Annotated in this window: 44 protein-coding genes, 1 tRNA gene and 2 pseudogenes (2 of these 47 running past the window's edge); 17 read left to right on the top strand and 30 right to left on the bottom strand. The window is 71.2% G+C overall.

Features of this window, described 5'->3' with window-relative positions:
• From mfd to IC607_RS11650, 3 genes are all read right to left on the bottom strand, one after another.
• Positions 1–3233, bottom strand: partial view of a transcription-repair coupling factor gene (gene mfd, locus IC607_RS11660; protein WP_191787528.1) — the 5' portion only. The gene continues 346 nt to the left of window position 1, outside the view; the window shows 3233 of its 3579 coding nt (coding positions 1–3233); it begins with the start codon at positions 3231–3233; its stop codon lies off the left edge, out of view.
• 125 nt (positions 3234–3358) lie between these two features.
• Entirely contained in the window at positions 3359–4504 is a 1146-nt protein-coding gene (locus IC607_RS11655; protein WP_191787527.1) for a glycosyltransferase family 2 protein, read from the bottom strand.
• Entirely contained in the window at positions 4501–4944 is a 444-nt protein-coding gene (locus tag IC607_RS11650) for an adenylyltransferase/cytidyltransferase family protein (protein WP_370526161.1), read from the bottom strand. The genes IC607_RS11655 and IC607_RS11650 overlap by 4 nt, the downstream gene beginning before the upstream one ends.
• 199 nt (positions 4945–5143) lie before the next feature.
• Here IC607_RS11650 and IC607_RS11645 point away from each other — a divergent pair, with 199 nt between their 5' ends.
• Together IC607_RS11645 and IC607_RS11640 are read left to right on the top strand one after the other, a co-directional pair.
• Entirely contained in the window at positions 5144–6208 is a 1065-nt protein-coding gene (locus IC607_RS11645; RefSeq protein WP_191787525.1) for a glycosyltransferase family 4 protein, read from the top strand.
• A 55-nt stretch (positions 6209–6263) separates the two neighbouring features.
• The gene (locus IC607_RS11640) at positions 6264–7388 is read left to right on the top strand and encodes a glycosyltransferase family 4 protein (protein ID WP_191787524.1); all 1125 of its coding nucleotides are present in this window, start codon (positions 6264–6266) and stop codon (positions 7386–7388) included.
• Positions 7389–7509: 121 nt separating this feature from the next.
• Here the strand turns inward: IC607_RS11640 and IC607_RS11635 are convergent, their stop codons facing one another.
• The 3 genes from IC607_RS11635 to IC607_RS11625 form a co-directional block, all read right to left on the bottom strand.
• Positions 7510–8607: an acyltransferase family protein gene (locus IC607_RS11635; protein ID WP_191787523.1), complete on the bottom strand. Its 1098-nt coding sequence runs from the start codon at positions 8605–8607 to the stop codon at positions 7510–7512.
• 127 nt (positions 8608–8734) lie between these two features.
• Entirely contained in the window at positions 8735–9838 is a 1104-nt protein-coding gene (locus tag IC607_RS11630) for an acyltransferase family protein (protein ID WP_191787522.1), read from the bottom strand.
• Complete coding sequence (locus tag IC607_RS11625; protein ID WP_191787521.1) at positions 9835–10917, bottom strand: acyltransferase; 1083 nt, start codon at positions 10915–10917, stop codon at positions 9835–9837. The genes IC607_RS11630 and IC607_RS11625 overlap by 4 nt, the downstream gene beginning before the upstream one ends.
• Before the next feature lie 128 nt (positions 10918–11045).
• Between IC607_RS11625 and IC607_RS11620 the strand changes: the two genes are divergently transcribed.
• Positions 11046–12338 carry a hypothetical protein gene (locus tag IC607_RS11620; protein ID WP_191787520.1) on the top strand — a complete coding sequence of 431 codons (1293 nt, stop codon included), beginning with the start codon at positions 11046–11048 and terminating at the stop codon, positions 12336–12338.
• Between the two features lie 10 nt (positions 12339–12348).
• On the opposite strand, the gene IC607_RS11615 is transcribed toward IC607_RS11620, so the two are convergent.
• The 4 genes from IC607_RS11615 to IC607_RS11600 all read right to left on the bottom strand — a co-directional run bounded on the left by IC607_RS11615 (position 12349) and on the right by IC607_RS11600 (position 19670).
• Positions 12349–13374: a glycosyltransferase gene (locus IC607_RS11615; protein ID WP_191787519.1), complete on the bottom strand. Its 1026-nt coding sequence runs from the start codon at positions 13372–13374 to the stop codon at positions 12349–12351.
• Positions 13367–14314, bottom strand: coding sequence for a glycosyltransferase family 2 protein (locus IC607_RS11610; protein ID WP_370526160.1), 948 nt, complete (start codon positions 14312–14314; stop codon positions 13367–13369). Before IC607_RS11610 ends, IC607_RS11615 begins: the two co-directional genes overlap by 8 nt.
• A 34-nt stretch (positions 14315–14348) precedes the next feature.
• Complete coding sequence (locus IC607_RS11605; RefSeq protein ID WP_191787518.1) at positions 14349–18773, bottom strand: LamG domain-containing protein; 4425 nt, start codon at positions 18771–18773, stop codon at positions 14349–14351.
• Between the two features lie 159 nt (positions 18774–18932).
• The gene (locus tag IC607_RS11600; protein ID WP_191787517.1) at positions 18933–19670 is read right to left on the bottom strand and encodes a hypothetical protein; all 738 of its coding nucleotides are present in this window, start codon (positions 19668–19670) and stop codon (positions 18933–18935) included.
• 130 nt (positions 19671–19800) lie between these two features.
• On the opposite strand from IC607_RS11600, the gene IC607_RS11595 reads away from it, so the two are divergent.
• The 4 genes from IC607_RS11595 (at position 19801) to IC607_RS11580 (ending at position 25462) form a co-directional block, all read left to right on the top strand.
• On the top strand, positions 19801–20727 hold the full coding sequence (locus IC607_RS11595; RefSeq protein WP_191787516.1) for a glycosyltransferase family 2 protein: 927 nt from the start codon (positions 19801–19803) through the stop codon (positions 20725–20727).
• Positions 20728–20872: 145 nt separating this feature from the next.
• Positions 20873–22531 (top strand): polysaccharide biosynthesis tyrosine autokinase, encoded by a 1659-nt coding sequence (locus IC607_RS11590; RefSeq protein ID WP_191787515.1) that lies wholly within the window; start codon positions 20873–20875, stop codon positions 22529–22531.
• A complete protein-coding gene (locus tag IC607_RS11585) occupies positions 22518–24080 on the top strand; it encodes a glycosyltransferase family 39 protein (protein WP_191787514.1) in 1563 nt (520 codons plus the stop codon). Before IC607_RS11590 ends, IC607_RS11585 begins: the two co-directional genes overlap by 14 nt.
• On the top strand, positions 24077–25462 hold the full coding sequence (locus IC607_RS11580; RefSeq protein ID WP_370526159.1) for a polysaccharide biosynthesis protein: 1386 nt from the start codon (positions 24077–24079) through the stop codon (positions 25460–25462). The genes IC607_RS11585 and IC607_RS11580 overlap by 4 nt, the downstream gene beginning before the upstream one ends.
• On the opposite strand, the gene IC607_RS11575 is transcribed toward IC607_RS11580, so the two are convergent.
• From IC607_RS11575 to IC607_RS11565, 3 genes are all read right to left on the bottom strand, one after another.
• A complete protein-coding gene (locus tag IC607_RS11575; protein ID WP_191787513.1) occupies positions 25446–26930 on the bottom strand; it encodes a hypothetical protein in 1485 nt (494 codons plus the stop codon). The genes IC607_RS11580 and IC607_RS11575 overlap by 17 nt on opposite strands.
• A gap of 367 nt (positions 26931–27297) precedes the next feature.
• Entirely contained in the window at positions 27298–28023 is a 726-nt protein-coding gene (locus IC607_RS11570) for a CDP-alcohol phosphatidyltransferase family protein (protein ID WP_191787512.1), read from the bottom strand.
• The gene (locus tag IC607_RS11565; RefSeq protein WP_191787511.1) at positions 28020–29219 is read right to left on the bottom strand and encodes a DUF1972 domain-containing protein; all 1200 of its coding nucleotides are present in this window, start codon (positions 29217–29219) and stop codon (positions 28020–28022) included. Before IC607_RS11565 ends, IC607_RS11570 begins: the two co-directional genes overlap by 4 nt.
• 56 nt (positions 29220–29275) lie before the next feature.
• Between IC607_RS11565 and IC607_RS11560 the strand changes: the two genes are divergently transcribed.
• A complete protein-coding gene (locus IC607_RS11560) occupies positions 29276–30442 on the top strand; it encodes a glycosyltransferase family 4 protein (RefSeq protein WP_370526157.1) in 1167 nt (388 codons plus the stop codon).
• A 54-nt stretch (positions 30443–30496) separates the two neighbouring features.
• On the opposite strand, the gene IC607_RS11555 is transcribed toward IC607_RS11560, so the two are convergent.
• The 8 genes from IC607_RS11555 to IC607_RS11520 form a co-directional block, all read right to left on the bottom strand.
• Positions 30497–32029 carry a sugar transferase gene (locus tag IC607_RS11555; protein WP_191787509.1) on the bottom strand — a complete coding sequence of 511 codons (1533 nt, stop codon included), beginning with the start codon at positions 32027–32029 and terminating at the stop codon, positions 30497–30499.
• A 139-nt stretch (positions 32030–32168) separates the two neighbouring features.
• Positions 32169–32786: an aminoacyl-tRNA hydrolase gene (gene pth / locus IC607_RS11550; protein WP_191787508.1), complete on the bottom strand. Its 618-nt coding sequence runs from the start codon at positions 32784–32786 to the stop codon at positions 32169–32171.
• 75 nt (positions 32787–32861) lie between these two features.
• On the bottom strand, positions 32862–33494 hold the full coding sequence (locus IC607_RS11545) for a 50S ribosomal protein L25/general stress protein Ctc (RefSeq protein WP_191787507.1): 633 nt from the start codon (positions 33492–33494) through the stop codon (positions 32862–32864).
• Between the two features lie 121 nt (positions 33495–33615).
• On the bottom strand, positions 33616–34899 hold the full coding sequence (locus tag IC607_RS11540; RefSeq protein WP_191787506.1) for an acyltransferase: 1284 nt from the start codon (positions 34897–34899) through the stop codon (positions 33616–33618).
• 88 nt (positions 34900–34987) lie between these two features.
• A complete protein-coding gene (locus tag IC607_RS11535; RefSeq protein ID WP_191787505.1) occupies positions 34988–35974 on the bottom strand; it encodes a ribose-phosphate diphosphokinase in 987 nt (328 codons plus the stop codon).
• Positions 35971–37578, bottom strand: coding sequence for a bifunctional UDP-N-acetylglucosamine diphosphorylase/glucosamine-1-phosphate N-acetyltransferase GlmU (gene glmU / locus IC607_RS11530; RefSeq protein ID WP_191787504.1), 1608 nt, complete (start codon positions 37576–37578; stop codon positions 35971–35973). The genes IC607_RS11535 and glmU overlap by 4 nt, the downstream gene beginning before the upstream one ends.
• 102 nt (positions 37579–37680) lie before the next feature.
• Positions 37681–39153 carry an NAD-dependent succinate-semialdehyde dehydrogenase gene (locus tag IC607_RS11525; protein WP_191787503.1) on the bottom strand — a complete coding sequence of 491 codons (1473 nt, stop codon included), beginning with the start codon at positions 39151–39153 and terminating at the stop codon, positions 37681–37683.
• Positions 39154–39296: 143 nt separating this feature from the next.
• Positions 39297–41174: a phosphoenolpyruvate carboxykinase (GTP) gene (locus tag IC607_RS11520; protein ID WP_191787502.1), complete on the bottom strand. Its 1878-nt coding sequence runs from the start codon at positions 41172–41174 to the stop codon at positions 39297–39299.
• Between the two features lie 126 nt (positions 41175–41300).
• On the opposite strand from IC607_RS11520, the gene IC607_RS11515 reads away from it, so the two are divergent.
• The gene (locus IC607_RS11515; protein WP_191787501.1) at positions 41301–42764 is read left to right on the top strand and encodes a helix-turn-helix domain-containing protein; all 1464 of its coding nucleotides are present in this window, start codon (positions 41301–41303) and stop codon (positions 42762–42764) included.
• A 21-nt stretch (positions 42765–42785) separates the two neighbouring features.
• Here IC607_RS11515 and IC607_RS11510 read toward each other — a convergent pair whose 3' ends face one another.
• Positions 42786–44159, bottom strand: coding sequence for a hypothetical protein (locus IC607_RS11510; protein WP_191787500.1), 1374 nt, complete (start codon positions 44157–44159; stop codon positions 42786–42788).
• Positions 44160–44303: 144 nt separating this feature from the next.
• On the opposite strand from IC607_RS11510, the gene IC607_RS11505 reads away from it, so the two are divergent.
• Positions 44304–45341 carry a hypothetical protein gene (locus IC607_RS11505; protein ID WP_191787499.1) on the top strand — a complete coding sequence of 346 codons (1038 nt, stop codon included), beginning with the start codon at positions 44304–44306 and terminating at the stop codon, positions 45339–45341.
• Between the two features lie 60 nt (positions 45342–45401).
• Positions 45402–46619, top strand: coding sequence for a Fic family protein (locus IC607_RS11500; RefSeq protein WP_191787498.1), 1218 nt, complete (start codon positions 45402–45404; stop codon positions 46617–46619).
• Positions 46620–46659: 40 nt separating this feature from the next.
• Here the strand turns inward: IC607_RS11500 and IC607_RS11495 are convergent, their stop codons facing one another.
• Together IC607_RS11495 and IC607_RS11490 are read right to left on the bottom strand one after the other, a co-directional pair.
• Positions 46660–46935 (bottom strand): Txe/YoeB family addiction module toxin, encoded by a 276-nt coding sequence (locus IC607_RS11495; protein WP_191787497.1) that lies wholly within the window; start codon positions 46933–46935, stop codon positions 46660–46662.
• The gene (locus tag IC607_RS11490; RefSeq protein WP_191787496.1) at positions 46932–47189 is read right to left on the bottom strand and encodes a type II toxin-antitoxin system Phd/YefM family antitoxin; all 258 of its coding nucleotides are present in this window, start codon (positions 47187–47189) and stop codon (positions 46932–46934) included. Before IC607_RS11490 ends, IC607_RS11495 begins: the two co-directional genes overlap by 4 nt.
• Before the next feature lie 93 nt (positions 47190–47282).
• Between IC607_RS11490 and fdhD the strand changes: the two genes are divergently transcribed.
• From fdhD to IC607_RS11475, 3 genes and pseudogenes are all read left to right on the top strand, one after another.
• The gene (fdhD, locus tag IC607_RS11485; protein WP_191787495.1) at positions 47283–48161 is read left to right on the top strand and encodes a formate dehydrogenase accessory sulfurtransferase FdhD; all 879 of its coding nucleotides are present in this window, start codon (positions 47283–47285) and stop codon (positions 48159–48161) included.
• Positions 48158–50457 (top strand): annotated as a pseudogene (locus IC607_RS11480) (FdhF/YdeP family oxidoreductase). The gene fdhD and the pseudogene IC607_RS11480 overlap by 4 nt, the downstream one beginning before the upstream one ends.
• A 92-nt stretch (positions 50458–50549) precedes the next feature.
• Positions 50550–51083: a hypothetical protein gene (locus IC607_RS11475; RefSeq protein ID WP_191787494.1), complete on the top strand. Its 534-nt coding sequence runs from the start codon at positions 50550–50552 to the stop codon at positions 51081–51083.
• A 163-nt stretch (positions 51084–51246) separates the two neighbouring features.
• Here IC607_RS11475 and IC607_RS11470 read toward each other — a convergent pair whose 3' ends face one another.
• Together IC607_RS11470 and IC607_RS11465 are read right to left on the bottom strand one after the other, a co-directional pair.
• Positions 51247–52404: a hypothetical protein gene (locus tag IC607_RS11470; protein WP_191787493.1), complete on the bottom strand. Its 1158-nt coding sequence runs from the start codon at positions 52402–52404 to the stop codon at positions 51247–51249.
• Between the two features lie 190 nt (positions 52405–52594).
• A tRNA-Gln gene (locus IC607_RS11465) sits at positions 52595–52669 on the bottom strand.
• A 109-nt stretch (positions 52670–52778) separates the two neighbouring features.
• Between IC607_RS11465 and IC607_RS11460 the strand changes: the two genes are divergently transcribed.
• The 3 genes from IC607_RS11460 to IC607_RS11450 are packed head-to-tail and all read left to right on the top strand — an operon-like array spanning position 52779 to position 54158.
• Entirely contained in the window at positions 52779–53381 is a 603-nt protein-coding gene (locus IC607_RS11460; protein WP_191787776.1) for a TetR/AcrR family transcriptional regulator, read from the top strand.
• A 40-nt stretch (positions 53382–53421) separates the two neighbouring features.
• The gene (locus tag IC607_RS11455; RefSeq protein WP_191787492.1) at positions 53422–53928 is read left to right on the top strand and encodes a MarR family winged helix-turn-helix transcriptional regulator; all 507 of its coding nucleotides are present in this window, start codon (positions 53422–53424) and stop codon (positions 53926–53928) included.
• Between the two features lie 14 nt (positions 53929–53942).
• A complete protein-coding gene (locus tag IC607_RS11450; RefSeq protein WP_191787491.1) occupies positions 53943–54158 on the top strand; it encodes an SCO4848 family membrane protein in 216 nt (71 codons plus the stop codon).
• 4 nt (positions 54159–54162) lie between these two features.
• On the opposite strand, the gene IC607_RS11445 is transcribed toward IC607_RS11450, so the two are convergent.
• The 4 genes and pseudogenes from IC607_RS11445 to rsmA all read right to left on the bottom strand — a co-directional run.
• Positions 54163–55497, bottom strand: a complete 1335-nt coding sequence (locus IC607_RS11445; RefSeq protein WP_370526206.1) for an ABC-F family ATP-binding cassette domain-containing protein — start codon at positions 55495–55497, stop codon at positions 54163–54165.
• Positions 55491–55956: pseudogene (locus tag IC607_RS17885) on the bottom strand (ATP-binding cassette domain-containing protein); the annotation flags it as partial. The gene IC607_RS11445 and the pseudogene IC607_RS17885, both read right to left, overlap by 7 nt.
• Before the next feature lie 30 nt (positions 55957–55986).
• Positions 55987–56925, bottom strand: coding sequence for a 4-(cytidine 5'-diphospho)-2-C-methyl-D-erythritol kinase (locus IC607_RS11440; protein ID WP_191787489.1), 939 nt, complete (start codon positions 56923–56925; stop codon positions 55987–55989).
• A protein-coding gene (rsmA, locus tag IC607_RS11435; RefSeq protein ID WP_191787488.1) for a 16S rRNA (adenine(1518)-N(6)/adenine(1519)-N(6))-dimethyltransferase RsmA crosses the window boundary here: on the bottom strand, positions 56922–57671 show its 3' portion. Its footprint extends 219 nt past the window's final position; the window shows 750 of its 969 coding nt (coding positions 220–969); the start codon falls outside the window, past its right edge — the gene reads right to left on this strand; the stop codon is at positions 56922–56924. The genes IC607_RS11440 and rsmA overlap by 4 nt, the downstream gene beginning before the upstream one ends.

Genomic DNA, 57671 nt, shown 5'->3' with positions numbered 1-57671 from the left:
CGGTCCACGAGCTCCGCGCGGACCTCGGACAGCGCGGCCTCGTCGGCCGCCGCCGCGATCTTGCGGTAGGCCTCCAGCCGCAGCCGCTCGTGCGCGATGTAGTCGTGCGGGATGTGCGCGTCGACGGGGAGCTCGATCGTGACGTCGGGCAGCTCGTCGGGGACGTCGCCGCGGAAGTTCGCGACGGCCTCCCCCACCATCCGGATGTAGAGGTCGAAGCCGACGCCCTCGATGTGGCCGGACTGCTCGCCGCCCAGCAGGTTGCCCGCGCCGCGGATCTCGAGGTCCTTCATCGCCACGGCCATGCCGGCGCCCAAGTCGGTGTTGGCGGCGATGGTCTGCAGCCGGTCGTGCGCGGTCTCGGTGAGCGGGACCTCCGGCGGGTACAGGAAGTACGCGTACGCGCGCTCGCGCCCGCGGCCCACGCGCCCGCGCAGCTGGTGGAGCTGGGACAGGCCCAGGCGGTCGGCGCGCTCGAGGATGAGGGTGTTGGCGTTGGAGATGTCCAGGCCGGTCTCGACGATGGTGGTGCAGACCAGCACGTCGAACCTCTTCTCCCAGAAGTCGACGATGACCTGCTCGAGCTGGTGCTCGCCCATCTTGCCGTGGGCCACGGCGATGCGGGCCTCGGGGACCAGCTCGTTGAGCCTCGACGCTGTGCGCTCGATGGACTCCACGCGGTTGTGCACGTAGAAGACCTGACCCTCGCGCAGCAGCTCGCGCCGCAGGGCGGCGGCGATCTGCTTCTCCTCGTAGGCGCCGACGAAGGTGAGCACCGGGTGCCGCTCCTCCGGGGGCGTGGCCAGCGTCGACATCTCCCGGATGCCGGTGACCGCCATCTCCAGGGTGCGCGGGATCGGCGTCGCGCTCATGGCCAGCACGTCCACGTTGGTGCGCAGCGCCTTGAGAGTCTCCTTGTGCTCGACGCCGAACCGCTGCTCCTCGTCGATCACGACGAGCCCCAGGTCCTTGAACCGCACGTTGCCGGTGATCAGGCGGTGCGTGCCGATGACCACGTCGACGGTGCCGTCGGCCAGCCCGTCGACGATCTCCTTGGACTCCTTGGCGGTCTGGAAGCGCGACAGCGCGCGCACGTTGACCGGGAAGCCGGAGTAGCGCTCGGTGAACGTGTCGAGGTGCTGCTGCACCAGCAGCGTCGTCGGCACCAGGACGGCCACCTGCTTGCCGTCCTGCACGGCCTTGAACGCGGCGCGCACCGCGATCTCGGTCTTGCCGTAGCCGACGTCGCCGCAGACCAGCCGGTCCATGGGGATCGGCTTCTCCATGTCCGCCTTGACCTCGTCGATCGTCACGAGCTGGTCGGGCGTCTCGACGTACGCGAACGCGTCCTCCAGCTCGCGCTGCCAGGGCGTGTCGGGCGCGAACGCGTGCCCCTGCGTCGCCATCCGCGCGCTGTACAACCGGATGAGCTCGGCGGCGATCTCCTTGATGGCCTTCTTGGCGCGGCCCTTGGTCTTGGCCCAGTCGCCGCCGCCCATCTTGTTCAGGCTCGGCGCCTCGCCGCCCACGTACTTGGTGACCTGGTCCAGCTGGTCGGACGGGACGAACAGCCGGTCGCCGGGGTGGCCGCGCTTGCTGGAGGCGTACTCGATCACCAGGTACTCGCGCGTGGCCGCGTTGGCACCCGTGCCGATGGTGCGCTGCACCAGCTCGACGAAGCGCCCGACGCCGTGCTGCTCGTGCACGACGAAGTCGCCGGGGCGCAGGGCCAGCGGGTCGACGACGTTGCGCCGGCGGCTCGGCATCTTGCGCATGTCACGGGTGCTGCTGCCGGCGCGGCCGGTGAGGTCGGACTCGGAGAAGACGGCAAGCTTGCGGTCCTGGGCGACGAAGCCCGGGCCGACGGGAGCGGGCGTGACAAGCACGACGCCACCCTCGGGCTCCTCGGTGATCTGCGCGACCAGCCGGGCGGGCACGTCGGCGGCCTTGAGCTGCTCGACCATGCGCTGCGCGGGGCCGTGCGCCTCGGTGGTGAGGATGAGCCGCCAATTCTGTCGCTGCAGGTCACGGACGTCGGCGATCGCCTTGGCGACGTCCCCTCGGTAGCGTTCGACATCTCGCGCCTGCACGACGACGGTTGCCGCATCGTCGTCGTCCGGCTCTTCCACCGCCTCCGCGTCCAACGTGAAACCGGACAGCGTCCACCAGCCCAGCCCCCGCACCGCGGCCAGCGCCCGCACCTCCGCGAAGTCCGCGAAGCTCGCCGACGACAGGTCCAGCGGCGTGTGTGCGCCCGCGGCCGCGCTCGTCCACGCGGCCTCGAGGAACTCCTGCGTCGTCGCGACCAGGTCGTGCGCGCGGCGCCGCACGCGCTCGGGGTCCGCCAGCACCAGCAGGCTGTCGTCCGGCACCAGGTCCAGCACCGGCACCATGCGCTCGACGAGCGCCGGCGCCAGCGACTCCATCCCCTCAACCGCGATGCCCTGCGCGAGCTTGTCGAGCATGTCGATCGCGCCCGGCAGCTGCTCCGTGAGGGCCCTGGCCCGCTCCCGCACCTCGTCGGTCAGCAGGATCTCGCGGCACGGCGGCGCCCACACCCCGTGGTCGGCGATCTCCAGGCTGCGCTGGTCCGCGACCGAGAACCAGCGGATCTCCTCGACGTCCTCGCCCCACAGCTCGACGCGCAGCGGGTGGTCCTCCGTGGGCGGGAACACGTCCAGGATCCCGCCGCGCACCGCGAACTCGCCGCGCTTCTCCACCATGTCCACGCGCTGGTAGGCGGCGTCCACCAGGTCCTGCGTGACCTGGTCGAGGTCGACGCGGTCGCCCAGGTTGATCGACACGGGCTCCAGCTCGCCCAGCCCGTCGACCACGGGCTGCAGCAGCGCCCGCACGGGCAGCACCAGGACGCGGATCGCGCCGATCGGGCCGGCTTCGCCGGGGTGGGCGAGCCTTCGGAAGACGGCGATGCGCCGCGCGACGGTGTCGCTGCGCGGGCTCAGGCGCTCGTGCGGCAGCGTCTCCCAGCTGGGCAGCACCGCGACGTCGTCGGGGTTGAGGTAGCAGCGCAGCGCCGCCGCGAGCTCGTCGGCGTCGCGGCCCGTCGCCGTCACGACCGTCAGCGGTCGCTTGGCCGCCATCGCCGCCAGCAGCGGCGGCCGGATGCCCGCCGGGCCCACCACGTCCAGCTCACCGCGCGCGACGACGTGGTCCACCGCTTGCTCGGCGGCGGGGTCGGCGAGGAGCGCGGGCAGGAGGCCGGTGAGGTCCATGGGGTCCTTGCTTGAAGACGGCGCCGTGGCGTCACGACGGGCAGCACGAAGAGCCCGGATCGAGAGGATCCGGGGCCGTCAGCCAGTCTACGAGCCGGCACCGACACACGGCCCGGGCGCGTGCGTCAGGTGCCCGACGACGCCTCGTCGGGAAGCACGCCCACGTCCTCCAACGCATCCACCGGCACCCGCCGCGAGCGCGGCCGGTAGACCACCCGCGCATGGAAGACGAAGCGCGCGACGAACGCGACGAGCAACGTCACGGCAGTCGCCGGCACCGCAGCGATGTGGGCCGAGCTGACGAGCAGGACCAGGAGCGGCATCCGCACCGCGGTCTCGACGTTGTTGAACGCGAACGAGCCCGCGAACCGCCGTGCCGTGCTGCGCCCCTCGTGCCGCAGGTCGGCGAAGACGAACCGCTCCTGCAGCAAGAAGTTCATGACGATCGTGATCTCTGCAGCCACGATCGCCGCCGCGAGATACGGCAGACCGAACCCCGTGAGCAGGGCGACGAGCGCAATGTTCACGAGGGCCCCGAACCCGCCGATGATCGCGAAGCGCGACATCCGGCCGAACCGCAGCGCCGCGAGCTGGGCGAGGAACCGCATCCCCTGCGCGAACGACGCCTTCGACTCACCCGCGAACCGCTCGCCGAACACGAACGGGATCTCCGCGACCCGCAGGCGGTGGCGGGCCAGGATCTCCAGCAGGATCTTGAACCCACGCGGCTGCAGACGGCCCAGGTCCACGGCCTCGCGCCGCACCGCGAAGAATCCGGTCATCGGGTCGGAACAGTCCGCGAGCCGCACCGGGAACATGGCTCGCGTGACGCTCGTCGAGACCGACGAGACCATCCGTCGCGTCGCGTTCGCGAGCCCGCCGGCACTTCCGTCGGAGGTGTAGCGCGACGCGACCACCACGTCCGCGTCCTCGGCACGCGCGGTCGCCAGCAGCGCCGGAATGAGCGCCGGGGGGTGCTGCAGGTCGCCGTCCATGACGACGCACCAGGGCGCCGCCGAGTCCGCGAGCCCCGCCTGCACCGCACCGCTCAGGCCGCCGACCGGTTCGTCGCGGTGGATCAGCCGCACCGGGATCGTCGCCGTCGCCGCGACCTCGCGGATGACGTCGGGTGTGTCGTCGCGTGAGTCGTCGACGAACAGCACCTCCGCGTCGACACCGTCGAGCGCGTCCGCGACCTGCCGGACGAGCTCGGCGACGTTGGGAGCCTCGTTGAACGTCGGGACGACGACCGTGAGGTCGGGCGCGGTCACTGGACCTCTTCCCGCTCGCCGGTCCCCTCGAGCAGCGCGAGCGCGCGCCGCAGCGCCGTGCTGGACGTGTGCATCGTGTACGGGAAGTAGATGACCTCGACGCCGACCTCGGCGAACCTCCGCTCCAGGTCCTCGCCCTTGGGCGTGCCGCGCCAGTCGTCGCCCTTGAAGAAGCGGTGGAAGCGCAGCTCACCCCAGGTGTCGAGCTTGTCCGGGACCACCTCTGCGTGGACCTCGTCGACGAACCCGATGTTGCGGACGATCTCCAGGCGCTCGGCCAACGGGATCATCGGTGCCCTGCCCCGCGCCAGCTCGAGCATCTCGTCGCTCACGACGCCCGCGATCAGGTAGTCGCAGCGCTGCTTGGCATGCTTGAGGACGTTGAGGTGCCCGATGTGGAACAGGTCGTAGGCGCCAGGTGCGTACCCGATCGTCGTCACGTGCATCTCCCCTCGAGCTTCGCGGATGTGGCGGCGACCTCGCTGACGCCGATGTCAATGTAGGACAGACCGACCTAGATCGGACACGCCTCTATGGGGCGAATTGTCGTGAACGCTCCGTTTCACCCGCACGACAAGAGACTCGGCGCGGGACGGGCGGCCAGGATGGAGCTTCGCCGACCTGCACACGAGGGAACTGATGACCGACGCGCCCGAAGCCCACGTGACGGTCGCGTTCGGCTCGAGGATCGACACCGTGGGCTGGCGCGACCGCCACGCCCGAGGCGAGGTGCCCGACGCGTGGCCCTACGGCCTCGACAAGCTCGCACGGTTCTGTGACCGGCTCGACTCAGTCAGCCTGCCCGAACCCTCCCGCACGCAGCTCGCCGCGTCCCGGGTAGGCAGGTTCGCCCGCCGTCGTGCCGTCGCCTCCGCGGCCCGTCGCATCGGCGTCGCCTGGGACGAGCACGTCGCGCGCAGGATGCTGACCCTCGCGCCCCGCCCGGAGATGTACACGGGCGCCATCTGGTTCACCGACGCGTTCAGCCGTGACCGCCACGATCCCGTGGTGGCCAGCCAGACGCGCGTCCTGCGCGCCATGGACGGCGTGTACGTCAACAGCCGAGCCCAGGTCGCCGTCCTTGCCGACGCGCTGGGCCCGTCCGGCCCACCGGCCCACCACTTCCCGTTCGGCATCGACGCCGACTTCTTCACGCCCGCCGCCTACCCGGAACGGCCGCTCGTTGTCAGCTTCGGCGGCGACAGGGACCGCGATCCCGGCACCCTCTACGAGGCGTTGCGCATGGTCCACGAGGCTGTGCCAGCCGTGGAGATCATCGTCCAGTCACGGTCGGAGGCGCCCACCCCGCCGGGCGTCGTCAAGGTCCCCACCATGCCCCACAGCGAGCTCCGCGCGCTCTACCGACGCGCGTCCGTCGTCATGGTCGCTACCCGGCCCAACCTTCACATGTCCGGGCTCACCGTCTCGCTCGAGGCCATGGCGACCGCCCGTCCCGTGGTGCTCACCGCAACCCCGGGGGTCGACGACTACTTCGTCGACGGCGAGAACGCGATGCTCGCTCGCGTCGGAGACGCCGACGACGTCGCGCGCAGGGCGCTCGCGCTGCTCGCCGACCCCGACGCCGCGCAGGCCATGGGCGGGCGCGCCCGGCAGGAGGTCGAGCGACGATTCACCACGACGCATCTGGCCACGGCGATGGCTGCGTCGTTCGGCCTTCCGACGACGACCCCGGTCCCCGGCTGACGCGACGCGCGTCGCCCTCGACCCGCCCGACCTCGCCGACCAGGAAGCTCCGGACATGACGCAGACGGCCCACGACCCCGCCGAGCCCACGGCCGGCACCCGTGCACGGCTGTACCGGAGCGCGCGGACGGCCCACCTCGAGCGCGCCGCCGAGCTGCCGCCCGCGCTGCTGCTTTTCGAGAAGCGCCGGTACGACTTCGACCAGGCCCTGGCCGATCGCGTCGGCGCCGTCGAGGCCGGGACGTTCGAGTCGGCCCGGATCCTCGGCCGGTCGGGAGTCACCACCCTGGAGGTGAACGAGCCGTCCGCTGTCGAGGGGGCCCGCCGGACCGCGGCGGCGCTCGCCTGGTTGCGCCTTCGTGCGCTCGTCCGGCTGAGCCAGCGTCCCCGCGTCGTGGCCTACGCGATCGGCAACTCCAGCCCCTTCGTCCCGCCCGAGGGCGGGACCCTGCGGAGCCGCTGGTCCCTCCGGCTCGATTACGCCCTCGCGCGGTACGTCTGGTTCGAGTGCGACCGGATCGCCTTCGGTACCCCCGACGCTCGCGACGCGTACCGGGAGGCCTTCGGACGCCATCCCCGCCCGCTGCGGACGACGGTGATCCCGGCTCTGCCGATCGCCTGCCCGTGCGTCGACGACGGCGAGGGCAGGCCGCCGCGCGTCGTGTTCCTCGGTGCGTTCACGGCTCGCAAGGGTTTCCGGTCGCTCGTCGAGTCCTGGGGGCACGTGCTCGCCGCGCGGCCCGACGCCGAGCTGGTGCTAGTGGGCAAGGGCGACCTCGAACCCCTCGCGCACGAGCTCGCGAACGACCCCACGGTGCGCCTCGTCGTCGACCCACCACGGGAGGCCATCCACGACGAGCTGCGCCACGCCGCGGTGCTCACGCTCCCCTCACGTCGCGCGGGCCGGTGGCGCGAGCAGGTCGGGCTGCCGATCGTCGAGGGTCTCGCCCACGGCTGCACGGTCGTGACGACCGAGGAGACGGGCCTCGCTGCATGGCTCTCCGAGCACGGCCATCACGTCACGCCCGAGTCGGTTGCGCCCGCGGACCTCGCGGCATCGATCGTGGGAGCGCTGGACGCCCACCGCCCGCCCTCCGACGTGCGCTCACAGCTTCCCGCAGTCGATGGCCGGCTCGCTGCGGATGCGTGGATGTTCAGCGCCGCCCCGAGAGATCAGTGACCTTCCGTCAGGTTCTCCCGACCGCACCTCAGGCGCGCAGGCATCGCGAAGAAGAACCCGGGTCAGCACGCTCGGCGGTGCGGGTGCGACGTCGAGCCGACGCGTCCTGCGGCCCGCGCCGCTACCCGGCGACGCGGTTCTGGGGCCGCGCCGGGACGGGCGCGGCAGCTTCCCTCTCGCTCTTCGCCGGCTCCGTGGCGACGAGCGGCGGCCGCCACGCCCAGCGCCGTGGGAGCTCGTAGAACCACGACGCGCCGAGCGCACGCAGTCCTCCGTGCAGTGCAAGCGTCACGACGATCGCCGTGAGCGTCAGCGCGACCGAGACGGCGGCGGCCTCTGCAACCGGCTGAGCCGTCCATCCCGCCTTCCACAGGACCAGACCCAACGCCTGGATGACGAGCATGTGCGCGACGTACACCGGCAGGGTGCGGGTGCCGAGCCACGCCACGACCCGCATCCCGGGAACGGCGACCACGACCACCGAGGCTGTGACCCCGGCAGCGAGCGACAGCACGGACAGGCTCAGCCGGAGGCCTGGCGGCATCCGATCCGGGAACACCTGTCCGACCACGAAGACGCAGAGGGTGTACGTCGCGCACGTCGCGAGCGCCACGGGCCACGTCGCGCGCCGCGCGAGGCCGTCCACGAGGTCTCGGTAGTGCACCGCGAAGATGAAGAAGACATAGCTCATCAGCGACAGGCGCCAGGCGTACTGCTCGACGTGCACGATGTCGGAGCTCACGAGAAAGGCGACGACCAGCGCGGCCGCCACCTGCGCGATCGGCGGGACGCTCAGGCACGCTCGCGCGACGACGGAGTAGACCGCGAGCGCGTAGACGAACCATAGGACGCTGTCGGGTGCGATGAAGCTCAGCAGGTAGTCACCGAACGTCGCGCGCGGCTCGAGCTCAGGTGGCATCAGGCTTGAGACCACGAACTGGATGGTGTTCCACAGCGCATAGATGTACATGAACAGCGCGACGCGCTTGTGCAGCACGGCGGACCACCCGGATCGGAGCGTCTTGGCCGCGAAGAAGCCCGAGGCCAGGAAGAACAACGGCATCCGGAAGGTCGCGATCTGCTGATCTGCGTGCAGGACCAGTCCTGGCATCGGGCTGACTCGATCGAGGAACTGCACCGCGTGATGGAAGACGACCGCCACGATGGCGACCCCCTTGGCGAAGTCGACCCAGGCGAGACGAGCGCGCTCGATCGTCACGATCCCCGGATCCGCGTCCACGTGACCACCCCCCTCGTCAAGCCGTCGCCTGCGCACGGAACGCTAGTGCAGCCGGTGCCCGAATGGTCCGGTTCGGACCGATATTCACCCGCTGCGTGCTCGCCGATCAGGTCCGCCCGAAGGCGTGTCGCCACCGCGCGGGCAGCTCGAAGAGGAACCGCAGCCCGGCCCGCTCGGCGACCACCTGAGTCCCTATGCTGAGACCGACGACGATCGCGGTGACGACCATCGGGAACAGCAGGGCACCGGCGCGACTGGCGAGAACGGTCGCGACGAGCTCACGCCCGAAGGCGGCGGCGATCCCCGTCACCAACGCCAACCACAGAGGATGCTGGACGTACACGCCGAGCGTCTTGCGTCCCAGTGCCAGCCCGAGCCGGCGCACTGGCCGCCAGCGCACGGCGATCGCGACGGCGACGACGCAGACGACAGCGAATGCGACTCCACGCGGCACGAACAGCACCGCATCCTGGACTGCTGACGTCGTCAGCGCGCCGAGCGCAGCGATGCCCGCGGCGACGACCGCGGCAGCCGCGAGACGCCACCAGGTGGCGGCCCCCGCCAGAGCACGAAGGCGATCAGAGCCATAGACGCCGACCGCGAAGAAGACGAAGAGCCCGGGTGTCTTCAGTGCCAGCGCGTCGGCATCGTGAAGGTGCACGACGACCGCCAGCACGGTGAGAAGTGACACGACGAGCCACGGCGGGACGTGCCTGGCGAGCGCGAGCAGCGGGATGTAGAGCGCGAGCGCGTAGATGTACCAGAGCGTCGTGTCAGGCACGAGCAGCTGCTCGAAGAAGCCCAGACCATCGACGCGATGGTGCAGGCTGGGCGACGCGACGAAGAACGAGACCAGCGCGTAGACGGCCAGCCAGACGACGTAGAGGTAGTAGTTCGACACGGCGCGGAAACCCGTGGTCGACCGGTGCAGACCCTCTCGGATCTGGCGGGAGAGGACCAGACCAGAGATCGCCAGCAGGACCGGCATCCTGACGCTCCCCAGGGCCTGGTTGACGGAGCCCCAGAACCCCCAGGCGACAGGGTCGTCCGTCAGCGCGCCCCACGACGTCCGCCACAGAAGGACGTGGAACAGAACGACCGCGGCCACGCAGTAGCCGCGCGCCGCATCGACCCAGACGAGGCGCTCCCGTACCGGCTCGACGGCGACCGGTTCCCCGACCGCTTCGATCACGGAGGGCTCCGGGCTCACGAGGACGCCTGGGCCGGCTCGGGACGCGGGGCCCCCTGCTCGGGACGCCCCGGAAACCAACCGGGCGCCTCGTACAACCACGCGGCTCCCGCTCGCGGCGCCGCTCGGTTCAGCAGCAGCGCACCGATCACCGCGACGAGCATGAGCAGCGGCGGCGCGACTTGAGCCGTCACAGGAACCTGCGAGATCGCCGTCAGGGAGATCACCATGCACACGAGCAGGATGATCGGCGTGTGCGCCAGGTAGATGGGCAGCGTCCGCGAGCCGACGGCGCGGATCGCACGCCATCTCACGACCCTGCTCAACGCGACGCCCGCCACGAGGCCGAGCAGGCAGTTGATGAAGTACAGACCAGGTACCTCGCGGAGGTTCCAGTGCCACAGCGCGAATGACGCGACGAGCCACGCGGCGAACCCCGAGGCGAGCAGGCCGATCCGCCGAGTACTCCCGAGTCGGATGATGAGCGTCCTCGCGTGGAGCCCGACGAGGAAGAAGAAGTAGTAGCGCACGCTTCCGTTCCAGCCAGGGCTCGCGGTCACCCACCCGCTGAGCGCAACGGCAGAACCCACGCCTGCGACGGCCAGCTGCAGGCGCGGGTCGAGACGCGCCGTGAGCTTGGCCAGGCAGAAGAAGAGCGCGAGAGCCCAGATGAACCAGAGCTCGAGCCGCGGATAGGCGGGGGCGAGGACGATGGGCAGAAGCGTGCCCTTGAGCAGCGAGCCCTGATCGAGCATGACCCGTGTGCCGACCGTGAACGCGCAAGCGCCGATCGTCGACCACACGAGGAAGACCCAAGCGAACATCCGGACCTTGCCGCTCCACAACGTGCGCCAGGACACCAGGAGCCACTTGCCGGCGAACAGGCCCGACAAGGCGAAGAACAATGGCATGCGCAGGGACGAGACGACCAGGTTGAACGAGATCCAACCGCGGGTGTCGATCCCTGCCGCACCGAGCCAGTTGGCAGAGTGGAACAGCACGACCAGGCAGATCGCCAGGCCGCGTCCGGCGTCGACCCAGTCGAGTCGGGTACGTTGCAGCCCCGGCCGCTCGCCCGAATTATCCACCTTTGTCGACACCCGCCCATCGTAGGACGGGGTATCCGACGCACCGAGGGTCGGTGCGGGCGAAATCTGTGCGATCGCGAAGTCCGGCGACCACCAAGGAATATGGTGGCTGCCTACGCGAGTCGCGCCGGAGGAGACCGATGACGCCCACGGCCGAGCAGACGGCTCGCCCGGCCCCGTACGGGGCTGGCAGCCCGTCGTGGACTGCGGTCGTGGCCGGCGTCGCCGTGATGCTGGTCGGGGCCGACTACGCCGTGTACCGAACGCTGAGCGCCGGAACGGTGCTCGGCCTCGCACTGGCGCCTGTCTGGTTCCCCGCCGTCTCCCGGTACCGTGGGGCGTGGCCACTTCTGAGTGTCGGCGCCATGGCGGGCGTCGCTGGTGTCTGGCTCACCGAGACCGCGGCCACCGACCACCGCACCTCGACGGCCTCGACCATGACCACCACGTTCATCCTGCTCAACATCCTCGTGGGCGTCCCTGTCGTCCTCTGGGCTCGGACCGCGATGAGGACGTCGCTCGTCGCGGTGCTCTTCGGCGCGGGAATGGTCGCGGCCGTCCCCCTGGGGGGTCTGGGGTTCGACGCCCACGCCTGGCGCTTCCAGTACTCGGTACCTGTCAGCGTCCTCGCCCTGGCCGTCGTGTGGCACCTCGGGTGGCGCTGGACACAGGTCGTCGTCGCACTCACGCTCGCCGCAGGAAGCGCCCTCGCAGGTGGACGGTCGACCTTCGCCATGCTCCTCGTCGCGGCCACCGTGGTCGCTTGGCAGAGCCTCGGGCACGCCCGCACCAAGGCGGGGTCCCGTCTCAGGGTCGTCGCCCTGGGCACCGTGCTGATCTTCGCCATCTACCAGATCGGCCAAGGACTGATCCTCGACGGCTACCTCGGCGAGTCAGCGCAGGAGCGCACCGAGGTCCAGATCGCGACCACCGGCAACATCCTGCTGGGAGCACGCCCTGAGATGGGGGCGACGGTCGCCCTCATGAGGGACCACCCGCTGGGCTTCGGTTCCGGCACCATGAGCAGCCTGCAAGACATCATGGTCGCCAAGGAGGGCATGGCCTCGCTCGGGTACAACCCGGACAACGGCTACGTCAACAAGTACATGTTCGGCTCCGGGTACGAGCTGCACTCGCTGATCGGTGACACGTGGGCGTCGTTCGGCGTGCTCGGACTCGTGTTCACGGTCATGGCCGTCTGGCTCTCGTGCCGGTCGTGCGTCGGACTGGTCGCACGACGGGCCGCTCCTGCGCTGCTCGTCTACCTGGCGGTCCGGCTGTTGTGGAATGCGCTGTTCGGACCAGTCCTCGCTTCGTCCACGCTCCTCGTGGCTGCGGTGGCTCTGATGCTCACGCTCAAAGGCGCCGATGACGCCTTCGCCCTCGACCCGTCAGCTGGATCCCCGGATCAGGAGCCCAGCCGCGCGGCGTGAGGGACGGGCGTCACGGAGCGGCGATGGAATGCTCCGACCAGATGTCCACTGCCCGCGCAAATGCCACGACGTGCTGGTCGGCGATGGCCTCCCAGGAACGAGCCGAGAGGTCGGGCGACCCGTCGAGGCCTTCCACCGCCCCTAAGGCGCGGTTCAGTGCTCGTGCGTCGAACGTGCCCGCGAAGCGCTGGACCCACTGCTCACCCACCTCGTGCGCCAAGTCGTCCGTGACCGCGTTCGCGGGCACCAGGACCGGCCGCCCGAGGGAGAGCGCGAGCAGCGCCGCGCCGGAGTTGTGCATCTCGCGATACGGGAGTACGACGAGCGTCGCCTCGCCGATCTCACGCGCCATCGCGCCGTCGGGGACATGGCGCAGGTCGACGACGACGCGGGGGTCGGCGCCCGCGAGGCGGGCGATCGCCCGGCCGTACTCCGCGTCCACAGGACGCCCGCTCACGTGAAGCGACACGTCGGGGAGGTCGAGCTGTGCGAAAGCCGCGATCAGGTCGTCGACCCCCTTGTACGGTCGGACGAGCCCGACGTACGCCAGCCGGCCGGGTCGCCGTGCGGGACGGGGCGTGTCGGCGTACCAGTCCGCGTAGGTGCCGTGCGGGATCGTGACCACGAACCCGTGCGTCGGTACCGGTGTGTGGTCGTTGAGCCGGATCCACCCAGTCGTCGTCCGGTCGACGAGGCGCAGCGTTGCTCGCACGACGATGCCGTGCCGCTCGTGCGGCTCGGCGTTGTGCAGCGTCCGGACAACACGACGTCCGGTCCAACGCGCACGCAGCATGCCTGCGGAGAGGAGCAGGCACGCGCCCAGCGTCCGGATCGGGTCCGAGCGTCGCAGCATCGCGTCGGGCCAATGGACGTGGAAGACGTCCCACCGGCCCGTCAGCAGGGATCGCCACGAGAACAACAGCAAGGTCACCCGGTGCGCCAGCAGCCGGTTCAGGTCCACGACGTACGGGTTGGTGGTCTCACGGACGACGGCCATGGAGGTCAGGACAGTCAGCTCCGGCTTCACCTCAGCCACGAGCGGCCACAGGGGTCGGCGCGGGAACCGGCCTGGCGTACTCGGAGTACACGTACCCGAAGGCGCCGAGGATCATCCCGGCGCCACGAACGACCGTGCGGCTCCCCCTCGCCCTGCGGGCGAGGGAGCCCGACACGGCCCCCCAGGCAACGCCGGCTGCACCGCCACCCAACCGAACGAGGCCGTGCGCGACGAGCACGACCCGCAGCTTGAACCGGGCGGACCGCCCTCGCGCCACATGCAGCCGGGCCCTGCTCCCCGTGTTGCCCATGCGGAAGGCACGTCGGAGCACCCACGAACGGGTGGCGCGCGCTGCGGGAACGACGTCCTCGACCACCGCCTCGTCGCACCAGACGAGCCGGCCGCCACGCCTGCGCAGCTCGAGCGAGAAGACGGTGTCCGACCCGCCGGTCAACCCGAACTCGTCGTCGAACGTCAGGTCCCAGGACCGGATCAACGCCGCGTCGAGCAGCAGGTTGTTCGTCGCGACGACGTCGAGCTCGGTTCCGGTCGGATGGCGCAGGCGGTCGAAGAAACGCCCCGCCCGGATCCACTTCTCCGGCTCGGAGTCGAAGACCGAGACGACCGCACCGGCGACCGCCGCGCAGTTCTCACGGGCGTGGGTGGCAAGGAGCGACTCGAGCCAACCCTGCCGAGGCCGCTCGTCGTCGTCGATGAACACGACGACGTCCGCGTCTGCCGCCTCCGCAAGACCACGGTTGCGGGCCGCAGCGATTCCCGGTGCCGGTTCGTGCACGTAACGCACGGGGTGGTCGACCGACCACGACTCGACGGTGTCACGCGCTGACGGGATCGTGTCGTTGTCGACGACGAGCAGCTCGGCACCCGGAACTCCTCGGACGTGCTCAACCAGCCCCGGGAGCGCGTCGGCCAGGTCGAGGGGCCGACGAAAGGTGAGCGTGACCACTGTGATACGCACGTCTCTCCCTTCGTCGGCGCCTCGGCCGTGCCCGTCAGCCTGCGGGGACTGCCTTGAGGTCGTCGTATCGCACCGTCACGGGTCCGTTCGTCACCGTGCCGAACATGTACGTCTGGATGCCGATCCCACCGGCGGCCTGCAGTGCCGCCGTCGCGTCCGCGATGGTGTACGTCCACGCAGAGGGCTCAGCTGCGCCACTCTTCCAGACCTTCGCACTGACGGTCGTCGGCGATGTGCCTGTCACCTGGAGACGGAGGTTGAGCTGGTCGCCCGCGCCGTAGGCCACGCCAGTGACCGTGCCGCCGCGCAGAGCAGTAGCCGACCGCATGAGATGGAGCTGGACAGTCCCGTCCGCCTGCAGGCGGACCCGGGCAGCGTAGGACTCAGACCCGACCGTTCGACCTTGGAGCGTGATCCACGCGCCGCCCCCTGTGAGGGGCTTGTCCGGGCTCAGCGAGACGGACACGTCCGTGCTCGTCGAAGAGACGGTTGCGAGGGACGAGGTCAGGGTGCTCCCTGCGGAGACCATGTGCTGCCCCAGTCCACCGCCGACCGTGAACCGGCTGGCCGTCCCCGTCGACGTCCACGGGCCACCGACCTGAGCGTTGCCCCAGCCGCTCGCGACGGTCCGCCCGAACGTGTCCCACGCGAGGGCGTTGGCAGGCGGCTGGTCGGTGGCGGGGGCCGTGACCGAGATCGTCTTGTCCAGGTGCTTGGTGGCGCCGTCGTTGTCGGTGACCGTCAGACCGATCGTGTACGTGCCCGTCGCGGGGAAGGTGTAGGACGCGGTCTTGCCCGTGTCCGTGCCGCCGCCCTCGAACGTCCACGCGTACGCGGCGATCGTCCCGTCCGGGTCGGACGCGCCCGACGCGTCGACGTCCACCTTCAACCCTGTCGCCGTCGCGGTGAACGCCGCCACGGGCGACTGGTTCGCCGCGCTGACGGTCACGGTCTTGTCCAGGTGCTTGGTGGCGCCGTCGTCGTCGGTGACCGTCAGACCGATCACGTACGTGCCCGCCGCGGGGAACGTGTACGACGCGGTCTTGCCCGTGTCCGTGCCGCCGCCCTCGAACGTCCACGCGTATTCGGCGATCGTCCCGTCCGGATCGGACGATCCCGACGCGTCGACGTCGACCTTCAGGTTGGTCGAGGTCGTCGTGAACGCCGCCACAGGATCCTGGTTGGGAGCTGTCACCGAGACTGTCTTGTCGAGGTGCTTGGTGGCACCGTCGTCATCCGTCACCGTCAGGCCGATCGTGTAGGTGCCGGTCGCGGGGAACGTGTACGACGCCGTCGCACCCGTCGCCGCGCCGCCGCCCTCGAACGTCCACGCGTAGCTCGCGATCGACCCGTCCGGGTCGGACGAACCCGAGGCGTCCACGTTCACCTTGAGCCCGGTCGCCGACGTCGTGAACGCCGCCACCGGATCCTGGTTGGGGACCGTTCCCGTGCCCAGCTGGTAGTGCTGCTGCACCTGAGCGGCGGTCAGGGCCGTCGAGTAGACGGCGACTTCGTCGAGCGAGCCGGCGAACCACGGCTGCGGTCCCCAGGTCACGTCGCCGCCGACCCGCCAGTACCCGCTGTATGACTGCGCGGACGGTTGCGAGTTCGTCCCCCGCAGCGTGCCGTCGACGTAGAGCTTCATGCCTTCGCTGGACTGCGTCGCGACGAGGTGGTGCCATGCGCCGTCGTTGAAGCTCGCCGCCGTCGTGATGGTGTTGGTCTGGCCCGTCCAGACGCCGAATGTGAGCTGACCGCCGTTCTCCATGTACACGTGCCGGTCGTAGTTGTTCGACAGGCCACTCGTGGAGTCCCCGAAGCCGATGAGCTTGCCGCCGTTCGTCGTGGTCGTCTTGAACCACAGCTCTTCGGAGTACGTGGTCGGGTTGTTCACCTGCACGGTGCTGACGACCTGCCCGCTCGACCCGTCGAAGGTGGCTGCCGAGCTCGAGACACCGCTCAGGGCGCCACTCGTCCCCTTCGTCACGCCGTTGACGTACGTCCCCGTGCTGCCGAGCGGTCCGGAGTCGGCCGCCACAGACCCGCTGGACTCGCCCAGGCGCCAGTAGAGGTCGGGCGACAGGTTGAACACGGCAGCGCCGTATGTGTCGGCCGGGGCCGTCGGGATGGTGGACGGGTTGCCGGCCGCGACCCAGTGGGAGTTGACCTGGGTCGCCGTCAGCGGCCCGCCGTAGATGGCGACGTCGTCGATGCTCCCGTTGAAGAACGCGTTGCCGTCCCACGGGGAGTCCCCGCCGATCCGCCAGTAGCCCGAGTACGGCTGCGCCGAGGTGATGTCGCCGCGCTGGGCCACCCGCTTCCCGTCGATGAACAGCTTCATGCCGTCGCTGCCCAGCGAGGCGACGACCTGGTGCCACTGACCGTCGTTGTAGGCCTTGCTGGACGTGACGGTCTGCGACGATCCCGGGTAGACCCCGAAGTTCACGCGGCCGCTCGGGCTCATGTACACGTGGCGGTCATAGCTCGAGCTGGTGCCCGTGTTGGCGTTGCCGAACCCGACGATCTTGCCGCCGGAGGTGGTGGTGGTCTTGAACCATGCTTCGATGCCGAACGTCTGCGGGCCGTCGATGAGGTCGGAGGTGGCGGCGAAGCCCGAGGTGGAGCCGTTGAAGGACGCGGCGGTGTTGGAGTCGCCACCGATCGCACCAGCCTGGTTGAACGTCACTCCCGAGCCGGCCGTCGCGTCGCTCGAACCCGCCCAGTCGGCGACCGTGGGCCCGCTCGCCTCACCGAGGCGCCAGTAGTCGAGCGCCCCGTCGTCGAGCACCTTGCCCGCATAGGCGGAGAGAGTGTCGGTGCTGTTGACAGTGATGCTCACCCAGTCCGAGAGGGATTGGTTCCCGAAGGAGTCGACCGCGGCGACCCGATACCTCGTGGTCGAACCAGGTGCCAGTCCCGTGTCGGTGAACGACATGGACTTGGGCTTCCAGAACGGCGTCGTGAGCGTCGTCGTGTAGATGGGCGCGTTGTTCGTGCTCTGGCGGTAGAGCTTGTACGTGAGCGTCTGGTTGTCCCGGTCCCAGTTGCTGCCCCAGCTCAGTCGCACCTGCCCCGCTGTGTAGGACCGGGCGTCCAGCGGCCAGGTCGTGCTCTTGAGCACCGGCGTCAGCGAGTTGGGCGCGACGTCCGCCGTGGCGAACCGCACGAGTCCCTGCTGCTTGACGTTGTTGACGCGCGTGAACTCGCCGCCGTAGACGACATACTTTCCGCTGCCCGACACCGACCACGGGCCCTGGTTCTTTCCCGTGAAGCTGCCGGTGTTGATGTCCGGGTACCAGTACAGGATGTCCGGGCGCGCCTGACCCGCGTGGTCGGGGTACCCGTAGATGTCCGCGGTGTTCGTCCCCATCGCCGTCTTGGTCAGTGCCGTGGCGCGGTGGAAGGACCACGGGTCGGTCTGGGGGAACCCGCCGGAGTTGCCGCAGTAGTGCTTGTGGCTGGCGGAGTAGATGACGTCGCCGACCGGGTAGGAGGAGTAGGTGTCTCCGTGGCAGTCCTCGACCCAGACGAGGCTGCTCGACGCCCACGATGCCGCGAACGTGCCCTCGACGTTGCCGCCGGTTCCGAAGTGGTAGCCCGTGCCGTAGAAGTTGTCACCGTCCGCCTCGAGGCTGAGGATCGCCGAGTTCGCCCCACCGTTGCGGATCTGGGTGTTCACGGGGAGTGCGGTCAGCGCACCGGTCGCGAGGCTCAGGCGGGCCAGCCCGTACCCCGGGTTTCCCGAGCCGTTCATCGTCGTGAACGCCCCACCGAACACGACGGACTGGCCGTCGGGTGCGAACACCGAGGCCTGCACCGAACCACCTGCCGGCGTGGGCGCGAAGGGAAGCGTGGCGCCGGCGACGTCGACAGCGGCGATGTTGGTGCGGGCCGCCCCGTTGACGTTGGTGAACGTCCCTCCAAAGGCCACGGCGGTGGCGGAGGCCGTCACCGTGTTGACGGTCGCGTTGATGTTCGGCTTGAACGTCGAGACGAGTGCACCCGTGGACGTGTCGAACGCCGCCAGGCGCGTCCGCGTCTGCCCGTTGATCGTCGTGAACTGCCCGGCGGCGTACAGGCGCGTCTTGTCGGGTGAGAGCGCGAGCTCCTTGACCTGGGCGTTGAGCACCGGTGCCCAGGAGGTCATCACGCCGGTCGTCACGTCGTAGGACATGAGGTAGGTGCGCGGCACCTCGTTGACGCCCGGGTCGGAGCCGGCGGGCCGCGCGGACGTGAAGTCACCTGCGACGAACACCGTGTTGCCGACCACCTCCTGGTCCCACACGACACCGTTGATCTGCGCGGTGGGAAGACCATCCGCGCTGACGGTCTTGGTCACCGCCAGGTCTGCAGGAGCGGTGTCCGCGGAGGCAGGAGCCGCGACCAGACCGGCGGCGACCATCAGTCCAGCGCCGGCGACGAACGCCCAGACCCGCCCGGTGCGAAGGGTGCGCATCATGTGCTGCTCCTGCTCTCTGTGCCGCGGCGACGGGGGTTCGCGTCAGGGGAGGCGCGTGCGATGCCGCTGGTGCAAGCACAGACTTTAGGTGCATACCGGACACTCCGGACCGGGCGTCGCGGGTGAACTCGGTGCTCGAACGGGGCGAGAGGGGGGATATCACCCAATCGGTCGAGCATCGCCGCGGAACACGACGACCGGCACCTCGGCGGCGAGGTCGACCTCGACCTCGACGGGGTTGCGCTCGGCGACCGGGACGTTGAAGACGTAGACGCCTGTCACGCTCTTCCCCGCGGCGACCGACGCGGGCAGGGGGCTGCCGCCGGGCTTCGTGAGCTCGATGGCCGGGGCGCGATCCTCGCCCTGGTACAGCACGACGACCGCGCCCGTCAGGTCGACGTCGTCGTCCGTGGCATTCGTGACCTCGACCGTGACGCGCAACGCCGGGCCGCCCACCTCACCGGGCAGGTCCGCGACGCCGGTCACCGACTCGAGCTTCGCGAGCCGAGCCGTCACGCCCTTGGTCGGCTCGACCGTGGCCTTGAGCGCGACGGGGGGGTCCGTCGGACGAGCCCCCGGAGCAGCCGTCGCGCGAGGCGAGCTTCCCGAGGTGGCCTCGGCCGTCGACGTGCCTCGCGGTGACCCACTCGGCGTCGCCCCCGGCGACGCGGTCGAGGGCACGGTCGAAGGCGCGGTGCTCGTGGACGTCGCGGTCCCCGCCGCCGAGCCGATGCCCGTCGTGGGCGTCCGACTCGCGCTCGTCGTCGCGGCGGCACCGCCGCCTCCCGACGATCCTCGCGTCGCAAGGAAGACGATCGCACCGACGACGACGACTGCGGCAACCACGGCGACCACGATCCACCGGCGCGCCGGTGCGGCCTCGCCACTCGACGACATGCGCTCACCCCATTTCTCACCCCGACACCCGGGTCCTGGTGACGCTGCGCCAGCATACGGTTGCGTCCTACCTGTGGCACCGGCCGATGCCGGATGAAAACGCGACGACTGGCAGCCGAGGGGGCATGCGATGGGTGACGAGCAGCCGACGGGTTGCGTCGTCGTCGTCAGTTACGGCGATCCCGCGATGCTCCGCGACAACCCCGTGCTCGTCGTTCCGTCAGCCTGGCGGGTCGTGGTCGTCGACAACCGGTCGACCGACGACGCGAGACGAGCGCTGCGCGAGCTCGCGGCCCGCTACGGGTGGGACCTGATCGAGCCGACGAGCAACCTCGGTTTCGGGGCCGGCGTCAACGTCGGCGTCCAGCACGCCGTCGCAGCGGGTCACGACGTCGTCCTCGTCGTGAACCCGGACGCGCAGCTCGAGCTCGCCGCGGCCGACGCCCTTGCGGCCCACGTCCGGGCGAACCCGGAGAGCCTCGCGTCGCCGCGCGTCGTCCGCCCGGACGGCACGACCTGGTTCGCGGGCGCGACGATCGACCTGCGGACGGGACGCACGCAGGCGCGATCCAGCAACCCGACTGCAACGCCCTGGCTCTCTGGAGCCTGCCTGGCGACCACGTCCGCCGCGTGGGCACGCCACGGGGGTTTCACGGACGCCTACTTCCTGTACTGGGAGGACGTCGACCTGTCGATCCGGTGGCATCGCGAGGGGGGACGGCTCGACGTCCTGGAGGCCGTCGAGTGCCGCCACGCCGTCGGCGGGACGCAGGTCTCCGGCGCCTCGTCCCGCGCCAAGTCGCCTCAGTACTACTACTTCAACTGCCGCAACCGGCTGCTGTTCGCGCGCCTCAACCTTCCGCCCCGAGCCCGGTGGCGATGGATCTGGGGTGCTCTGCCGTACGCACGCACGGTCCTTCTCCGAGGCGGCCGACGACAGCTGCGGCACCCCGGCCCGACGCTCGGAGCCGTCGCCCGCGGAACGCTCGCAGGCATCTCGATCGCACTCCGTCCGAGTCCCCCGCATGATGCGGGAGGCCCTGCTGCATCCGGGTGAAATCGCCCACTAGATGCGGAGAAATCGTGCTGAACTCCCCCAAGACGGTTTCCAATGGGATCCTTGGTGCGGCACAGTCCCGATGCCGAGATCGCCTGCCGCCGCTACGGCCGCCACCAGCCCTCACCGACCACAGGAGCGAACCATGGAGCTGAAGGACTTCGTGGTCGCACTGCGCAAGCGGTGGTTCATCATCGTCGTTCTGGCGCTGGTCGGGGCCGGATGGGGGTACCACCAGGTCTCGCAGGTCACCCCCACGTACCGGTCGACGAGCAAGGTGTTCGTGTCGCTCACCCGTGGCGACACCGTGGCGGAGCTCGTCCAGGGCTCGACGTACACCCAGAACCTGGTTGCGTCGTTCGCGCAGCTCGCCACGATGCCAGTGGTGCTCGACCCCGTGATCGACGAGCTCGGCCTCGACACGAACGCGAAGTCCCTCGCGGGCGTCGTCCAGGCCGACGCGCTGCTCGACGTCGTCATCATCGAGATCAGTGCGTCGAGCACGGATCCGCAGCAGGCAGCCGATATCGCGAACGCCGTCGCCGCACAGCTCTCCAAGACCGTGCGGCAGGTGACGCCGACGACGACGAACGGCGGCCCGTCGGTGAACATGACGATCGTCTCCCAGGCGGCACCCGCCCGCTTCCCGTACTCCCCGAAGAAGAAGGTGGGGATCGCGAAGCCCGCCCTGATCGGCGTGGCACTCGGCGCAGCGATCGCGCTGCTCGCCTCACGGCTCGACACCCGGCTCCGCAGCGCCAAGGACTTCCCCGGCCAGCCGGAGCGTCCCGTCCTCGGCCAGATCGCGTACGACCGGCGACTGCGCAAGCTCGGCCCCCGCGCCATCCTGGCGAACCGTCATGGTGGGCTCGCCGAGGCGTACCGCCGCCTGCGAACCAACATCCAGTTCGTCAACGCGTCCGCGCCCGTCAGCACGGTGCTCGTCACGTCCTCCGTGCCGGGAGAAGGCAAGTCGACGACGGCGATCAGCCTCGCCCTGACGATGGCGGAGAAGCGCAAGCGGGTGCTTCTCGTGGATGCCGACCTGCGGCGACCGTCCGTCGCCCGGCTGTGCGGTCTGGAAGGAGCCGTCGGGCTCTCGACCATCCTCGTGGGCGAAGCCACGATCGAGGATGTCGCGCACCCCTGGGGCCTCGACAGCCTCGCGGTCGTCCCTGCGGGTGCCATCCCGCCCAACCCGAGCCAGCTCGTCGACTCGGAGGCGATGGAGAAGTTTCTCGTCACCGCCCGGTCGCAGTACGACTTCGTCATCATCGACACGCCTCCCGTGCTGTCCCTCACGGACGCGGCGGTACTGGCCAAGCGCACCGACGGGGCGATCGTCGTCGCCGGTTGCCGCAAGGTCCGGCGCGCCCAGCTCGTCGAGACGCTGAACGCCCTCGACGCCATCGGCGTCAACGTCATCGGCCTGGTCGCCAACGGCGTGCGTCAACGCGGCCACGACCGCCTCTACGGCTACGGTGAGCCGCGCCTGCGTGACCGGATCTTCCGGCGGCACCGGCGCGGCACACGAAGCGGCGAGACCAGCGTCGCCGTGCAGACCAGCCTCGCAGACGCGGGCGACACGCCCGACGGGATCGACGAGCTGGCGGTCGCGGCGACGACCGAATCTCGAGCGACGGACCTCCGACTTCCGGCCCCACGCGAGTCGGCGTCGGAGAAGACGTCGCCGGACGAGCAGGACGCGCTCGACGACGATCCCGAGTCGAAGGACGTCGACAAGTCGCCGGCGCACGCGGCCGCGGGTGATGGCGGCCGGACGGACTCCGGTGGCGAGGGCTGACAGCGACGCCGTCACGACGCCGCAGATCCCGGAGGACGTGCTCGAACCGTCCCTCGCGCCGGTGCCGCGAGCTCGCCCCATCGCGGTCGCGTTCGTGGCGCTCTTCGCGGGTGTCGTGGGCTATGTCGGTGCGTGGCGTGTGTCGCTGTGGTCCGACGAGGTAGCCACCATCTCCGCAGCAGGACGCTCCCCGCAGGAGCTCATTGAGCTGCTCAAGCACATCGATGCCGTCCACGGCCTGTACTACGCCGGCATGCACGTCTGGATCAGTGCCTTCGGTGCGAGCCCCGCGAGCGTACGCCTCGCCAGCGCGTTCGCGGTCGCGGCCGGGGCGGCCGGCATTGTCCTCCTCGGCACCCGTCTCGCGAACCCCCGAGTGGGTGTCGTGGCGGGCATCGCGTTCGCGCTGCTCCCACGCGTGACATGGGCAGCGATCGAGGCGCGTTCGTGGGCCGCGACGCTCGCCCTCGGCGTCTGGGCGACGGTGGCGCTGCACAGCGCGCTGAGGTCACGCCGAACGGGCGCCTGGATCCTGTACGGGGTCCTCGGCGCGCTCGCCGTCGCAACCAACGTCTACCTCGTCATGCTGTGGCTCGCCCACGGCGTCACCGTCCTGGCGACCGCGCGAGACCGCGTCCGCGCGTGGATCGCAACCGCCTGCGTGTCGGCGCTCGTGGTGGGCGGCGTCGTGCTCGCCGCGGCACGGCAGTCCGGCCAGCTCGGCTCGACCGACCTCACCCCGGCGCGTCTGGTCCGGATGATCGTCGTCAACCAGTGGTTCTTGGGCGGGACTCCGACGCCGACCACCGGCGGCTCCGACACCGGGACCGACCTGTGGAAGGTCACCTCCGTCCTGCTCGCACTCCTGGCTTGGTCGGTGATCGCGTTCGCGGTCGTCCGTACGCGCCGGGCCAACCCGACGTTGCTCGCGTGGACGCTCCCCTGGCTCCTCGCCCCCACCGTGCTGCTGGTCACCGCGGCGCTGGTGCGGCCGTCGCTCTACAACCCGCGCTACCTGACGTTCTGCGCCCCCGCCGTCGCTCTGCTGCTGGCAGTCGGCCTGTGCGAGCTCCGCCGACGGGTCGCGGTAGCCGTGTCCCTCGCGCTCGCCCTGCTCGCTGCACCGGTCTACGCGTCCCAGCGGACCGTCCTCGCGAAGAGTTCCGCGGATCTCTCGCTCGTCGCCGCCGAGCTGCGCACGAACGCCAGCCCCGGAGACGCCGTCTATTACGGCCCGCGCGATCCGGCGATCGACGGTCGCGTCAACCGCTCGATGCGGACGGTCGCGCTCGGCTACCCCGACGCGGTCCGCGGCCTCGAGGACATCGGCCTGGCTGTCACCCCCGCAGACGGAGCGACGCTGTTCGGAACATCGATCACGCTCGAGCCGGCGCTCGACCGGCTGCCTCCCCACGGAACGCTCTGGGTGGTGCGCCGGGAAGACCAGGCCGGTGCGTCGGCCGACGACCGCTCCCTCGGCATCGCTGGCCTGCACGTCGTCGGGACCTGGCGCGGCCCTCAGACCGAGATCGTGGAGCTCCGCCGGTGAGCGCGCGCACGCGAGGCCCGTGGGCGGCCGTCGGTGGCACCGCCGGGATCAAGGTCGTCGTGCTCGGTCTGTCCGGCCTGCTCGGCATCATCACCAGCCGCCTGATCATCACCCACTTCGGAGAAGGCGCCTACGCGCAGTACGGCCTGATCAGTGCGTTGCCGAACCTGCTGCCGTTCGCCGACCTCGGCATCGGTGCGGCCGTGGTCAACGCGATCGCGGGCGCGTCGGACCCCGCCACGGATACGGAGGCTCGCCGCACCCTGACGAGCGCCCTGCGCATCCTCGTCGTCTCGGGAGCCGTCATCGCCCTCACCAGCGTCGCACTGGGGCTCACCGGCGCGTGGCCACACATCCTGGGCGAGAGCTCGCTTCCCGGTGCCGGTTGGGTCGCGACGGCGTGCCTCGTCATCTTCGGGCTCGCGCTGCCGCTGACCGTCGGGCAAAGGAGCCTGGTCGGGCTCGGGCGCAACCCTGCGCAGATCGCGACCCAGGCGCTCGTCGCACCGTTCATCATGGCGGCCGTCACCATCACGATCCTTGCCGGTGCCGGCTCGGGAACCGCGCTGTCCATCTACTCGTACGTCGCGGCCGCCCTCGTCTCCGTGCTCTGCTTCGTCATCGCCAACCGCATCCTCAAGGGTGGGATCGTCGGGGCCGTCAAGGACGTCCCTCGCATCCGGGCAGTGCCCGGCGTGAACGTCATGCACGTCGCCGGGCCCATGCTGGTCCAGATGGTCGCGCTTCCGATCGCGATGCAGACCGACCGCCTGCTGCTGAGCCACGTCGGGACGACGGCGGAGCTGGCCCAGTACAACCTGTCGTCGCAGTTCTTCGGCATCGTCCTGCAGACGATCGCCGCCGCCGGGGTCGCACTGTGGCCGGTCTTCGCCCGGGACAGGTCCACGGCAAGGGTTCGCTCGCCGTTCCCGATGGCATGGGCGTTCGCCGGCGCCTCGGTCGCCGTCGCAGGGATGCTGTGTGCCGTCCTGCCGTGGCTCACGGAGTTCGTGTCCGGGGGCGAGATCTCGCTGGGCCCCGCCCTGGTCGTGTCGTTCGTCGCCTTCGTCGCCGTCCAGGGCGCCAAGTACCCGCTCGGCATGTACATGACCGACGCCCGGGGGCTGCGGTTCCAGGTACCACCGATCCTGCTGCTGGTCCCGCTCAACCTCGGGCTGAGCTGGTGGCTGATCGCACCGCTGGGCGCTGCGGGTCCCGTGATCGGCTCGACGGTCGCGGTTCTGCTCTGTCAGGTGCTCCCGAACATCTGGTACGTGCGCCGCGACCTGAGGCGCCGGCGGACGGCAGGAGCGGCACCGGACGAGGATGCTCCCTCAACCGATGCCGCTTCCCGAAGCTCCGAGGTCAGGCGCCCCGGCTGATCGCGACCGGCGTCCCGTCCAGCCATGTGTTGGTGGCCGCGGTGAGGATCGACGTCGTGGTCGGCGGCGAGAGGATGCCGCACTTCTTGACCCAGGTGTTGCCGCCGAACACGTTGTTCCTGATCGTCATCCGCTCGATCGGACCATAGGCCTTCTGCGCGATGTTGATCGAGCAGGCGCCGTTGTCGATGAAGTTGTCGGCCACCACGATGTCGCTCACGTGCCCACGGTCCTGGGTGATCATGATCGACGCGTTGTGCGTACCCTGCATCGAGTTCCGCAGGAACCGGATGTTCTTGCCGATCGAGATCTGCGCGTTGTCGTCGTGGGTCGGGTTGTTGCTGTAGTTCGGGTCCTCGACGTAGTAGAGGTTCGAGTGCAGCCACGAGTCCTGGACCGTCACGTTGTCACCGGTGATGACCATCTGGTCGATGACGTCGTGCATGTTGACGCGCGTGAGCGTGAAGTTCTTGCCGATGACGCCGCGGATCCGGTACGACGGCGTGGCCGCGTACATCTCCGTGTCCTCGACCGTCACGCTGTCCTCCTCGCTGCTGATCTGGATCAGCGCCCGGTCCCACGCGGGCATCGTCGAACCGCCGACGATCTTGCTGTTGGTGATGCGCACGTTCGGGGCGTGGATGCTCACGAGGCCGTGGATCTCGAGCCCGTCGATGTGCTCACCCGGCGTGTCGACGACCAGGTCACCCTCCCAGACCTTCAGCTTCGTGCCTGCCGGCACGCCTGTGTTGGTGGGTCCGGGCCGTCCGGCGAGCGGCTTGACTGCGGGCGGCACCCAGTTCTCCTTGGCGACGGGCGTGGTCGCGGTAGGCGTGGGGGTCGGGGTCGGCTTGGGGGTGGCCGTCGGTGTCGGCGTCGGCGTCGGCGTCGCCGTCGGCTTGGGCGTGGCGGTCGGGGTCGGTGTCGCCGTCGCCGTCGGCTTCGGGGTGGCCGTCGGTGTGGGCGTCGGCGTCGCCGTCGGCTTCGGGGGCACCGTCGCCTTCGGAGTCGGCGTCGCCGTCGGCTTGGGGGTCGCCGTCGGTGTCGGAGTCGCCGACGGGGTCGTCGCCGGCACCGTGTAGCTGACGAGCGTCAGCGTGAGGCGAACGCTCGCCGAGGAGTTGAAGACGGTGACGGAGCGCTCGCCCGCAGGACCCGAGAAGTCGACTGTCACTCGGCTCGACGCGGCGCTCTGGACGGGGACCACGAGCGCCGGCTTCTTCTTGCACGCGCTGGTGGCGGTGGTCCCCGCGCAGACCGAGATGTTGGTCGTCCGCCAGGCGTAGCGGGCCCAGACGTCGAAGGTCGCGGACGTCGCGTTCGTCGGCACGGTCCGCAGGGCTGCCGACACGGATGCGCCCGGCTTGACCTTCTTGTAGTCGATCACCCTGACGGACGACGACACCACGGTGTCCTTGGCCGTCGCCGACCCGATCCCGATGGCACCCAGCACTGCAGCCACGACCACGGAGGCGACGATTCCTGCGACAAGCGGCCGTCGTCGGTGCGCCCGGGGCGCAGTTCGGCGGTGTGCGGGCATGTGGCACCTCTTCTCGGTCGTAGAGCCGCGTCTGCCATCCAGGTCGACCGTACGGCCCGGCGCCATGAGCCGATCGGATGACGAAGGGTGAGATATTCACCCATTCGGACGGACTGTAGGGAACCGAACGGCGCGGGCGAAACCCGGCGCCGGCCTGCAGGCCGTCGAACCGTCCCGGTCAGGGCGAAGGGTGCGAACTCCGCAAGCCCCCAACCAGCGGTGACACCGCTCACCCGACACGAAAGATCCGAGTCGTGATCAGATTGTGATCTTGCTCACAATCGAGCAGACGCGACTATCCGCGCGCGAACGCGCCGATCTCGACGAACCACTTCCGTGCGGCCAGCACCAGGTACCCCGCGGTTGCGGCCGTGAGAAACCCGAAGATCGTGAGGAAGGTCGTCGGTGAGCCCCAGAACACGAAGGTCAGGCAGAGGATGCCGTAGTCGGTCGGCAGGACGAGCAGCGAGCGTAGACCACCGGCCGCACCCGGGACCGCGCTGGACGTCACCCCGTGGGCGCGCCGCAGCTGCTCGGTGAGGATCATCCCGAAGAAGAGGACAGAACCGACCACGGCATTCACCAGCGGGATCAGCAGCCACCGATCGTCGAGGTCGGTGAAGCGGTAGATGCCGACGCCCACAGCGAGCGGGAGAGTAGCGATCTTCGTGGCGTCGACCATGTGATCGAGCCACTCCCCCTGCGCGCTCCCGCTCCGCGTGGCACGCGCGACCTGACCGTCCGCCGAGTCGAGCGCATACCCCAGGACCAGGAGCGCGGCGACGGCGATGCCCTCCCACCAGGCGGGCGCGACGAAGGCGAGCATGCCGATCCCAGCGAAGGTCGCCAGGGCACTGAGGCCGGTGACCGCGTTCGGGGTGAGCCCGCGGCGCAATGCCCAGGCCGCGGCGAAACGGCCGAGGCGGCGGTTGACGAACCGGGAGTACGCAGGGGCTCCGCGCGCAGCGCCCTTCTGGGCGCCGGCAAGCTCCCGCACCACGTCCATGTAGCTCTCGCTCATCGCACGGCCACCCTCTCCGGCTCCGGCTCGGCCGCCCGCCGTGCCGCACGCCGTCGCGGCCCCGGCGTGCGGCGTGCGTGCAGGTCCCGTGCGAGCTGCTCGTAGCGGTCTGTCACGTCGTCCCAGTCGTAGGCGTCGGCGCGGTGCCACGCTGCGGCGCGCTGCTCGATCAGCCTCTGCGGTTCACGCTCGGCCGCTTCGATCAACGAGGCGACGTCGTCCGCGTCGCGGAAGTAGGACCCTGCGTCGCCCGCGACCTCGCGGTTGAACGAGATGTCGTACGCGATGGTCGCAGCACCGCCCCCGAGGGCGCGCAACAGGGAGGGGTTGGTCCCGCCCACCGAGTGCCCGTGCACGTAGGTCGCTGCTCCCCGATAGAGCTGGTCGAGCAGGTCCTGGTCCCAGAGTCCGCCCATGAGGCGCACCCGCGGATCCTGTTTGGCGACCGCCTGGACGCGCGCCACGTACGCCTCGGCGTAGGGCGCGGAGCCGACGACGACGAGCGGCAACCGCGCCTGGCTGCGGGTGTATCCGGCCACGATCTCTGCCACGTGGTTCTCGGGCTCGAAGCGGGCGACGACGAGGTGGAACCCGCGGTCGACGAGCCCGAGCTCGGCGAGCCGGTCGGTGCCCACCTCGTCCAGGCGCGGCGCGCCGTACGCGATGAGCGTCGAGGGCGCGTCGAACTCGGTCGAGTAGTACTGGGCGATGCCTTGCGCGTCGGCGATGAGCGCGTCCGAGACACGCACCGACCGTCGCTCAGCCCATCGGTAGTAGCGCACTCCGCTGCGGCCCCACTTGGCCCGCTTCCACTCCAGACCGTCGACATGGGTCGCGAACGGGATGCGGGCGGCCCGAAGCACCGGGAGCCACACGGCGTTCGCCGCATTGAAGACGATCGCGACGTCCGTCCGGTGCGTGGCGAGGTGCCCCACGGAGAGCCCCGTGTGGCTCAACGTCTCGAGCGAACGGCGCCGGGCGGCCGGCAGGGTCACGAGGGTCATGCCGGCGTACGTCCTGGGGCTCTCCTCGGAGTTACCTGAGCGGCAGTAGACCCGGACGTCATGACCCCGTGAAGCCAGTCGCGACCCGACCTCCTCCACGGCGGTCTCGAACCCGCCGTAGCGTGCCGGGACGCCACGGGTGCCGACCAGCGCGATCGAGAGTGCCCGCCCGCGCCCGTCGTCAGCACTCATGACAGCCCTCCCGCGCCGACACCCCGGCCGCTACTGTAGGCCGGACCATGGCCAACGTGACCTCGCCATTCGGAAAATCCACCCGACCCCGCGCGCTGGTCGCCCATCCGAGCGCCGAGCTGTACGGCTCCGACCGGCAGCTTCTCGAGACCGTCGGTGCGCTTGTCGCGGCGGGTTGGGACGTCGATGCCCTGCTGCCTTCGCAGGGCGAGCTCGCAGGGGAGCTGGCCACGCGCGGGGCGCGCGTCGCGGTCGTGATCTTCCCGGTGCTGCGCAAGTCGCTCCTCGCTCCACGGGCGTTACCCGGCCTGCTGTCGGACGCGGTCCGCTCCGTCCTCGGCGCCCGGCGCCTGCTCCGACGGACCCGACCCGACGTCGTTCTGGTCAACACGCTGACCATCCCGGAGTGGCTCGTGGCAGCTCGACTCGCCCACGTGCCGGCGCTGTGCCACGTGCACGAGGCAGAGGAGGACCAGCCCGCGGCTGTCCGCTTCGCCCTCGCCGCACCGCTTCTTTTTGCGGACGAGGTCGTTGCGAACTCGTCCGCCGCAGCCGCCGTGCTCGAAGGCTCCGTTCGTGGCCTCGGTCGTCGGACCCGGGTGGTCCACAACGGGGTCCGTGGCCCGGCGATCGCACCGACGGCTCCACGGGAGCGGCACCCGGGCGACCCGGTGCACCTCGCGCTCGTCGGTCGCCTCTCGCCGCGCAAGGGGATCGACGTCGCCGTCGACGCCGTCCGTCTGCTGGTCGAGCGCGGCCACGACGTCACGCTGAGGATCTGCGGCACGCCGTTCGCCGGATACGAGTGGTACGAGGAGAACCTCCGCGAGCAGGTGGTCCGCTCGGGCCTCGAGGGCCGCGTCGACCTCGCCGGGTACGTCAGCCCGACGTGGCCCGTGCTCGAAGCGGCGGACATCGTTCTCGTCCCGTCGAGGGTCGAGCCGTTCGGGAACACTGCCGTCGAGGCCCTGCTCGCCGAGCGCCCGCTCGTCGCTTCGCGCACCCAAGGCCTGCGCGAGGTGGTGCAGGACGGTACGACCGGCCTACTCGTCGACCCCGACTCGCCGGAAGCACTCGCCGACGGGATCGCGCGACTCGCGTGCGACGACGCACTCGCGCGCCGACTGGCTTCGGCAGGACGTGCCGACGCCGAACGTCGATTCTCCGTCGAGGCGTACTCTCGCGCGCTGCTCGACGCGATCTCTCGCACGGCTGCTCGCTGACGATTCACGGCCATCGTCCTCCAGCACGTCGCCGCGCGCAGCCCGAGACGCCGCTCAGTACGCACCCGACCCCGACAGCACCGCACGACCGGTCTTCCACAGGATCATGAGGTCCATGGCGACGGACCAGTTGTCGGCGTAGCGCAGGTCGAGGCGAACGGCGTCGTCCCACTCGAGGTCCGACCGCCCGCTGACCTGCCACAGTCCCGTCAGCCCGGGCTTGACGCACAGCCTGCGCACGACCTCGTCCTCGTAGGCCTCGACCTCCGCCTCCAGCGGCGGCCGCGGCCCGACGAGCGACATGTCCCCGCGCACGACGTTCCACAGCTGGGGCAGCTCGTCGAGCGAGTACTTGCGCAGCACGCGGCCCACCCGGGTGACGCGCGGGTCCACGCGGAGCTTGAACAGCAGCCCGGCGCCCTCGTTCGCAGCGAGCAGCGCGTCGCGGCGCTCGTCCGCGTCGACGTACATCGTGCGCAGCTTCCAGATGGTGAAGTGCTTGCCGTCGACGCCGACGCGTGTCTGCCGGAAGAAAGCCGGTCCCGGTGAGGTGACACGGACAGCGACCGCGGCGACGACGATGACAGGGAGCAGGAGCAGACCGGTCATCACCGCCAGCGTGACATCGATGATCGACTTGGCGACGAGTCGCCGACGCGGGGTGTCGACCTCGACCTCGAGCAGGGACAAGCCTGCCGTCGGGCGCACCGTGAGCCGGGGGCCCGCGACCTCGACGATGTCGGGAGCGACGACCATGTGCGCACCCGCGCGGCCGAGCGCCCAGGACAGCCGACGCAGCGCCTCGCCGCTCAGGGACGAGCCCGTGACGATGACGACCTCGGCGGCCCGATCGGCGGCGACCTGGACGATGTCGGCGATGGCTCCGACGACCGGGACACCCGCCAGCTCGTCCATCCCGTCGGCCGACTGCAGGCACAGGCCGTCGACGCGGTAGCCGTGGTGCGGCGCCGCCGTGAGGTCCGCGACGACGCGCCTCACGGATCCTGGGTCGCCCACCACGAGCGTGCTGCGCATGGCCGCGCCGGACCGGCGGGCCTCGTGGAGACGACGACGACGGATGTAGCGGACCAGCGAGGTCGCGACAGCAGCGAGCGGCACGCCGATAAACACGGCGCCGCGCGGCACGGAGACCTTGAACACGAACGCGTAGCCGACCAGGGCCACGGCCACGAGGCTCGCGCCCCGCACGATCGCCTGGAACTCGCCGGGCCCGTCACCGAGCCGGTCCTGCCGATAGCCACCCATGAGCGCGACCATCGTCGCGAACAGGACGGCACCGATCACGCCTGCGATCGCGGAAGCGGTGACCGGACGGTGCAAGGCGGCGACGCCGTACCCGACGACCGCGCTCAGCAGCAGGTCGGTCACGAGCGTGGTTGCGGCGTACCGGTGCCCGACGGCCCGCCAGGCGCTCGCGCGCCGGGTCCCGGACTCGTTGAAGATGGTCGAACGGGGCTCGAACGGCTGAGTCGACGCCCACGACCGGCGTGGCTCGCGCGCCGCGCGGCGACGCTCGATCCCGTCGTCACCCGACCACGACATGCCGCGATCAGCGGTCAGTGTCATCGTGAACCCCCAGTGCGCATCCGACGAGGTTGTCGTCGGGTCACGTTGGAGGCTATAGGTCCCGGTCTGTACTGATCAGTACTTTCTGTCCGATTTCACCCGCTTAGGACGGACTTCACCCTACGATCGGGTGAACCCGTCACGACTTCGTGTGGAACCTCAGCTGCGCAGCCTCGAGCCCCTGCAGCACGACGGCCTCGACGGCGTCAGCCGCGTTGTCCACCAGGAACGGCAGCACCTTGCGCTCGGCGGTGGAGAAGTCGCGCAGCACGAAGTCGGCGGCGTCCATGCGCCCGGGCGGCCGGCCGACGCCAACCCGCACGCGGATGTAGTCCTTGGTCCCGAGCGCCTTGGTCGTGTCGCGCAGGCCGTTGTGGCCGCCCTCTCCCCCGCCGCGCTTGAGGCGCACGTCGTCGAAGGGGATGTCGAGCTCGTCGTGCACCATGATCACGCGCTCCGGGGGCACGGAGTAGTACGACGCGAGCGCGGCGACCGGACCGCCGGACACGTTCATGTACGTGGTGGGCTTCGCCAGGATCACGCGCGGGCCGGGGGCGCCGCCGGGCAGCACGCCCAGGCGGACGTCGGCCGTCACGGCCTGGGGCCGGCGCCCCAGCAGGCCGCCCGACGAACCGAACGACGCCGAGCAGCGCGAGGCGAGCTCGTCGAGCACCATGTGCCCGACGTTGTGCCGGTTGCCGGCGTACTGCGGCCCGGGGTTGCCGAGCCCGACGACGAGCCAGGGTCCGTCACTCACGCGCGCTTCTCCTTCAGACAGACCGACGCCCGGCACCGAGGGAACGGTACCGGGCGTCGGGTGGAACGGGGAGGCTCAGGCCTCGTCGCCCTCGGCGGCCTCGGCCGAAGCGGCGGACTGCTCGGCGGCCAGCTCGTCCGCGGCGGCGTCGGCGGCGACGTCGTCGGCGGAGACCTGCGGGACCGTGACCGTCACGACGACGGTCTCGGCGTCGGTGACGAGCGTGGCGCCCTTGGGCAGCTCGACGTCACCGGCGGTGACCGACGCGCCGGCGTCGAGGCCCTCGATGGAGACCTCGACGTTCTGCGGCAGGTGGGTGGCCTCGGCCTCGAGCGCGAGCTGCTGGGTCTCGACCAGGTGGATGGTGCCGGGCGCGGACTCGCCGACCACGTGCACGGGAACCTCGACGTTGACCTTCTCGCCCTTCTTCACGATGAGCAGGTCGACGTGCTCGATGACGTTCTTGACGACGTCGCGCTGGATGTCCTTGACAATCGCAAGCTGGCTCTTGCCGTCGAGCTCGATCGAGAACAGGGCGTTGGCCTGCTTGACGGCGAGCATCGTGTCGTGGCCCGGCAGGGCGACGTGCAGCGGGTCCGAGCCGTGCCCGTACAGGACGGCGGGGATCTGGTGCGCGCGGCGCAGGCGGCGGGCGGCGCCCTTGCCGAACTCCGTGCGGGCGGTGGCGACGAGCTTGATCTCGGACACGATGACTCCCAGAAGCAGAGGAACGATGGAATGGCGCCGACGACGGCGCAGGTGATTCAGGTGTGGTGGCCTCGACGTGGGGCGCAGGACGGAGACGCCGCACGGAGGCGGGCCCTGTCGATCACGGACGGGGATCGGCCGATGGAGCATGGCCGTCCTTCGTCCCTCGCCGAGGCAACCCGAGCATCCTACCCGTAACTCGGCGAGCGCCCGTCACCACGGGTGCGGCCCAGTGCCCCGCCCGACCGAGAAACGGCGCCTCGACCAGGTAGAACGACATGGCAGCGACCGCGGTGGTGACGATCACCACGACGAGCCCGGCGATCACGTACGACGACGTGGTGGCACCGGTGCCCCCCATGACCGGTTCCAACCATCTGATGACCGGGACGTGCCAGAGGTACAGACCGAAGCTGACGAGCCCGAGGAACCTGACCTGACGCTGCTCCAGCGCGGCTCGCAGGATGCTCCCCCGCATGCACACGCCCACGATCACCATCGTGAAGAACAGCGAGAGCAACGGCCGCATCGTGAGGAGAGGGAGCGGCGCGGCCGGGCCACGGGCGGACCAGAAGTTGGCGAGCCCGATGACGTGGTGGATGACCACCACCACGGACAGCACCCCCACCATGCCGCCGATGACCAGCGCTCGGAGCACCCACGGGCTCACGGGCCGCTCGCGCCGCTCCCAACGGCTCCACACCAGCGCGCCCACCATCCCGAACGCGAACTGGTCCAGCACACCCGGGAACTGCATCACCAGCAGGAAGTCACGGGAGACCCCCGACGAGCCGAGGACCACCGCAGCGCGGAACGCAACGGCGACGGCGATCGCGGCCGGCAGACCCCATCGCCAGCGTCCACCGACGAACGCTCGCGCGAGCAGTGGTAGCGCGAGGTAGAACGCGACCTCGCAGTAGAGCGACCAGTAGACCGAGTTCACCGACGTCGCGCCGACGTACCCCGCGGTGAACGTCGCATCAGCGGCGATGGTGAGCCAGCCCTTCGCTGACGCGAGCCAACCGGGGGCGACGAGCACGACGAGCACCGCCAGGTTGAACCAGTACCCCGGCAGGATGCGCCGAGCGCGGCGGACATAGAAGGGCCGCGTCGCGACGGTGGTGCCGTCGACGTGGGCACGCGCGAACGGGAGGAAGAGGATGAACCCCGAGATCGCGAAGAACAGGTCGACACCTACCCATCCGACCGATCCCACCGCCGCGAGCGGCGTGTGTGCGGATCGTACGAGGAACTGCAGGTGGTAGCCGATGACAGCCATGGCGGCGAGCGCCCGCAACCCGTCGAGCCCTCGCACGTGCCGCACCAGCCCTGCGGGAGCGGACGCCAGCTCTTGCGTGGCTCTCTCGGCGACGACGAACGGCGAGGCCGTGGGCGCGTCCGTCATGCACTCACCCCTTCCGCTCGACCTGTACCTGGTCAGGCTAGGGGAACGGACAAATCCGACCGACGGCCGGCTGGGGTGAAGTTCGTCGTCAGGCGTTGCCGTCGAACAGTGACGTGACGGAACCGTCGTCGAACACCTCACGCACGGCCCGCGCCACCAGAGGCGCGATCGAGAGCACCGTGAGGCCCTCGAACCGCTTGTCGTCCTCGATCGGCAGCGTGTCGGTGATGACCACCTCGCGCACGCCGCAGGACTGCAGGCGCGCGACGGCCGGGTCGGACAGGATGCCGTGGGTCGCGGCGACGATGACGTCCTTGGCGCCGGCCTCCTTCAGCACGCGGACGGCCTCGGAGATGGTGCCGGCGGTGTCGATGAGGTCGTCGACGAGAACGCAGGTGCGGCCCTCGACGTCACCGACGACGCGGTTGGCGACGGCCTTGTTGGCCGTGCGGACGTCGCGCGTCTTGTGCACGAAGGCCAGCGGGCCACCGCCCAGCTTGGCGGCCCACTGCTCGGCGACGCGGATGCGGCCGGCGTCCGGGGAGACGACAGTGACGTTCTGCACGTCGACCCGGGTGCGGACGTAGTCCACCAGGATCGGCATGGCCCACAGGTGGTCGACGGGGCCGTCGAAGAAGCCCTGGATCTGCGCGGTGTGCAGGTCGACGCTCATGATGCGGTCGGCGCCGGCGGTGCGGAACAGGTCGGCCAGCAGGCGCGCACTGATGGGCTCGCGGCCGCGGCTCTTCTTGTCCTGGCGGGCGTAGCCGTAGAACGGCGCGACGACGGTGATCGTCTTGGCCGAGGCGCGCTTGAGCGCGTCGACCATGAGCAGCTGCTCCATGATCCAGTGGTTGATCACCGGGGACGCGTGCGACTGCAGGACGAACGCGTCGGCTCCACGCACCGACTCGCTGAACCGCGTGTAGATCTCGCCGTTGGCGAAGTCGTAGGCGGTCGTCGGCAGGATGTCGATGCCGAGGTGCTGGGCGACCTCCGTGGCCAGGTCCGGGTGCGCACGCCCCGAGACCAGGACCAGCCGCTTCTCGCCGTCGTGGGAGACGATCCCGGTCATCGCACATCCTTGGTGGTCGAGCCGGAGGCCGGCGTTGTCGGGAACTCGGGGGGCCGCGTGACGGGGATGCCGTGCGCAGCGGTCGCGGCGCGCTCGCGCTCGGCGCGTGCCTGGGGGGAGAGCAGCTCGGGCTCGCCGGCGGCCTTGGCCGCGGCGGTGCCGGGACGCGAGCGCGCGACCCAGCCCTCAATGTTGCGCTGGCTGCCGGCGCTGACGCCGAGCGCGCCCGACGGCACGTCGCGGCGCACCACCGTGCCGGCGCCCGTGTACGCGCCGTCGCCCACGCTGACCGGCGCGACGAACATGTTGTCCGCGCCCGTGCGCACGTGCGAGCCGATCGTCGTGCGGTGCTTGTTCACGCCGTCGTAGTTGACGGTCACCGACGCGGCACCGATGTTGCTGTGCTCGCCGATGGTCGCGTCGCCCACGTAGGACAGGTGCGGGACCTTGGAACCCGTCCCGATGACCGCGTTCTTGGTCTCGACGAACGTGCCGATCTTGCCCTTCTCGCCCAGGTCGGTGCCCGGGCGCAGGTAGGCGAACGGTCCGACGGAGGCGCCCGCGCGGATCACCGCGAGCGAGCCCTGCGTGCGGGTGACGGTGGCGCCCGTGCCGATCTCGACGTCGGTGAGCGTGGTGTCGGGGCCGACGGTCGCGCCCTCGCCGACGACGGTCGCGCCGTGCAGCTGCGTGCCCGGCAGGATCGTGACATCGCGCTCGAGCTCGACGTCCACGTCGATCCACGTGGTCGCCGGGTCGATCACCGTGACGCCCTCGCGCATCCAGTCCTCGACGATCCGGCGGTTGTACTCGCGGGCCAGGGCGGCCAGCTGCACGCGGTCGTTGACGCCCTCGACGACGAACGGGTCGTCCGTCCGCAGCGCGCGCACGTGCCCGCCGTCCTCGCGGGCCAGGGCCAGCACGTCCGTCAGGTAGACCTCGCCCTGCGCGTTGTCGCGGCCCAGCCGGCCGAGCGCCCCACGCAGCACACCCGCGTCGAACACGTAGATCGAGGAGTTGATCTCCCGGATCTCGCGCTGCGCGTCGGTCGCGTCCTTGTGCTCGACGATCCCCAGCACGTCGCCCGTGCCGGGCTCGCGCAGGATGCGGCCGTAACCCGTCGCGTCGTCGACCTCGGTGGTCAGCACCGTGACGGCGTTCGCGTCCTCGTGGTGCGCGGCCAGCAGCTCGCCCAGCGTCCCGGCGTCCAGCAGGGGCACGTCGCCGGCGACGACGACGATCGCGCCGGTCACCAGCGCCGCGGCGGCCGACCCGGGGGCTCCCCCGTGGGCCGAGTCCGCCTGGGCGGCCCCGTCGAGCCGCGTCATGGCCACCTGGACCGCGCGCCCCGTGCCCGGGATGTCGTCCTGGTCGGCCAGCAGCGCCGCGCTGTCGATCTCGGCGATGTGCGCGGCGACGCGCTCGCGCTCGTGCCGGACCACGACGACGACGCGCTCCGGGTCGAGGCCGCGGGCCGTGGCGAGCGCGTGCCCGACCATCGACCGGCCGGCCAGGGTGTGCAGGACCTTGGGTGTTGCCGAGCGCATCCGCGTTCCCTCGCCTGCGGCGAGGACGATGACGGCGGCTGGGCGGGGATACGTCACCTTCGGGGTGCTCCTCGCGGGTCTGCCCGACGAGCGGGCTGGGATTCCGTGCGCGCCGACCACTCTACCGTCGGGCGGCGCACCGGCCGGACGAGACGATCGTCACGCGAACGGGTCCGCGGTCAGCGTGTACTTCGTCTGCAGGTACTCGTGGATGCCCTCGGCGCCACCCTCGCGGCCCAGGCCGGACATGTTCCAGCCGCCGAACGGCGCGGCCGCGTTGGACACGACGCCCACGTTGAGTCCCATCATCCCGGTGGCCAGCCGCTCGATCATGCGCTGCCCGCGCGCCAGGTCCCGCGTGTAGACGTAGGACACCAGCCCGTACTCGGTGTCGTTCGCGATGCGGACCGCGTCGTCCTCGTCGTCGAACGGGACGATCGCGACGACCGGACCGAAGATCTCCTCGCGCAGGATGTCGCTGCCAGCGGGGACGTCGGACAGGACGGTCGCCTGGTAGTAGGTGCCGGGACCGTCGATCGCCGCGCCGCCGGTCAGCAGAGAAGCGCCACGCGCGACGGCGTCGTCGACGAGAGCCGCGGCCTTGTCCACCGCGCGGTCGTCGATGAGGGGACCGATCGTCACGCCGTCCTCGGTGCCGCGGCCCGTGCGGAACTCCTCGACGCGGGCGGTGACGCGCTGCGCGAAGGCGTCGGCGACCGAGCGGTGCACGACGAACCGGTTGGCCGCCGTGCACGCCTCGCCGATGTTGCGGAACTTGGCGGCGATCGCGCCGTCGACGGCCTTGTCCAGGTCGGCGTCCTCGAAGACGACGAAGGGCGCGTTGCCGCCCAGCTCCATCGACGTGCGCAGGACGCCGTCGGCGGCCTGGGCCAGCAGGGTCTTCCCCACGGGCGTCGAGCCCGTGAACGACAGCTTGCGCAGCCGCGGGTCGCGGATGATCGCCTCGGAGACCGGCCCGGTGTTCGTCGTCGTGATCACGTTGACGACACCGTCGGGGACACCCGCGTCCGCCAGGAGCTGGGCGAACAACAGCGTGGTCAGCGGCGTGAGAGTCGCGGGCTTGATGACGACCGTGCAGCCGGCCGCGAGCGCGGGCGCGATCTTGCGCGTGGCCATGGCGAGCGGGAAGTTCCACGGGGTGATGAGGAAGCACGGCCCCACGGGGTGCTGGGTGACGATCATCCGGCCGGTGCCCTCGGGGTTGGCGCCGTAGCGGCCCTGGATGCGCGCGGCCTCCTCGCCGAACCAGCGCAGGAACTCGCCCCCATAGGTGACCTCGCCCCGCGACTCGGCCAGCGGCTTGCCCATCTCCAGCGTCATGAGCAGCGCGACGTCGTCGGCCCGCTCCTGCAGCAGGTCGAACGCGCGGCGCAGGATCTCGGCGCGCTCGCGGGCGGGCGTCGCAGCCCAGGCGGGGAACGCGTCGTCGGCGGCGGTCAGAGCGGCCAGGCCGTCGTCGACCGTCGCCGACGCGATCGTCTTGATCACCGCGTTCGTCGACGGGTCGCGCACCTCGAGCGTCGCGCCGTCGGACGCCGGTCGCCATGTGCCGCCGACGAACAAGCCGTCGGGCACCCGGTCGAGCAGGTCGGTCTCGTGCTGGTCGGTCATGGCAGCTCCTTCGTCGTGCACGCTCCTCACGCTGCCATGCCGCCAGGCCGTGCGCCGCTCGGGCCGTCTCCGGGCCGACCTCGCCACCCCCGCGCCGATTCGCTACGTGCGGGTAGCGAATCGGCGCGGAAGCAGCGCGACCGTCAGGCTTCCTCGAGCGCCTCGCGCAGGTGCGCCAGGCGGGTGCGCAGCGCGGGCGGGACGCGGTCACCGAACGTCGCGAAGAACTCGGCAGTCAGGTCGGCCTCGAGCAGCCACGAGTCCGGGTCCACCTCGAACAGCGCGGCGAGCGTGGCAGGGTCCAGGTCGAGGCCGTCGACGTCGAGCGCGCCCGGCGACGGCAGCAGCCCGACGGGGCTCGGGACCGCGCCGACGTCGGTCCGCACACCCCGCGCGCGGTCGATCTGCGCCACCATCCACGCCAGCACGCGGGCGTTCTCCCCGAAGCCGGGCCACATGAACCGGCCGTCGTCGTCCTTGCGGAACCAGTTGACGCCGAAGACGAGCGGTCGACGGGCGGGGTCCAGCGCGGCGCCGACGCGCAGCCAGTGCGCCCAGTGGTCGGCCATGTCGTAGCCGCAGAACGGCATCATCGCGAAGGGGTCGCGGCGCAGCTCGCCGACCACGCCCTCAGCGGCAGCGGTCCGCTCCGAGGAGATGGTCGCCCCCAGGAACACGCCGTGCTCCCAGCTCTCGGCCTGCGCGACGAGGGGCACGTTGGTGGCCCGACGACCACCGAACACGATCGCGTCGAGCGGCACGCCCTCGGGGTCGTCCCAGCCGTCGGTGATCGTCGGGCACTGGGCCGCGGCGACCGTGAAGCGGCTGTTGGGGTGGGCGGCGGGGCGACCGGCGGCGCCGTCGGCCGGCGTCCAGGGGGCGCCGGTCCAGTCCGTCAGGTGCGCCGGGGCCTCGTCGGTCAGGCCCTCCCACCACACGTCCCCCTCGGGGGTCAGCGCGACATTGGTGAAGATGGTGTCGCGGGCCAGCGTCTCGATGGCGGCCGGGTTGGTGGACTCGCCGGTGCCGGGGGCGACGCCGAAGAAGCCGGCCTCCGGGTTGATCGCGCGCAGCGACCCGTCCGGTCCAGGTCGCAGCCAGGCGATGTCGTCGCCGATCGTCTCCACGGACCAGCCCGGCAGCGTGGGGCGCAGCATCGCGAGGTTCGTCTTGCCGCACGCCGACGGGAACGCGGCGGCCACGTGGTAGCGCCGGCCCTGCGGCGACGTCAGCCGGATCAGCAGCATGTGCTCGGCCAGCCAGCCCTCGTCGCGGCCCATCACCGACGCGATGCGCAGCGCGAAGCACTTCTTGCCCAGCAGCGCGTTGCCGCCGTAGCCGGAGCCGAACGACCAGATCTCGCGGGTCTCCGGGAAGTGGGCGATGTACTTCGTGTCGTTGCAGGGCCACGCGACGTCGTCGGCGCCTCCGACGAGTGGTGCGCCGACCGAGTGGACGGCGGGGACGAAGGCCGCGCCCGCCTCGACGAGGTCGCGGACGGCCGCCGACACGCGCGTCATGACGCCCATGCTCACGACGACGTACGGCGAGTCGGTGACCTGCACCCCGAGCTGCGAGATCGGCCCGCCGACGGGCCCCATCGAGAACGGGACCACGTACATCGTGCGCCCCCGCATGGACCCGGCGAAGACGCCGTCGAGCTCGGTGCGCATGGCGGCCGGCTCGCGCCAGTTGTTGGTGGGGCCCGCGTCGGCCCGGTCGCACGAGCAGATGAACGTGCGCGACTCGACGCGCGCGACGTCGGCCGGGTCGGAACGGGCCAGGTACGAGCCGGGGCGCAGGTCGGGGTCGAGCGGCAGCAGCGTGCCCGTGGCGACCATGCCCGCGACGAGCCCGTCGCGCTCGGAGCCGTCGCACCACACGACCTCGTCGGGCTGCGTGAGCCCAGCGACCGCGGCGACCCACGCGTGCACGTCGCCGACGGCGGCACGCTCGGTGACGTCCGCGACGGTGGGGCGGGTGCGCTCCGCGCTCTCGGTGCGTTCGGCCAGGATGGTCATGGGTTCGATCTCCTTGTCGCGATCACGGGCGGATCGCTTCCGTGTTGACAGGATTTCCCATTCGCGACACGGAACCGTCGAGAGCAGGCTGTCAATTTTCGGCTTCCTTGACGTAGGGTCACGAACATGCCCGGACAGCCCGACGAGACGGCAGCGCCCGACGCCCTGACGCTCGGCCGCCGCATCCGACACCTGCGCACGTCGCACGGCCTGACGCTCGAGGCCTTGGGCAAGCGCGTCGGCGTGACACCGAGCCTGCTCTCGCTCGTCGAGAACGGCCGCCGCGAACCGCGGCTGGCGCTGCTGCGCTCGATCGCCGACGCGCTCGACGTCACCGTCCCGGACCTGCTCGACGCCGAGCCGCCGTCCCGCCGCGCGGCGCTCGAGATCGCCCTCGACCGCGCCCAGCGCGCGTCGGGCTTCGAGCGGCTCGCCCTCCCCCACGTCCGCCCCGGCCGGTCGCTGCCGCTGCCCGTCCTCGAGCAGCTCGTCGGCCTGCACGACGAGCTGGCGCGCCGTGACCTGGAGGCCGTCGCGACCCCGGAGGAGGCGCGCCGCGCCAACACGCAGATCCGCCTCGAGCGCCAGGCCCGCGACAACTACCTGCCGGACATCGAGACGCTCGCCGAGCAGATGGTCCGCAAGGCGGGCTACACCGTCGGCGCCCTCACGCACCGCACGGTGACGCGGATGGCCGAGCAGCTCGGCTTCACGATCATCCACGTCGACGACCTGCCGTCGTCCACCCGCACGGTCACCGACCTCGCCAACGGCCGCATCTACCTGCCGCCCGCCTCGACACCCGGCGGCCACGGCCTGCGCTCGCTCGCGCTGCAGGCCATCGCGCACCGCGTGCTGAACCACGAGCGGCCGGGGTCGTACGACGAGTTCCTGCGCCAGCGCATGGAGATCACGTACTTCGCGTCGTGCGCGCTGATGCCGCAGAGCGCGACCGTCGAGCACCTGCAGCAGCACAAGAAGGAGAAGGACCTCGCGATCGAGGACCTGCGCGACGCGTTCGGCGTGACGCACGAGGCCGCGGCGCAGCGGTTCACGTCCCTGGCCACGCACCACCTCGGCATCCCTGTGCACTTCATCCGCATCAACGGGGACGGCGCGATCTACCGCGCCTACGCGAACGACGGCCTGCCGCTGCCGACCGACGTGACGGGCGCGATCGAGGGCCAGCTGGTCTGCCGGCGCTGGGGCGTGCGCCGCGCGCTGGGCCGCCGCGACCGGTCCGTCGAGTCCTACCAGTACACCGACACACCCGCGGGCACGTTCTGGTGCTCGACCCAGACGGGGTCGACGAGCAGCGGGCAGACGGCGCTGACGGTCGGCGTGCCGTTCTCGTCGGCGTCCTGGTTCCGGGGTCGCGACACCACCGTGCGCCACCGCTCCACCTGCCCCGACGAGGCCTGCTGCCGCCGGCCCGCGGCGGACGCGACCGCCCGCTGGGCGCAGGCGTCCTGGCCCAGCGCGCGCATCCACCAGCAGGTGTTCACCGCCCTGCCGACGGGCGCGTTCCCCGGCGTCGACGCCCGCGAGGTCTACGGCTTCCTGGACCGGCACGCCCCGCGTCCGCAGTGAGCGACCGGCGTCACAGCACGGTCAGTCCCACCAGAACACCCATCCGTCACTCGTCGCGCGCACCTCGTCGGGAGGCGCGGGCGCATCGTCGACCCCGAGCTCGACGAGCCGGGCGAGTGCGTGCTCGGCAGCGTCGGGCGCGAGCGCATCGAGCACGGCGTCCCCCTGGACGACGACGCGGTCGACCGTCACGCGCTCGTCCGGCCGGGCCGGTCCGATCGCGTGGCCGCCGAGCGTCACGCACCTGTTCGCCGCGGCGGCCGCGAGCGCGCGCCGCAGCGTGGGGCCGCCCCCGACGTGCGCATCGAGCAGCCCGTCGGGGAGCGCCGTCGCCAGTCGCGTCGCGGCGGGGCCGCCGAGTCCCTCGAAGAGCAGTGCGTCGGGAAGCAGGGTCGTGGCGACCGGGAGCAGGTCGTCGAGCACCGCCACCGTGCTCCCGGTCGGGCCGAAGTCGCCCTCGGTGCGGAGCGCGGACCGCGCCTCCTCGAGCGCTCCTGACCACATCGAGCGCAGGCCCGCGGGCGTCGTGGCCCGGTGCGCCCGCGTCGTCGCCTCGTCGAACTGGGGCACCGCGAGCGCCGGGAGCAGCGTGGCGTGCAGCGTGCGGAGCGCCTCGTCGGTCACGTCCGTCGGGTCGTCGCCGAGCGTGAGCCACACCTGGCCCCCCACCCGCTCGTGCAGCTGCGCACCGGGCACCTCGCCGAGTGCCGCCGCGAGCGCCTCGATCCCGCCGACCGCGGCCAGGTGCGGGGGCGAGAGCAGCGTCCCCCAGCCATACCCCCACAGCCGGCCGGGCTCGGACGCTGCGGGCACGCCCGCGTGCCGCTCCCACGCGCTCTGCTCGTAGGTGGCCCACCCGTCCGCGAGGTTCGCGAACCCCGAGTCGGCCCCGATCGCGTCGGCCGCGGCCAGGACCCAGGGCCCGAGCCCCGCCGCGAACCACGGCCCGTCCGTCCCGGTGTACAGGGCCCACTGCCGTGCCGAGACGGCGACGAGCATGCGGCCGACGTCGCGCCCCTCGACCTGCGCCGGGTACGCCGCGTGCACCTCGGCGACCCGGTGGTACGGATGCGTCGGGTGGGCCGCGAGCTGCGTCGCGACCGCGGTGAGCGTGACCGACGAAGGCGTCCCCGCCCGTGCGACGAAATCCCAGTCGAGGCCCGGACGCATGACGTCGAAGTCCGGGCCCCACGGGTCGTCCTCGGCCACCACCGCCGTCGTCGTCCACGTCACCGGGACGCCGATCCACGACGTGACGAGCTCGACGCCTGCGCGGAGCGCCGCGACGACACCGTCACGCTCCACCCGCACCGGTGCGCTGACCCCGCCGTACCAGGCGGGCAGGGCAGAGCCCATGTCGGGGTAGAGCCACGGCGGGCGCTCGGTCGACGTCACGTGCGAGGTACCTCCGGCGGTCCGACGCGGCCGGCGCGCTCGCCGACCGGACGAGTGCCCATCCTTCCTGCGTAGCACGCGCGGCACGCCCAGGCCGTCGGGTGATACTCGGACGCGCACACCTTCCGACGACGACGGAGCACGATGAACCAGCCGCAGGGCGCCCACCTGGTGGGCAGCATCAACCTCGACGACGCCGAGACGACGATGCGGACGGTGGCCGGGCTGCTCGGCACGCACCTGCGGCGCATCCCGGACGGCGAGGTGGGCGACCGGTTCCACTGGATCGTGTTCCAGGCGGACCGGTTCGGCGCGACGCCCGGCCTGGAGCGCGTGGGCGACGAGCCCGTGCTCATGCGGAACCTGGACCTGCGGCCCATCCAGGTCGCGGACGGCGTGGACCCGGCGTCGCTCGTCGTCCCGCCGCTGGGCTACGCGAGCGCGGCGATCGCGTCCTGGGCGGTGTTCCGGCGCCTGCGGGACGAGGGGGTCATCGCGCCCGGCACCCGGTTCCAGGTGTGCCTGCCGACGGCGACGGCGGTGGTCGGGACGTTCGTCGTGCCCGACGACCGCGAGCGCCTGGAGCCCGTGTACCGCGACGCACTGCACCGCGAGCTGGACCAGATCCTGGCGGCCGTGCCGCACGACGACCTCGCGATCCAGTGGGACGTCGCGCTCGAGTTCAGCTACATCGAGGACCCCGCTGGCCGGTTCCAGCCGTGGTTCGAGGACGTGTGGCCGGCCGTGACATCGCGCGTCGTCGAGCACACGGCCTGGGTGCCCGACGACGTCGAGGTGGGCTACCACCTCTGCTACGGCGACGTCGGCGAGAAGCACTTCATCGAGCCCACGGACACCGCGAACCTCGTGCGCTTCGCGCAGACGCTGCTCGACGAGGTCCCGCGCCCCGTCGCGTGGGTGCACCTGCCCGTGCCCATCGAGCGCGACGACGACGCCTACTACGCGCCGCTGTCGTCCCTGCGCCTGCCGGAGACCACCGAGCTGTACCTGGGCCTGGTCCACCGCGAGGACGGCGTCGAGGGCGCCCGACGACGGATCGACGTGGCGCTGCGGCACGCACCGCGCTTCGGCGTCGCCACGGAGTGCGGCTTCGGCCGCGCCCCCAGCGACCAGACCGGACCCCTCCTCAGCACGCACGCGCAGGTCGCCGACGCTCGCTAAGGATGGACAAGCCTCGCCCTTATCCATCCTTAAGGCTATAAGGAGCGATAGGCTGGCCCCATGTCGATCCCTGCGGCACTCCCCCCAGACGGCAGAAGTTGGCCGTCGCTCGCGTGGGAGGAGCACGCCTGGGCGTCGTCGCTGCCAGCCGACCTCCTCACCCGCGCACAGCGCGCGGAGCTCTCCGCGCCGTATCGGTCGGCGATCGTCCCCACCATCGCGACGCGCGACCTCCCGCTGCCACGCTCGACGGCGGCCGCCGCCGAGGAAGCCACCGCCGCGATCCGCGAGTTCGACGCCCGCGTCGGCACCCACGTCGCCCCGTTCGCCGCGATCCTGCTGCGATCCGAGTCGGCATCGTCGTCCCAGATCGAGAACCTCACGTCCGGCGCCAAGCAGATCGCGCTCGCGGAGCTCGGGGAGGACGCGCGCCGCAACGCGCAGCAGATCGTCGGGAACGTCCACGCCATGCAGGCCGCGACCTCACTGGCGGACCGGCTCGACGCCGCGTCGGTCCTGGAGATGCACCGAGCACTGATGGAACCGACCGAGCCAGCGATCGCGGGCCGCTGGCGCACCGAGCCCGTCTGGATCGGCGGCAGCGCCCACAGCCCGCACCGCGCGCAGTTCGTCCCGCCGCACCACTCGCGCGTGCTGGACGCGATCGACGACCTCGTCGCGTTCATGGCCCGTGGCGACCTGTCCGCGCTGCAGCACGCCGCGGTCGCCCACGCCCAGTTCGAGACCATCCACCCGTTCCCCGACGGCAACGGGCGCACCGGGCGGGCACTCGTCCACGCGCTGCTGCGCCACCGCGGCGTCACACGGTCGGTCGCTGTGCCGGTCTCGGCGGGGCTGCTCGTCGACACGCGTGCCTACTTCGACGCGCTGACTGCCTACCGATCGGGAGACCCCGCGCCCATCGTCGACTCGCTCGCGCAGGCATCGCTCGACGCCGTGGTCAACGGGGGTCAGCTGGTCGCCGATCTGGAGGCGGTCCGCGCGCGGTGGACGGCGAGCATCACCGCGCGCTCCGACTCCGCCGTGTGGCCACTCGTCGACCTGGTCCTGCGGCAACCGGTGATCGGCACCGCCCTCGTGCAGACCGAGCTCGGCATCTCGCACACCAACGCGATGCGGGCGATCTCCCGTCTCGTCGACGCGAGCGCCCTGGTGGAGGTGGGGGGTCGGCGCAGGTCGATCCTGTGGCAGGCCGACGACGTCCTCGCGGCGCTCGACGCGTTCGCGGCACGGGCCGGGCGGCGGGGTGTCCGGTGACGGACGGCGTCACCGGTGGACACCAGCGAGGATGCGTCGCTCACCCGTAGTGGTAGCGGCAGCTCGCGATCTCGACGTCGGAGCCGTGGACCCGGTAGACGAGGCGGTGCTCGTCGGTGATGCGCCGCGACCACCACCCCGTCAGGTTCTGGTGCCGCAGCGCCTCGGGTTTGCCGATCCCCTCGTGCGGGGCGCCGAGGTCCGATCCTCGGGCGATGTCACGCAGCAGCTCGTTGATGCGCCGCAGGGTCCGGCGGTCCTGGGTCTGCCAGTAGACGTAGTCGGACCAGGCGTCCTGGTCCCAGACGAACCTCACTCGTCGACGGGAGCGTGCTCGATGCCGTGGGACGCCTCGAGGTTCGCGACGGAGCGGAGCAGGCGAGCCGCGTTGGCGGGCGAGGCGAGCAGGTAGGCCGTCTCGCGCAGCGACTCGTAGTCGTCGCGAGAGATCATCACGACGTCCGGCTTGCCGGCGCGCGTGATGATGACCTCCTCGCGGTCGTCGGTGACGGCGTCGAGGGTCGAGGCGTAGTGGGCGCGGGACTCCGTGTACGAGAGCACCTTGGTCATGGCGTACAGAATAACGTACGTGCCTTGCTTCGGCCTGTCGGGTGGAAGATGGTCGGAGAAGCGCTGCACCGACGCGCGCGAGGGAGTCGACGAATGGAACGGATCGCGGTCCGCACGCGCGTGACGCGCATCAGCCTGGACGGCGGGGCGCGCACGGCGCAGGACGTCGTGACCGCCGAGGAGCCGCTCGAGATCCGCGTGGGCGGCCGCTCGCTCGCCGTCACCATGCGGACGCCGGGCCACGACGTGGAGCTGGCCGCCGGGTTCCTGGTCTCGGAGGGCGTCGTCGCGCACGTGCAGGACTTCGCCGCGGCGCGGTACTGCGCGGGCCGGGACGACGACGGTCGCAACACCTACAACGTGCTCGACGTGACGCTCGGCGCCGGGGTGCCCGCGCCCGATCCCAGCCTCGAGCGCAGCTTCTACACGACCTCGTCGTGCGGGCTGTGCGGCAAGGCGAGCGTGGACGCCGTCCGCACGCAGTCGCACTTCTCGGTCACCGACGACGACGTTGCGGTGACCGACGCCTTCCTGGCCTCCCTCCCCGACCGGCTCCGCGACGGGCAGGCGGTCTTCGAGCGAACCGGCGGCCTGCACGCGGCTGCGCTGTTCGACGCGGACGGTCGGCTGCTGGTGCTGCGCGAGGACGTCGGGCGGCACAACGCGGTCGACAAGGTGGTGGGCTGGGCACTGACCCAGGGGCTGCTGCCACTGCGCGGCGTCGTGCTCATGGTGTCCGGGCGGGCGTCGTTCGAGCTGACCCAGAAGGCGCTCATGGCCGGCATCCCCGTGCTCGCCGCCGTGTCCGCGCCGTCGTCGCTGGCCGTCGAGCTGGCGCGCGAGGCGGGCATCACGCTCGTCGGCTTCCTGCGTGGGACGTCGATGGTCGTGTACGCACGGCCGGACCGCGTGGTGGTCTCGTCGGGCGCGACGTCGTCGGGCGCCGTAGCCACGGACGGCGTGACGGCATGACGCACCGCCCCGTCACCGAACCGATGCCCGACGAGCTGAGCGTCCACGCGCCCAAGGACTGGGCCGCGGGCGTGCCCGGCGTCGCGAGCGCGATGCGGTACGCGCTCGCGGAGCTGGGCCCGGCGCGCGCGCTCAAGGTGCTGGCCAAGGTGAACCAGACCGACGGGTTCGACTGCATGAGCTGCGCGTGGCCGGACCCCGCGCACCGCGCGACGGTCGAGTTCTGCGAGAACGGCGCGCGAGCGGTGAGCTGGGAGGCGACGCCTGCGACGGTCGCGACGACGTTCTGGGCGGAGCACTCGGTCGACGACCTCGCCGGGCGCACGGAGTACTGGCTGGGTCAGCAGGGCCGGCTCGTCGAGCCCGTGCACAAGCCCGCGGGCAGCGACCACTACGTGCCGATCAGCTGGGAGGACGCGTTCGCGCTGGTCGCGGACCGGTTGAACGCGCTGGACTCGCCCGACGAGGCCGCGTTCTACACCAGCGGCCGCACGGCCAACGAGACCGCGTTCGTCTACCAGCTCTTCGTGCGCGCATTCGGCACCAACAACCTGCCCGACTGCTCCAACATGTGCCACGAGTCCACCGGCACGGCGATGCTGGAGACGGTCGGCATCGGGAAGTCGACCATCACGTACGACGACTTCGGCCAGGCGGACCTGGTCGTCATCATGGGCCAGAACCCGGGCACCAACCACCCGCGCATGCTCACCGCGCTGGAGGGCGCCAAGCGCAACGGCGCGACGATCGTCGCGATCAACCCGCTGCCCGAGGCGGGGCTGCGCCGGTACAAGAACCCGCAGCGGGTGCGCGGCATCGTCGGGCACGGCACCGACCTGGCCGACCAGTTCCTGCAGATCCGCAGCGGCGGGGACATGGCCCTGCTGCAGTGGGTGTCGCGGCGCGTGCTGGAGGCGGAGGACCGCGCTCCCGGGACCGTGCTGGACCACGAGTTCCTGGCGGCGCACACGATGGGGCTGGAGGCGCTCCGCGAGCACCTGGCCGCGCTCGACGTCGACGAGGTCCTTGCCGCCACGGGCCTGACGCTCGCCGAGATGGACGAGCTCGCCGACCGATACATCGCCGCCGAGCGCGTCATCATCACGTGGGCGATGGGCATCACGCAGCACCGCAAGGGCGTCGACACCATCAAGGAGATCATCAACCTCCTGCTGCTGCGCGGGAACATCGGCCGGCCGGGCGCGGGCGCCTCCCCGATCCGCGGCCACTCCAACGTGCAGGGCGACCGCACCATGGGCATCTGGGAGCGGATGCCGGACCGCTTCCTGGACGCCCTGGCCTCCGAGTTCTCGTTCTCGCCTCCGCGCGAGCACGGGCTGGACGCCGTGCAGTCGGTGCAGGCGATGCAGCGCGGCGAGATCAAGGTCTGGTTCGCGCTGGGCGGCAACTTCGTCGGCGCCATCTCCGACACGGCGGCCGCGGAGGCCGCGATGCGCGGGACGGACCTGACCGTCCAGGTCTCCACCAAGCTCAACCGCTCCCACGCCGTCACCGGCGCGGAGGCCCTGATCCTGCCGACCCTCGGCCGCACCGACATGGACCTGCAGGAGACCGGCGCGCAGTTCGTGTCGGTCGAGGACACCGTCTGCGCGGTGCACGCGACGCACGGCCCGCTGCCGCCCGTCGCGGACACGCTGCTCTCGGAGATCTCGATCGTCACGCGCCTGGCGCGCGCGGTGCTGGGAGACGACGGCCGATCGACTGGGCCCGCTTCGAGCGGGACTACAACACGATCCGCGACTCGATCTCGCGGGTGGTCCCCGGCTTCGAGGACTTCAACGAGCGGATCCGCCATCTCGGCGGGTTCGTCCTGCCCAACGGCCCGCGCGACTCGCGCACCTTCCCGACGGCGACGGGCCGCGCGATGCTCACGGTCAACGAGCTCGTGCCTGTGACCTGCCCGCCCGGCCGGCTGATCCTGCAGACCGTGCGCGCGCACGACCAGTTCAACACCACGATGTACAGCCTCGACGACCGCTACCGCGGCATCCGCAAGGGGCGCGACGTCGTCATGGTCAACCCCGACGACCTCGTCGACCTGGGCCTGCGCGACGGCGACCGCGTCGACGTGATCAGCGAGTGGCCCGACGAGCCCGACCGGGTGCTGTCCGACCAGCGGGTCGTCGCCTACCCGACCTCCCGGGGCTGCTGCGCCGCCTACTTCCCCGAGGCGAACGTGCTCGTCCCGCTGGCCAGCACCGCGCTGGGCAGCAACACCCCGGTCTCGAAGGCGGTCGTGGTCCGCCTGGTCCGAACGGGGCCTGCTGCTCCCTGAGCGCTCCGTCGCCTGTCTGCCTGTGGGTAACCGACCAGCGCGATCTCGTGGGCAGGCATCATGGCTGGCTGACGACAGGAGCCCGCACGCCGATGCCCACCACGCACTGGTACGTCGACGAGACGAAGGCCACCGACTACGTCGTCGTGACCGTGGTTGCACCGACAGACGTCGTCTCGCCGGCACGACGCGCACTGCGCGAGCTCGTCCGCCCAGGCCAACGCAGCCTCCACTTCACGAAGGAGAGCGACGCGACTCGACGAGCCGCGCTCCGCGTCATCGTCGGACTGCCTCTCGACGTCATCGTCTACCGCGTAACCGGGAGGCGCGGGTTGGCGGCGCGTGAGGTCGCACTCCGAGCCCTTGCCCGCGATGCGCTGGTGGCACACCCGCAGCGCATCGTGCTGGAGCGGGACGACTCGGTCGTCGTCGCCGACCGCCGCTGGCTGCGTGACGAGCTCGGGCCAAGGAACTATCGCGACATCGGATTCGATCACCTGGCCAAGCACGAAGAGCCGATGCTGTGGATCGCCGACGCTCTCGCCTGGTGCGTCCAGCGTGGTCGCCCGTGGTCGGACTACCTCGACGCGCTCTCGACGGTCACGACCATCGTCGACCGTCCATAGTCAGCGCAAAGCCCGGCTCACCAACCGTCCGGATGGCTGCCGGGCCCACTTCGCGGAACTCGTGTCCCGCGCACGTCAAGGCTACGCGCGCAGGCCCACGGAAGTCCACCGGCGACGCCCGTCCGCGCAGGAGCCGGCGTGAGTCAGTCGATTCCCAGCCGGATCAGACGGTTGCGACCGACGGGTTCATCGCCGAACTGATCGATTCCTGGTTCCGGGTCGCGCCGCGGGGCGACCAGCGGTCGTAGAGCGTCGTGATCAGCGCAACGACGTACGCGATCAGGATCGCGTCGGCGAGCGACGCCCCCGTCGCGCCGACGCCCCAGACCAGCGCGACGAGCGCGCTCATCGCGACCATGCTGATCGCGGTGTTGAGCGCGAGCTGCCCACCGAGCCAGTCGGGCCCTCGTCGACCGGACCGCACGCGCCACGCCTGGACCGCCGCGTGCACCAGCACGGTGCCGGCGACGACGAGCCACGCCGCCCACCACCGCGCCTCGACCCGCGGGTAGGACAGCACCAGGACCGTGGTCACCAGGCCTGCCAGCACCACCTTCTCGGCCAGCGCCCAGGTCGGCGTGGCCTCGCGCGTCGTCGTCGGCACATCTTCGCGGGCCGCGACCACGTCCGCGTCCAGCGTGAACGGCCAGTCCGGCCGCGGCAGCCGCGGCCACGCCCAGCGGGCCAGGAGCACCAGTGCGACGACGAGCACGACGAGCGCCAGGACGACCCACGGCCGGTTGCCGAACCCGGCAGCCCAGCCGTCGTCGGGATCCACGCCCAGGACGCGCGCCTTGAACTCGTCGGTGAAGTCCAGCTGCGCCACGTGGATCCACCACTCCTGCGGCAGCTTGATCGCCACCCACACCACGGCCGTCAGCCACAGCACCACCGACCGCGACAGCCGCCGCGCGTCCCACCGCGTCCGTACCGCCTCGATCGCGATCACCACGTACTCGAAGGTGTTGGGGAACGCCATGAGCAGCCAGCGCGCACCGGTCACCTCGAATGCAAGCACCCCGACGAGCCGGTAGTACCAGAGCGCCGCGACCACCCCGACCGAGAACCGGTCCCGCCAGTTCCGCAGCACCGCGAGGTACGTGATGGTCAGGTAGTAGACGTCGAGCGCCTTGTCGTACGACTGGTAGTTGGACAGGTCCAGGTCCGTGAACGCCTGGAAGATCGACTTGTCGACGCCGTCGATCACGAGGGAGGCGATGATCGCCGGCAGCGGGAAGCGGCCGATCAGTAGCGGGACCACCAGCCGCGCGCCGATGACCAGCACGAACACCAGCCACTCGACCGCGGAAGCATGCGCCACGGCGCGATCGTAGTGACCGGACGCGCGCCGTCGTCGGATGGTCCAGTCGGTCCCGCCTGAATCAACCGGTCGCGACCTACACGGTCAGGACCGAACCGACTGATCCGCGGCACGGCCATGTGGCCGGGCTCGGGTGGGTGGCTGTGGTGCGGTGGCAGCGGTCTGGGTCTGTCTGGCCTGGCTGGCTGGCTGGCTCCGCCCCCAGGATTCGAACCTGGACTGCACGGCTCCAAAGGCCGGCGTGCTGCCGTTACACCAGGGCGGAACGACGGGCGCGTGCGCCGCGTCGGCGGTCCAGTCTGCCAGCCCGCGGCGGGTGGAGCGGGCACAATGGCCCCGTGGCCCCCGAGACGAAGCGCGTCCCTCGTTCGCGCATGACCGGCACGCAGCGGCGCGCGCAGCTGCTGGACGTCTCGCGGCGCCTCTTCGCGGAGAAGGGGTTCGACGGGACGAGCGTCGAGGAGATCGCCGCGCGCGCCGAGGTGTCGAAGCCGGTCGTGTACGAGCACTTCGGTGGCAAGGAGGGGATCTACGCGGTGGTCATCGACCGCGAGATCCAGGCGCTGACCGGTGCGCTGTCGGGTGCGCTCGAGGGCGGCGGCCACCCCAAGGTGCTCGTCGAGCGGACCGCGCTGGCCCTGCTCACCTACATCGAGACGTCGGAGGACGGGTTCCGGATCCTGGTGCGGGACTCGCCGGTCGCGCAGGCCACGGGCACGTTCTCGTCGCTGATCGGGGACGTGGCCACCCAGGTCGAGCACCTCCTGGCCGACCAGTTCCGCAAGCAGGGCCAGGACCCCAAGACCGCGCCGATCTACGCGCAGATGCTCGTCGGCATGGTCGCGCTGACCGGGCAGTGGTGGCTCGACGCTCGTCGGCCCGGCAAGTCCGAGGTCGCTGCCCATCTGGTGAACCTGGCGTGGAACGGGCTGTCCGGGCTGGAGCGGCGTCCGCAGCTCACCAAGGCCACGCCCTGACGTCCCGGGTCAGTGTCTCGACGTCGAGTAATCTCGGCGCATGGCTGCCGACGACGTCCGCGACGAGGTCGATCGGATCGTCGCTGCCTGGCGCCGGGAGCGGCCCGACCTGGACGTCAGCCCGCTCGAGGTCCTGTCCCGACTGAGCCGCCTGGCCCGGCACCTGGACCTGGCCCGACGCAGCGCGTTCGCGCGGCACGACCTGGAGACGTGGGAGTTCGACGTCCTGTCGGCGCTGCGGCGTGCCGGCGAGCCGTACCGCCTGTCCCCCGGAGTCCTGCTCACGCAGACACTCGTCACCAGCGGGACCATGACGAACCGGATCGACCGGCTCGCGGAGCACGGGCTCGTCGAGCGGATGCCGTCGCCCGACGACCGCCGCGGTGTGCTCGTGCAGCTCACACCCGCGGGCCTGGCACGCGTCGACGCTGCGTTCGCGGACCTGCTCGACGTGGAGCGTGGGCTGCTCGGCGCGCTGCCCGACGCGTCCCGCGACCAGCTCGCCGGCCTGCTGCGCGAGCTCATCACCCCGTTCGACGCGAGCTGACCTACCCTCGTGCGGTGATCGTCTTCGCCGCCGTCGTGCTGCTCATCGGTGCCGTGTTCAACGTCGTGGCGTGGCCGCGGTTCTTCCAGCGGGTGGCCCGTGACCCGCGGGCGCGCGACGACGCCGGCCGCGCCACCACGTTCTTTCGCGTGCACCTGATTCTCATGGTGATCGCGCTGGCTATCGCCGCGGCGTCGATCGTCGCCGCGGTGGGGCTGCTGACCCGCTGAGGCGTCAGCCGGCGATCTCCGCGGCCTCCAGCCAGGCGGCCTCGAGCTCGTCCTTCTCGTCCGCGAGCGCGCGGAGCTCCGCATCCAGCTCGGCGACGGCGACGTGGTCCGTGGCCTGCGCGGCCATCTTGTCGTGCAGGCGCGCCTCGAGCTCGGCGATCTTCGACAGGCGGCGCTCGATCCGCCCGATCTCCTTGCGCGCCGCACGCTGGTCGGCGGCGGACACCTCGACGGTCGGGGTCGCCCCGGCGGCGGCCGGCGCGGTCGTGGCCGCAGGTCGCGAGGCCCCCGCGAGCGCCGCGTGCCGCAGCTCCAGGTACTGCTCGACCCCACCGGGCAGGTCGCGCAGCGCACCGTCGCCGAGCAGCGCCATCTGCCGGTCGCAGACGCGTTCCAGAAGGTAGCGGTCGTGGCTGACGACGATGAGAGTGCCCGGCCAGGAGTCGAGCAGGTCCTCGAGCGCGGCCAGCGTGTCGGTGTCGAGGTCGTTGGTGGGCTCGTCGAGCAGCAGCACGTTGGGCTCGCCGACGAGCAGGCGCAGCAGTTGCAGCCGTCGACGCTCGCCACCGGACAGGTCGCGCACCGGCGTGCGGGCACGGTCGCGCGGGAAGCCGAGCCGCTCGACGAGCTGCGCCGCCGTGAGCTCCTTGCCCCCGACGACCACCGACCGCTTCTCCGACTCCACCACCTGCACCACGGTGAGCGCGCCCAGCTCGTCGAGGTCCTCGACGTCCTGGCGCAGCTCGGCGACCTGCACGGTCTTGCCGCGCTTCACGCGCCCGGTCGTCGGCTCCAGCCGGCCGGACAGCAGCCGCAGCAGGCTCGTCTTGCCGGCGCCGTTCACGCCGACGAGCCCGAACCTGTCGCCGGGCCCGATCCGCCACGTGACGTCGTCGAGCAGCGTCCGCTCCCCGAACCGGAGCGTGACGTCCTCGATGTCCAGCACGTCCTTGCCCAGGCGGGCGGTCGCCATCCGCGACAGCTCCATGCGGTCGCGCGGCGGCGGCTCGTTCTCGATCAGCGCGTTGGCGGCGTCGATGCGGAACTTCGGCTTGGACGTCCGCGCGGGCGCGCCGCGGCGCAGCCACGCGAGCTCCTTGCGCAGCAGGTTCTGCCGCTTCTCCTCGGTGCTCGCGGCCGTGCGCGCACGCTCGGCGCGCGCCAGGACGTAGGCCGCATAGCCGCCCTCGTACTGGTCGACGACGCCGTCGTGGACCTCCCACGTGCGCGTGCACACAGCGTCCAGGAACCAGCGGTCGTGCGTCACGACGACGAGCGCGCCGCTGCCGCGGGCGAAGCGCTGACTCAGGTGCTCGGCGAGCCAGGCGACCCCCTCCACGTCGAGGTGGTTGGTGGGTTCGTCGAGCACCAGCACCTCGTCGTCGCGGACCAGCAGCGCGGCGAGCGCGACGCGGCGGCGCTGCCCGCCGGAGAGCGTGGAGACGTCGGCGGTCATGTCGACGTCCGGGAGGAGCCCGTCGTGAACGGCGCGGATGCCCGGGTCCGCCGCCCACTCGTACTGCTCGGCGGTGCCGTGGATGTGCGCCAGGACCGTGCCCGAGCCCAGCTCGTCGCGCTGGTCGAGGACGGCGACGCGCGTGCCGCCCGAGCGGGTCACGCGGCCGTCGTCGGGCGACTGCTGACCGGACAGGACGCGCAGGAGCGTCGACTTTCCCGCGCCGTTGGGGCCGACGACGCCGATGAGCTGGCCGTCGTCGAGGCCGAGGCTGACGCCGTCGAGCAGGGTGCGCGTGCCGAGCGTGAGGGTGACGCGGTCCGCGCCGAGCAAGTGAGCCATCGCGGTGCCAGGCTACCGCCCGACGGTGCGTCAGTCCGACGACAGGACGCGAGCGCCCGCCACGGGGGCCGACGCCGTCAGGACGCGGTCGGCCACGCCCGATGCGGTGAACGCCGCCGCCAGCGCCAGGGCGTGCTGGCGGCTGCGGGCGAGCGCGGCGACGGTGGGCCCCGAGCCGGAGACGATGACGCCCAGCGCGCCCGAGTCCTCGGCGACGGCGAGCGGCTCGGCCAGGTGCGGGTCGAGCTCGAGCGAGGCGAGCTGCAGGTCGTTGTGCAGCGCCGCACCCAGCGCCCGGGCGTCGCCGGCCCGCAACGCCTGCATGAGGGGCACGTCGAGCTCGGGATCGGGCGCGCCGGGCTCGCCGCCGTGCAGCTCGTCGAACGCCTGGTAGCACGCGCTGGTGGACAGGCCGCGGTCCTGGACCGCGAACGCCCAGTAGAACTCGCCGCGCGTCAGGGCCGGCGTGAGCAGGTGTCCGCGGCCCTGGCCGACGGCGGTGTGGCCCATGAGGATGAACGAGACGTCGGCGCCCACCTCGGCGGCGATCTCGAGGAGCTCCGGACGCGACAGCCCGGTGTGCCACAGCGCGTCGCAGGCGACCAGCGCGGCGGCCGCGTCGGCCGACCCGCCCGCCATCCCGCCCGCCACCGGGACGCCCTTGTCGAGGTGCAGGTGCACGCCCTCGTCGACCCCCGTGCGCCGCGCCAGGGCCTCGACCGCCTGCAGGGCCAGGTTCGACGAGTCCGTCGGGACCAGGTCCGCCTGCGCGCCCGAGACCGTCAACGTGCGCTCGTCGGACGGCGTCGCGACGACCTCCTCGAAGACGGAGACCGCCTGGAACACCGTGGTCAGCGGGTGGTAGCCGTCGGCCTCACGCGCGCCGACGCGCAGCGACAGGTTGATCTTCCCCGGCGCTCGCACCCGCACCTCGTGCTCGGGCAGCGGCTCCACGGGGGTCAACGTCACGCGTCCACCCTGCCAGAGGCCTCGGCCAGGTGCGCCGCGATCGCCGCGAATCCGACGATGTCCACACGCTCTCCACGAGCGGCCGGGTCCACCCCCGCCGCCTCGATGGCCGTGACCGCTGCGTCCGCGGACCCTGCCAGCGGGGCGAGCGCCGAGCGGAGCATCTTGCGGCGCTGCGCGAACGCCGCGTCGACGACCGCGAACACCTCCTCGCGGGACGCGGTGGTCACCGGCGGCTCGCGGCGGTCCAGACGTACCAGCGCAGAGTCGACGTTGGGCACGGGCCAGAACACCGACCGGCCGATCGTGGACGTGCGCCGCGTCGCCGCGTACCAGGCCGCCTTCGCGGACGGGATGCCGTACGTGCGGCTGCCGGGGGGCGCGGCGAGGCGGTCGGCGACCTCGGCCTGCACCATCACGAGGCCCCGCTGGATCGAGTCGAACCGCTCCAGGAACGTCAGCAGCACGGGGACCGAGACGTTGTAGGGCAGGTTCGCGACGAAGGCGACGGGCTGCTCGCCGGGCAGCTCGGTCACGCTCAGCGCGTCGGCGGTCACGAGGGTGAAGCGGTCGCGCCCGTCGGCGTCGCGCATCACCACGCCCCCACCCCGAGCGTCCGAGCCTTCGGCCGCTATAACGGCCACTTGCTCGGACGTCGTGGGGTGAAGGGTCAGGCCGGGGACGTGGCGGGCGATCGTCGTCGGGAGCAGGCCTGCCAGGACGGGGTCGATCTCCACCGCGATCAC

Source organism: Cellulomonas sp. JH27-2, from assembly GCF_014837175.1.
Taxonomy (GTDB): Bacteria; Actinomycetota; Actinomycetes; order Actinomycetales; family Cellulomonadaceae; genus Cellulomonas.
The sequence above is the reverse complement of the archived record's forward strand: the minus strand, read 5'-3'. Positions and strand labels throughout refer to the sequence as shown.

Excerpts from the sequence above, each read along its gene's own strand:
- IC607_RS11515 (WP_191787501.1), top strand. The coding sequence starts at position 41,301 with ATGCCCGGACAGCCCGACGAGACGGCAGCGCCCGACGCCCTGACGCTC.
- IC607_RS11640 (WP_191787524.1), top strand. The coding sequence starts at position 6,264 with ATGACGCAGACGGCCCACGACCCCGCCGAGCCCACGGCCGGCACCCGT.
- IC607_RS11570 (WP_191787512.1), bottom strand. The coding sequence starts at position 28,023 with ATGAGCGAGAGCTACATGGACGTGGTGCGGGAGCTTGCCGGCGCCCAG.
- IC607_RS11600 (WP_191787517.1), bottom strand. The coding sequence starts at position 19,670 with ATGTCGTCGAGTGGCGAGGCCGCACCGGCGCGCCGGTGGATCGTGGTC.
- IC607_RS11525 (WP_191787503.1), bottom strand. The coding sequence starts at position 39,153 with ATGACCGACCAGCACGAGACCGACCTGCTCGACCGGGTGCCCGACGGC.
- IC607_RS11520 (WP_191787502.1), bottom strand. The coding sequence starts at position 41,174 with ATGACCATCCTGGCCGAACGCACCGAGAGCGCGGAGCGCACCCGCCCC.
- fdhD (WP_191787495.1), top strand. The coding sequence starts at position 47,283 with ATGGAACGGATCGCGGTCCGCACGCGCGTGACGCGCATCAGCCTGGAC.
- IC607_RS11620 (WP_191787520.1), top strand. The coding sequence starts at position 11,046 with ATGACGCCCACGGCCGAGCAGACGGCTCGCCCGGCCCCGTACGGGGCT.
- IC607_RS11645 (WP_191787525.1), top strand. The coding sequence starts at position 5,144 with ATGACCGACGCGCCCGAAGCCCACGTGACGGTCGCGTTCGGCTCGAGG.
- IC607_RS11605 (WP_191787518.1), bottom strand. The coding sequence starts at position 18,773 with ATGATGCGCACCCTTCGCACCGGGCGGGTCTGGGCGTTCGTCGCCGGC.
- IC607_RS11460 (WP_191787776.1), top strand. The coding sequence starts at position 52,779 with ATGACCGGCACGCAGCGGCGCGCGCAGCTGCTGGACGTCTCGCGGCGC.
- IC607_RS11555 (WP_191787509.1), bottom strand. The coding sequence starts at position 32,029 with ATGACACTGACCGCTGATCGCGGCATGTCGTGGTCGGGTGACGACGGG.
- IC607_RS11475 (WP_191787494.1), top strand. The coding sequence starts at position 50,550 with ATGCCCACCACGCACTGGTACGTCGACGAGACGAAGGCCACCGACTAC.
- IC607_RS11565 (WP_191787511.1), bottom strand. The coding sequence starts at position 29,219 with ATGAGTGCTGACGACGGGCGCGGGCGGGCACTCTCGATCGCGCTGGTC.
- IC607_RS11490 (WP_191787496.1), bottom strand. The coding sequence starts at position 47,189 with ATGACCAAGGTGCTCTCGTACACGGAGTCCCGCGCCCACTACGCCTCG.
- IC607_RS11595 (WP_191787516.1), top strand. The coding sequence starts at position 19,801 with ATGGGTGACGAGCAGCCGACGGGTTGCGTCGTCGTCGTCAGTTACGGC.
- IC607_RS11540 (WP_191787506.1), bottom strand. The coding sequence starts at position 34,899 with ATGACGGACGCGCCCACGGCCTCGCCGTTCGTCGTCGCCGAGAGAGCC.
- IC607_RS11535 (WP_191787505.1), bottom strand. The coding sequence starts at position 35,974 with ATGACCGGGATCGTCTCCCACGACGGCGAGAAGCGGCTGGTCCTGGTC.
- IC607_RS11500 (WP_191787498.1), top strand. The coding sequence starts at position 45,402 with ATGTCGATCCCTGCGGCACTCCCCCCAGACGGCAGAAGTTGGCCGTCG.
- IC607_RS11590 (WP_191787515.1), top strand. The coding sequence starts at position 20,873 with ATGGAGCTGAAGGACTTCGTGGTCGCACTGCGCAAGCGGTGGTTCATC.
- IC607_RS11455 (WP_191787492.1), top strand. The coding sequence starts at position 53,422 with ATGGCTGCCGACGACGTCCGCGACGAGGTCGATCGGATCGTCGCTGCC.
- IC607_RS11505 (WP_191787499.1), top strand. The coding sequence starts at position 44,304 with ATGAACCAGCCGCAGGGCGCCCACCTGGTGGGCAGCATCAACCTCGAC.